This window comes from Sulfitobacter sp. CW3 (assembly GCF_019392245.1).
GTDB lineage: Bacteria > Pseudomonadota > Alphaproteobacteria > Rhodobacterales > Rhodobacteraceae > Sulfitobacter.
The window spans coordinates 287,147-344,817 of the sequence record NZ_JAHXRL010000002.1; the positions used below are offsets into that span (position 1 = coordinate 287,147).

53 protein-coding genes, 1 tRNA gene and 1 pseudogene (2 of these 55 running past the window's edge) are annotated in these 57,671 nt (G+C 57.5%); 19 read left to right on the plus strand and 36 right to left on the minus strand.

Annotated features, from left to right (window positions below; genetic code table 11):
- Both KZZ06_RS04755 and KZZ06_RS04760 read right to left on the minus strand, forming a co-directional pair.
- Positions 1-647, minus strand: partial view of an ABC transporter permease gene (locus tag KZZ06_RS04755; protein ID WP_219579280.1) — the 5' portion only. The gene continues 253 nt to the left of window position 1, outside the view; the window shows 647 of its 900 coding nt (coding positions 1-647); its start codon is at positions 645-647; its stop codon lies off the left edge, out of view.
- A gap of 2 nt (positions 648-649) precedes the next feature.
- Entirely contained in the window at positions 650-1,327 is a 678-nt protein-coding gene (locus tag KZZ06_RS04760; RefSeq protein WP_219579281.1) for a cell division ATP-binding protein FtsE, read from the minus strand.
- A 165-nt stretch (positions 1,328-1,492) separates the two neighbouring features.
- Here KZZ06_RS04760 and KZZ06_RS04765 point away from each other — a divergent pair, with 165 nt between their 5' ends.
- Positions 1,493-2,308 (plus strand): zinc-ribbon domain-containing protein, encoded by an 816-nt coding sequence (locus KZZ06_RS04765; protein WP_219578901.1) that lies wholly within the window; start codon positions 1,493-1,495, stop codon positions 2,306-2,308.
- A 20-nt stretch (positions 2,309-2,328) separates the two neighbouring features.
- On the opposite strand, the gene KZZ06_RS04770 is transcribed toward KZZ06_RS04765, so the two are convergent.
- From KZZ06_RS04770 to argH, 5 genes are read right to left on the minus strand one after another with little or no spacing between them, the layout of a single operon-like run.
- Positions 2,329-4,854 (minus strand): TIGR02302 family protein, encoded by a 2,526-nt coding sequence (locus KZZ06_RS04770; protein ID WP_219578902.1) that lies wholly within the window; start codon positions 4,852-4,854, stop codon positions 2,329-2,331.
- 39 nt (positions 4,855-4,893) lie between these two features.
- Positions 4,894-6,159 carry a diaminopimelate decarboxylase gene (gene lysA, locus KZZ06_RS04775; RefSeq protein WP_219578903.1) on the minus strand — a complete coding sequence of 422 codons (1,266 nt, stop codon included), beginning with the start codon at positions 6,157-6,159 and terminating at the stop codon, positions 4,894-4,896.
- A 40-nt stretch (positions 6,160-6,199) separates the two neighbouring features.
- Positions 6,200-6,517 (minus strand): DUF2834 domain-containing protein, encoded by a 318-nt coding sequence (locus KZZ06_RS04780; protein ID WP_219578904.1) that lies wholly within the window; start codon positions 6,515-6,517, stop codon positions 6,200-6,202.
- Between the two features lies 1 nt (position 6,518).
- Entirely contained in the window at positions 6,519-6,677 is a 159-nt protein-coding gene (locus KZZ06_RS04785; RefSeq protein ID WP_219578905.1) for an argininosuccinate lyase, read from the minus strand.
- Positions 6,674-8,065, minus strand: coding sequence for an argininosuccinate lyase (gene argH, locus KZZ06_RS04790; RefSeq protein ID WP_219578906.1), 1,392 nt, complete (start codon positions 8,063-8,065; stop codon positions 6,674-6,676). The genes KZZ06_RS04785 and argH overlap by 4 nt, the downstream gene beginning before the upstream one ends.
- A 22-nt stretch (positions 8,066-8,087) precedes the next feature.
- Here argH and KZZ06_RS04795 point away from each other — a divergent pair, with 22 nt between their 5' ends.
- On the plus strand, positions 8,088-8,657 hold the full coding sequence (locus KZZ06_RS04795) for a TlpA disulfide reductase family protein (protein ID WP_219578907.1): 570 nt from the start codon (positions 8,088-8,090) through the stop codon (positions 8,655-8,657).
- Positions 8,658-8,694: 37 nt separating this feature from the next.
- On the opposite strand, the gene KZZ06_RS04800 is transcribed toward KZZ06_RS04795, so the two are convergent.
- The gene (locus tag KZZ06_RS04800) at positions 8,695-9,771 is read right to left on the minus strand and encodes a Hint domain-containing protein (protein WP_219578908.1); all 1,077 of its coding nucleotides are present in this window, start codon (positions 9,769-9,771) and stop codon (positions 8,695-8,697) included.
- A gap of 163 nt (positions 9,772-9,934) precedes the next feature.
- The gene (locus tag KZZ06_RS04805; RefSeq protein WP_219578909.1) at positions 9,935-10,849 is read right to left on the minus strand and encodes a lipid A-modifier LpxR family protein; all 915 of its coding nucleotides are present in this window, start codon (positions 10,847-10,849) and stop codon (positions 9,935-9,937) included.
- Between the two features lie 220 nt (positions 10,850-11,069).
- Between KZZ06_RS04805 and KZZ06_RS04810 the strand changes: the two genes are divergently transcribed.
- A complete protein-coding gene (locus tag KZZ06_RS04810) occupies positions 11,070-11,594 on the plus strand; it encodes a winged helix DNA-binding protein (RefSeq protein ID WP_219578910.1) in 525 nt (174 codons plus the stop codon).
- Here the strand turns inward: KZZ06_RS04810 and eda are convergent.
- Together eda and edd are read right to left on the minus strand one after the other, a co-directional pair.
- On the minus strand, positions 11,591-12,232 hold the full coding sequence (gene eda / locus KZZ06_RS04815) for a bifunctional 4-hydroxy-2-oxoglutarate aldolase/2-dehydro-3-deoxy-phosphogluconate aldolase (protein ID WP_219578911.1): 642 nt from the start codon (positions 12,230-12,232) through the stop codon (positions 11,591-11,593). The genes KZZ06_RS04810 and eda overlap by 4 nt on opposite strands.
- Before the next feature lie 21 nt (positions 12,233-12,253).
- A complete protein-coding gene (gene edd / locus KZZ06_RS04820) occupies positions 12,254-14,053 on the minus strand; it encodes a phosphogluconate dehydratase (RefSeq protein ID WP_219578912.1) in 1,800 nt (599 codons plus the stop codon).
- Between the two features lie 170 nt (positions 14,054-14,223).
- Between edd and KZZ06_RS04825 the strand changes: the two genes are divergently transcribed.
- Complete coding sequence (locus KZZ06_RS04825) at positions 14,224-15,099, plus strand: BadF/BadG/BcrA/BcrD ATPase family protein (RefSeq protein ID WP_219578913.1); 876 nt, start codon at positions 14,224-14,226, stop codon at positions 15,097-15,099.
- On the plus strand, positions 15,096-16,223 hold the full coding sequence (gene nagA, locus KZZ06_RS04830; protein ID WP_219578914.1) for an N-acetylglucosamine-6-phosphate deacetylase: 1,128 nt from the start codon (positions 15,096-15,098) through the stop codon (positions 16,221-16,223). Before KZZ06_RS04825 ends, nagA begins: the two co-directional genes overlap by 4 nt.
- A gap of 35 nt (positions 16,224-16,258) precedes the next feature.
- Here nagA and KZZ06_RS22470 read toward each other — a convergent pair whose 3' ends face one another.
- From KZZ06_RS22470 to KZZ06_RS04870, 7 genes are all read right to left on the minus strand, one after another.
- Complete coding sequence (locus KZZ06_RS22470; protein WP_257884209.1) at positions 16,259-16,780, minus strand: UGSC family (seleno)protein; 522 nt, start codon at positions 16,778-16,780, stop codon at positions 16,259-16,261.
- 24 nt (positions 16,781-16,804) lie between these two features.
- Positions 16,805-18,394 carry a redoxin domain-containing protein gene (locus tag KZZ06_RS04845; protein ID WP_219578917.1) on the minus strand — a complete coding sequence of 530 codons (1,590 nt, stop codon included), beginning with the start codon at positions 18,392-18,394 and terminating at the stop codon, positions 16,805-16,807.
- 63 nt (positions 18,395-18,457) lie between these two features.
- Positions 18,458-18,552, minus strand: a tRNA-Sec gene (locus KZZ06_RS04850).
- 41 nt (positions 18,553-18,593) lie between these two features.
- On the minus strand, positions 18,594-20,480 hold the full coding sequence (gene selB, locus KZZ06_RS04855; RefSeq protein WP_219578918.1) for a selenocysteine-specific translation elongation factor: 1,887 nt from the start codon (positions 20,478-20,480) through the stop codon (positions 18,594-18,596).
- Entirely contained in the window at positions 20,477-21,862 is a 1,386-nt protein-coding gene (selA, locus tag KZZ06_RS04860; protein ID WP_308340001.1) for an L-seryl-tRNA(Sec) selenium transferase, read from the minus strand. Before selA ends, selB begins: the two co-directional genes overlap by 4 nt.
- A gap of 68 nt (positions 21,863-21,930) precedes the next feature.
- Complete coding sequence (locus tag KZZ06_RS04865; protein ID WP_219578919.1) at positions 21,931-22,848, minus strand: MYG1 family protein; 918 nt, start codon at positions 22,846-22,848, stop codon at positions 21,931-21,933.
- A 107-nt stretch (positions 22,849-22,955) separates the two neighbouring features.
- Complete coding sequence (locus KZZ06_RS04870) at positions 22,956-23,267, minus strand: ETC complex I subunit (protein WP_219578920.1); 312 nt, start codon at positions 23,265-23,267, stop codon at positions 22,956-22,958.
- Between the two features lie 138 nt (positions 23,268-23,405).
- Here KZZ06_RS04870 and KZZ06_RS04875 point away from each other — a divergent pair, with 138 nt between their 5' ends.
- The 4 genes from KZZ06_RS04875 to KZZ06_RS04890 all read left to right on the plus strand — a co-directional run bounded on the left by KZZ06_RS04875 (position 23,406) and on the right by KZZ06_RS04890 (position 27,137).
- Positions 23,406-23,690, plus strand: a complete 285-nt coding sequence (locus KZZ06_RS04875; protein WP_219578921.1) for an antifreeze protein — start codon at positions 23,406-23,408, stop codon at positions 23,688-23,690.
- 86 nt (positions 23,691-23,776) lie between these two features.
- Entirely contained in the window at positions 23,777-25,993 is a 2,217-nt protein-coding gene (gene uvrB, locus KZZ06_RS04880) for an excinuclease ABC subunit UvrB (protein WP_219578922.1), read from the plus strand.
- 153 nt (positions 25,994-26,146) lie between these two features.
- Entirely contained in the window at positions 26,147-26,332 is a 186-nt protein-coding gene (locus KZZ06_RS04885) for a PLDc N-terminal domain-containing protein (protein WP_219578923.1), read from the plus strand.
- A 133-nt stretch (positions 26,333-26,465) separates the two neighbouring features.
- Positions 26,466-27,137 carry a hypothetical protein gene (locus tag KZZ06_RS04890; RefSeq protein ID WP_219578924.1) on the plus strand — a complete coding sequence of 224 codons (672 nt, stop codon included), beginning with the start codon at positions 26,466-26,468 and terminating at the stop codon, positions 27,135-27,137.
- A 52-nt stretch (positions 27,138-27,189) separates the two neighbouring features.
- Here the strand turns inward: KZZ06_RS04890 and KZZ06_RS04895 are convergent, their stop codons facing one another.
- Together KZZ06_RS04895 and KZZ06_RS04900 are read right to left on the minus strand one after the other, a co-directional pair.
- A complete protein-coding gene (locus KZZ06_RS04895) occupies positions 27,190-29,478 on the minus strand; it encodes a glycosyl hydrolase family 28-related protein (protein WP_219578925.1) in 2,289 nt (762 codons plus the stop codon).
- Positions 29,479-29,720: 242 nt separating this feature from the next.
- Positions 29,721-31,301 carry a lysine--tRNA ligase gene (locus KZZ06_RS04900; protein WP_219578926.1) on the minus strand — a complete coding sequence of 527 codons (1,581 nt, stop codon included), beginning with the start codon at positions 31,299-31,301 and terminating at the stop codon, positions 29,721-29,723.
- A gap of 118 nt (positions 31,302-31,419) precedes the next feature.
- On the opposite strand from KZZ06_RS04900, the gene KZZ06_RS04905 reads away from it, so the two are divergent.
- Positions 31,420-31,842 carry a tellurite resistance TerB family protein gene (locus KZZ06_RS04905; protein WP_219578927.1) on the plus strand — a complete coding sequence of 141 codons (423 nt, stop codon included), beginning with the start codon at positions 31,420-31,422 and terminating at the stop codon, positions 31,840-31,842.
- Between the two features lie 54 nt (positions 31,843-31,896).
- Here KZZ06_RS04905 and dacB read toward each other — a convergent pair whose 3' ends face one another.
- A complete protein-coding gene (dacB, locus tag KZZ06_RS04910; protein ID WP_219578928.1) occupies positions 31,897-33,393 on the minus strand; it encodes a D-alanyl-D-alanine carboxypeptidase/D-alanyl-D-alanine-endopeptidase in 1,497 nt (498 codons plus the stop codon).
- Between the two features lie 88 nt (positions 33,394-33,481).
- Between dacB and KZZ06_RS04915 the strand changes: the two are divergent.
- Positions 33,482-34,306, plus strand: a pseudogene (locus tag KZZ06_RS04915) (DMT family transporter).
- On the opposite strand, the gene KZZ06_RS04920 reads toward KZZ06_RS04915, so the two are convergent.
- The 3 genes from KZZ06_RS04920 to KZZ06_RS04930 form a co-directional block, all read right to left on the minus strand.
- On the minus strand, positions 34,298-34,900 hold the full coding sequence (locus KZZ06_RS04920) for a nicotinate-nucleotide adenylyltransferase (RefSeq protein ID WP_219578929.1): 603 nt from the start codon (positions 34,898-34,900) through the stop codon (positions 34,298-34,300). The pseudogene KZZ06_RS04915 and the gene KZZ06_RS04920 overlap by 9 nt on opposite strands.
- Positions 34,901-34,976: 76 nt before the next feature.
- Complete coding sequence (locus KZZ06_RS04925) at positions 34,977-36,542, minus strand: sodium:alanine symporter family protein (protein WP_219578930.1); 1,566 nt, start codon at positions 36,540-36,542, stop codon at positions 34,977-34,979.
- 11 nt (positions 36,543-36,553) lie between these two features.
- Positions 36,554-36,994 carry a universal stress protein gene (locus KZZ06_RS04930; RefSeq protein WP_219578931.1) on the minus strand — a complete coding sequence of 147 codons (441 nt, stop codon included), beginning with the start codon at positions 36,992-36,994 and terminating at the stop codon, positions 36,554-36,556.
- Positions 36,995-37,466: 472 nt separating this feature from the next.
- Between KZZ06_RS04930 and ettA the strand changes: the two genes are divergently transcribed.
- Positions 37,467-39,122: an energy-dependent translational throttle protein EttA gene (ettA, locus tag KZZ06_RS04935; RefSeq protein ID WP_219578932.1), complete on the plus strand. Its 1,656-nt coding sequence runs from the start codon at positions 37,467-37,469 to the stop codon at positions 39,120-39,122.
- Between the two features lie 63 nt (positions 39,123-39,185).
- Here the strand turns inward: ettA and KZZ06_RS04940 are convergent, their stop codons facing one another.
- On the minus strand, positions 39,186-40,139 hold the full coding sequence (locus KZZ06_RS04940) for a response regulator (protein WP_219578933.1): 954 nt from the start codon (positions 40,137-40,139) through the stop codon (positions 39,186-39,188).
- Positions 40,140-40,526: 387 nt separating this feature from the next.
- On the opposite strand from KZZ06_RS04940, the gene KZZ06_RS04945 reads away from it, so the two are divergent.
- Complete coding sequence (locus KZZ06_RS04945) at positions 40,527-40,733, plus strand: cold-shock protein (protein ID WP_005851393.1); 207 nt, start codon at positions 40,527-40,529, stop codon at positions 40,731-40,733.
- A 137-nt stretch (positions 40,734-40,870) separates the two neighbouring features.
- Complete coding sequence (locus KZZ06_RS04950) at positions 40,871-41,422, plus strand: L,D-transpeptidase (RefSeq protein ID WP_219578934.1); 552 nt, start codon at positions 40,871-40,873, stop codon at positions 41,420-41,422.
- Positions 41,423-41,500: 78 nt separating this feature from the next.
- Here the strand turns inward: KZZ06_RS04950 and KZZ06_RS04955 are convergent, their stop codons facing one another.
- From KZZ06_RS04955 to KZZ06_RS04985, 7 genes are all read right to left on the minus strand, one after another.
- A complete protein-coding gene (locus KZZ06_RS04955) occupies positions 41,501-42,490 on the minus strand; it encodes an ABC transporter substrate-binding protein (RefSeq protein WP_219578935.1) in 990 nt (329 codons plus the stop codon).
- A 31-nt stretch (positions 42,491-42,521) separates the two neighbouring features.
- Positions 42,522-43,361, minus strand: coding sequence for an ABC transporter permease (locus KZZ06_RS04960; protein ID WP_219579283.1), 840 nt, complete (start codon positions 43,359-43,361; stop codon positions 42,522-42,524).
- On the minus strand, positions 43,358-44,224 hold the full coding sequence (locus tag KZZ06_RS04965; protein WP_219578936.1) for an ABC transporter permease: 867 nt from the start codon (positions 44,222-44,224) through the stop codon (positions 43,358-43,360). Before KZZ06_RS04965 ends, KZZ06_RS04960 begins: the two co-directional genes overlap by 4 nt.
- A gap of 69 nt (positions 44,225-44,293) precedes the next feature.
- Positions 44,294-45,076, minus strand: coding sequence for an ABC transporter ATP-binding protein (locus KZZ06_RS04970; RefSeq protein WP_219578937.1), 783 nt, complete (start codon positions 45,074-45,076; stop codon positions 44,294-44,296).
- Positions 45,077-45,186: 110 nt separating this feature from the next.
- Positions 45,187-46,647, minus strand: a complete 1,461-nt coding sequence (gene hydA, locus KZZ06_RS04975) for a dihydropyrimidinase (RefSeq protein WP_219578938.1) — start codon at positions 46,645-46,647, stop codon at positions 45,187-45,189.
- Between the two features lie 77 nt (positions 46,648-46,724).
- The gene (locus KZZ06_RS04980) at positions 46,725-47,048 is read right to left on the minus strand and encodes a hypothetical protein (RefSeq protein WP_219578939.1); all 324 of its coding nucleotides are present in this window, start codon (positions 47,046-47,048) and stop codon (positions 46,725-46,727) included.
- 64 nt (positions 47,049-47,112) lie between these two features.
- On the minus strand, positions 47,113-48,363 hold the full coding sequence (locus KZZ06_RS04985) for a Zn-dependent hydrolase (RefSeq protein ID WP_219578940.1): 1,251 nt from the start codon (positions 48,361-48,363) through the stop codon (positions 47,113-47,115).
- A gap of 207 nt (positions 48,364-48,570) precedes the next feature.
- Between KZZ06_RS04985 and KZZ06_RS04990 the strand changes: the two genes are divergently transcribed.
- Together KZZ06_RS04990 and KZZ06_RS04995 are read left to right on the plus strand one after the other, a co-directional pair.
- Entirely contained in the window at positions 48,571-49,155 is a 585-nt protein-coding gene (locus tag KZZ06_RS04990) for a TetR family transcriptional regulator C-terminal domain-containing protein (RefSeq protein WP_219579284.1), read from the plus strand.
- Between the two features lie 112 nt (positions 49,156-49,267).
- Positions 49,268-49,738: a hypothetical protein gene (locus tag KZZ06_RS04995; protein ID WP_219578941.1), complete on the plus strand. Its 471-nt coding sequence runs from the start codon at positions 49,268-49,270 to the stop codon at positions 49,736-49,738.
- Positions 49,739-49,744: 6 nt separating this feature from the next.
- Here KZZ06_RS04995 and preA read toward each other — a convergent pair whose 3' ends face one another.
- Together preA and KZZ06_RS05005 are read right to left on the minus strand one after the other, a co-directional pair.
- Positions 49,745-51,046: an NAD-dependent dihydropyrimidine dehydrogenase subunit PreA gene (gene preA, locus KZZ06_RS05000; RefSeq protein ID WP_219578942.1), complete on the minus strand. Its 1,302-nt coding sequence runs from the start codon at positions 51,044-51,046 to the stop codon at positions 49,745-49,747.
- 22 nt (positions 51,047-51,068) lie between these two features.
- Entirely contained in the window at positions 51,069-52,391 is a 1,323-nt protein-coding gene (locus KZZ06_RS05005; RefSeq protein WP_219578943.1) for an NAD(P)-dependent oxidoreductase, read from the minus strand.
- A gap of 282 nt (positions 52,392-52,673) precedes the next feature.
- Here KZZ06_RS05005 and KZZ06_RS05010 point away from each other — a divergent pair, with 282 nt between their 5' ends.
- Positions 52,674-52,880, plus strand: coding sequence for a cold-shock protein (locus KZZ06_RS05010; protein WP_093917047.1), 207 nt, complete (start codon positions 52,674-52,676; stop codon positions 52,878-52,880).
- 48 nt (positions 52,881-52,928) lie between these two features.
- On the opposite strand, the gene KZZ06_RS05015 is transcribed toward KZZ06_RS05010, so the two are convergent.
- Positions 52,929-53,576 (minus strand): arylesterase, encoded by a 648-nt coding sequence (locus tag KZZ06_RS05015; RefSeq protein WP_219578944.1) that lies wholly within the window; start codon positions 53,574-53,576, stop codon positions 52,929-52,931.
- A 48-nt stretch (positions 53,577-53,624) separates the two neighbouring features.
- On the opposite strand from KZZ06_RS05015, the gene KZZ06_RS05020 reads away from it, so the two are divergent.
- Both KZZ06_RS05020 and KZZ06_RS05025 read left to right on the plus strand, forming a co-directional pair.
- Positions 53,625-54,293 (plus strand): ABC transporter ATP-binding protein, encoded by a 669-nt coding sequence (locus tag KZZ06_RS05020; protein ID WP_219578945.1) that lies wholly within the window; start codon positions 53,625-53,627, stop codon positions 54,291-54,293.
- Positions 54,290-56,818, plus strand: a complete 2,529-nt coding sequence (locus tag KZZ06_RS05025; protein WP_219578946.1) for an ABC transporter permease — start codon at positions 54,290-54,292, stop codon at positions 56,816-56,818. The genes KZZ06_RS05020 and KZZ06_RS05025 overlap by 4 nt, the downstream gene beginning before the upstream one ends.
- A 77-nt stretch (positions 56,819-56,895) precedes the next feature.
- Here KZZ06_RS05025 and gcvP read toward each other — a convergent pair whose 3' ends face one another.
- Positions 56,896-57,671: the 3' portion of an aminomethyl-transferring glycine dehydrogenase gene (gene gcvP, locus KZZ06_RS05030; protein ID WP_219578947.1), read on the minus strand. It continues 2,068 nt past the right edge of the window; 776 of the gene's 2,844 nt are visible here — the last part of the coding sequence; the start codon falls outside the window, past its right edge; the stop codon is at positions 56,896-56,898.

A 57,671-nucleotide genomic window follows, 5' to 3' on the forward strand; every position in this document is an offset into this window, starting at 1 on the left:
TCCGTGGCCCCGACCAGCCGCAAGACCGCAATCACCTGCGCGTTCGCTGATAGCGCGGCATTCGCGGCAAGCGTCACCATCGCCGCCAATGTGGCCGCAATCAGGATCGTCGACACCCACCCCAGCAGCTTTAGGCGCGATGCAGCTTGGACCAGCGGCGCGCGCCAGCGGTTATGATCGTCTAAAATGGCCCCCGGCACCTCGGCGGCGAGACGCAGCCGCAAGCCTTCGGGGTCCAGACCTTCGTTATCCTCGACGATCTCGATCAAGCGCGGAACCGGCAATGCATCGATCGCCAGTTCTTCGCCTAACCACGGTGCCAACAAGGTCTGCTGTTCAGCGTCCGTTAGGGCGCGGGCAGAGGCGACGCCCTTGGTCGTCTCAAGAATGCGCAGGGCCGCTTCGGTTTGGGCAGCGCGTTGATCGATGGGCGCGACCACCCGGATCGTCGCAGTGCGGGCCAGTTCCTGCCCCCAGATTGTAGCCAGCCGGCCCGACGCCAACGAGAGCGCCAGCGCAAAGACCGCCAGAAACGCCATTGCCCCCGCCGCAAACAACGTCAGCTGCGCCGTAAATCCAGAAGGCGGGACCACGCGGTCCGCTTGCCGGTCCCCTGTCCAAAGGGCCGCGATGGCGACTTGAAACATGTTCACAGATCCGCCCCCGCAAGTTGAATGCGCCGGTTGGCGATGCGTAACACGCGGGCTTGCACATGCGCCTTGGTGGCGCGGATCAGGCCAAGGTCGTGGGTCGCGATCAAGACGGTTTTGCCCATCTTGTTCAGCTCGATCAGCAACCGTAGCAATCGTTGTGACATTTCCCAATCGACGTTGCCGGTCGGCTCGTCGGCCAATACCACGTCCGGCGACATGATCACCGCACGGGCCAACGCCGCGCGCTGCCGCTCTCCGCCCGACAATTCAGGGGGCAGCGCGCTGGCGCGATTGGCAAGCCCGACCCATGACAGCAGCTCTGACAGATCGTCGCCCCCGGTTTCCGCGTGCCGACCGGACACCGTTAAAGGCAGGCCGATATTTTCAGCGACAGACAAGTGGTTCAGGAACTGGCAATCTTGATGCACGACGCCGACGCGGCGGCGCACCATCGCAATGTCATCGCGGTCAAGGTTGCGCGCATCGCTGCCAAACAACGTCACATGACCTGCCGTTGGTAGCAGCGCGCCATAGCACAGCTTCATCAAAGTGGTCTTACCCGACCCTGACGGGCCCGTTAGAAAGTGAAATGAACCCGGTGCCAGCTTGACCGAAATATCGGACAACAACTCGCCTCCGCCGTAACTATAGGCCACGTTTTCAAAGTCGATCACAGGCATATCCCATTTGCTTTGGACTGTTGTGCCTCAGCACCGCATGGGTTTCAATGCACCCGAACACCCCCACCCGACGAAGATTGCACTTTTACTGCCGTTTTCTAGGTCATATGGTGGCAAGCACGTGCAAACGATGGAGTTTTCAATGGGTAGGGACGCGACATGAGACTGATCTGTCCCAATTGTGATGCGCAATACGAAGTGCCCGATGACGTCGTGCCCGCAGCAGGGCGGGATGTGCAATGCTCCAACTGTGGTCAAACATGGTTTCAGCACCACCCCGATTATCAACCCGACGACGACACCCCCGGAGAGCTGGGCGACACAGCCCCGACCCCGGACGAGGAAACGGCTGCCCCGCCACCAGCGCCGCCGGCCAAGCCCGCACCAACACGCAAACAGCTTGACCAGTCGGTCGCCGATATCTTGCGCCAAGAAGCCGAAGCCGAAAAACTGGCCCGACAAAGCAAACAGACCGAAGTGCTGGAAAGCCAACCCGACCTCGGGCTTGGCGATGCATCGGATGAACCCGACCCGGACGAACGTGCCCGACTGGCCAAAGAACGCACCGCGCGACTGCGTGGCGATGCCACGCCTAGTGAACCTGCAGCCGTATCAACCGCTGCGATCATTGCGTCGCGGCGCGATCTACTGCCCGATATCGAGGAAATCAATTCCACTTTGCGCACCGGAAACGAGCGCCGCTCGGCGGATCCTGATCTGGAAGACACCACCATAGATACGGGTGCACGGCGTCAAAGCGGGTTCAAGCGCGGCTTTGCGATGGTTATCGTGTTGGCGGCGATCCTGCTGCTTATCTATATTTTTGCCGCTCAGATTTCGGCGGCTGTGCCCCAGCTTCAATCCTATCTTTCTGATTATGTCGCGACGGTAAATCAGGCGCGTGTATCGCTGGACAGCTCGGTGCAAAATTTCTTGCTTTGGTTAGAGACGAAAGCGTCTCAATCCGGCGGCTAAGGGCATCGTGCGCCCCTGCGTTAAAACCGATCCAAAAGCCGGTTAAGGTAATCGCGTTCGACTTCCGGGCGCGCTGTCTCTCCGGAACGGCGGCGGATTTCATCTAGTAATTCACGCGCGCGGCCATAGGCGTCATTGTCCAACGCCAGATCCCCTTGCGTGCTTTCGCCCCCGTTTGACGATTGATCGCGCCCCAACGGGTCGCGTTGCTCCGCCCGCTGATTGCCCTCGGCACTGCCTTGGCCCGCTTGTTGCTGCTGCTCTTGCGCAATGGCGTCACCAAGCGCACGCATGCCGTCACGCAGCGCCTCCATCGCGCGGGCTTGATCATCGATGGCATCTGCCAATTCGTTCTGGCGCAATGCTTGTTCCGCATCATCCATGGCGCGTCCCGCACGGTCCAATGCATCGCGCGCGGCCTCCCCCTCGGCTGATCCTTTGCCGGGCAATCGCCCCTCTTGACGGTTCAGCTCATTGCGCAACTCTTGCTGCCGCTCGGCGATGGAATCCTGCCCCTGCCCCGGCTCTTGCCCCTCGCCCGGTTGCTGACCTTGTTGTGGCTGTTGGCCTTCTTGTTGCCCCGGCTGGTCGGGGCTCTCATTCCGGTTAAACTGATCCTGAAGATCGCGGAACGCCTGATCGCTTAGCTCTTGCTGTTCGCGCAAAGTATCGGCCAAGCCTTCCATCGCCTGTTCGCCGGGGCTGTCGCCCCCTTGGCCGGGCTGGCCTTCGGTGACGCGCATGTTCTCCATCATCTCTTGCAGCTCGCGCAGGGCCTGTTCGGCTTCGGCCATGCGCCCCTGCTCCATCAGCTCTTGGATGCGGTCCATCATGCGTTGCAGATCGTCTTGGGTCATCTGCATCGTTTCGCCTTGCTGACCCTGCTGCTGTTCACCGTCTTCGGCCTGCTGACGCTGTAGCTGCTGCATGTACTCTTCCGTCGCACGACGCAGCTCGTCCATCAGCTCGGCGATTTCCTCCTTTGAGGCCCCGTTTTTCATCGCTTCGGCCAACCGTTCTTGGGCGCGCCGCATCCGCTCTAATGCGTCGGCCAACACCCCTTCCTCCAACTCTATGGCCAAGTCCCACAGATCATCCGCGATCTCGGCTTGCAGATCATCCGTCAGCCCGTATTTGGCGCGAATGTCCAAACGGTCAATCTGGCGACGCAAACGCAAGGCTGATGTCTCGGTGCGAAACACATCTTGGGGCCGGTATGACACCGCCTTGAGCAATTGCACCAATCGCGGCGCATTCGCCTTGGACCACAACAAATCCCGGCGCTGTTCAATTACAGCCGCCGCCAGCGGATCAAAAAACCGTCGCCCCGGCAAAATCATGTCGCTGGGCGCGGTGGTAAATTGCTGCTCTGACGCATCCAAAACGCTCAGGCTGATTTTCACCGGCAGGTTCGCCCAAGGGTGCTTGGAAAAATCCTCGATCAGGTTTTCTTCGAAACTTGTGCGTCCGCCCGCGATCGGCATGGGCAGCGGAACGCTCAGGTCTGGCCGTGCGTCCGGTTCAATTCCCAGACCATAGCGCCGGTCAACTAACGCCAGATCGAGGCTGATACGCGCCTCTCCGGCTTCGACGCCATAATCGTCACTGGCGGCAAAGGGCAGGCTCATTTCGCCCAAGGCAGCGACCTGCGGCTCGCCCGCTATCTCGACCTTTGGCACGGCATCGGGCAACATAGCGACGTCCCAGCTGCGTCCGCCGGGGCCGTCGATGCTAATCCCCCCGCTTTGGTTCACTTTGAAATCAAGCACCAAGGCCGGGTCCGCATCAGCAGATTGACCCTGCCCCGACACCGTTTCTACCACCTCAAGTGCGCCAACCTCGCCATACAGCCGCACGGTGATCAACGTGCCCTTTGGCAGGCTCAGCGGCCCTTCCTCCAGATCAGCCAGATACAAGGTGGGTTTGCCGGTATAGCGCGGCGGCTCTGCCCAGCCCTCCCAGACCGGACCGCTGGCCAGACCGCCACCACCCGGCACCATGCCCGCCACAGACCCAACGCGCAAAACAGACCCGAACACGAGCGCAACTGCGAAAAGCAGCAGTGCGACATAGCGCAAGGCATAGGGATCACGGCGCGAAACCCGCAGGTCAGCCGGCACCGCCCGCGCAGTTGCGGCCCGATCGGCCATGCGTTTCTGGTGCGCCTGCCACACCGCCATTGATGCCGCATCGCCCGCGCCAATCGCCTGATCATCCATCAAAGCCTGAATAGGCCGCCCCGGCAGACTGGCATCCAACCGTGCAAGCGCCTCGGCGCGGGTCGGCATGTAAAAACTGCGGAACGCATAGATCAACGCAGCTACACTGGCGGCAAACACAACGGCTGCGGCACCATAAACAACGTCTAAAGATACCACATCTTGCAGGCCCAGCATCAGCGCCGCAAGCACCAGCAAGACGACAGTCAGCACCGGCCACAGCGCCCGAACAAGGCTTTCAGCCCACATTCCGGCCCATGTCAGCCTAAGCGGCCCGCGAATTTTCGCAAGCCCGGGGTGCTGATCATCGTGTTTGAATGGGGCCATTGCTACCGATCTCCCGCGTGGCTGACACGCAGCGCGCGGTCAAAGCCATTCAGGGATGGTATCGCGATTTATCATTTCGTCAAAGGTCGGGCGTGCGCGAATAACCGCAAATTGATCGCCCTTGACCAACACCTCGGGAATAAGGGCGCGCGAATTATACTCGCTGCTCATTACTGCACCATATGCGCCGGCACTTCTGAAGGCGACCAGATCACCGGCAGCCAGCTTGGGCATCATGCGCTGCTTGGCAAAGGTATCACCGGATTCGCAGACCGGGCCCACAACATCATAGGGTTGCTGCTCCGCACCTGCGGCGGGCTCGACCACCGGAACGATATCATGGTGCGCCTCGTACATCGCGGGGCGGATCAAATCATTCATCGCACCATCTAGGATCAGGAAATCACGCCCCTCGCCGGACTTCACATAAATGACTTCGCTCACCATCAGCCCTGCATTGCCCGCGATCAAACGACCCGGCTCAATCTCGATCTCGCAGCCCAGATGACCCAGCTTGCGCTGCACCATCGCGCCATAGTCACTGGGCAAGGGCGGTGCCTCGTTGCTGCGCTCATAGGGGATCCCCAGACCGCCACCCAGATCAAGACGTTTGATCGTATGGCCGTCGGCACGCAACACTTCCGTCAGCTCCGCAACCTTGTCATAGGCCATTTCGAACGGGGCCAGATCGGTCAACTGGCTGCCGATATGCACGTCGATCCCGATAACTTCTAGACCCGCCATACCGGCGGCCATGGCATATACTTCACGCGCACGCGCAATGGGGATGCCGAATTTGTTTTCGGACTTGCCAGTCGCAATCTTGGCATGTGTCTTGGCATCAACATCGGGGTTCACACGAATGGTAATTGGCGCGACCACGCCCATCGATTGCGCAACAGCGTTCAGCACTTCCATCTCGGGCTCGGATTCCACGTTGAATTGCCGAATACCGCCCTCAAGCGCCAACCGGATTTCAGCGGCGGTTTTACCCACACCCGAAAACACGATCTTGTCGCCCGGCACACCTGCAGCCTTGGCGCGCAAATATTCCCCTGCTGACACCACATCCATGCCCGCGCCTGCTTGGGCCAGGGTCTGCAAAACCGCCTGGTTGGAATTCGCCTTCATGGCATAGCACACCAGATGGTCCATTCCGTCCAATGCATCATCAAACGCCTTGAAATGCCGCAACAACGTCGCTGTGGAATAAACGTAAAACGGTGTTCCTACCGCCGCTGCAATCTCGGCAATGGCGACATCCTCAGCGAACAGCGCACCGTCGCGATACAGGAAATGATCCATCTTCTCTGGCTCCCAAATATCCCCGCCGGAGGCTCCGACGCTATTTTACAGGGGCCGACCGCAGAAATAGGTACAAAGGCAGGCCACAGCTTACCCCAATACCAAAGGTTGCGGGAATGGCAATCAGCGCCGCCCAATTTCGCCGCACGGCCACCTCGGCAATAATCCAAACGGTCAAGGTGACAGCGGCAATGGTCAAATCCCAGACCAGCCCGCTGGACGCCGCATTGGCATGCCACGCGTCAACCATCGCCATGATATCGAACCCGTTTGTCCTGAACCATGTGATGAAATAATACATCGGATGGACCGCGCCCCAGACGGCCAGCACCAAATATATCATCCGCAAAATCGACATCCTAAAACTTTTTGACCACGCCAAACTCGGCAGAGCCCGAGATCGACACCCCAGGCTCCGTCACTGATGGTTGCTGGCGCGGGTGCGGGGGTTTCGGCTCTCCGTCCGCGCCACAAGCCGCAAGGGTTAACAGCATGACAATCGCAATCGCGCGGTTCATCCAAGGATCCCTTTCCAACGGGCAACCTGCGCGCGGACCTGTGCGGGCGCGGTGCCCCCGTAAGACATACGCGAATTGACGGAATTTTCCACGCCTAACACGTCAAACACGTCTGCCGTAATCCCGTCATGGGCAGTTTTCATCTGCTCCAGCGTCAGATCAGGCAGGTCACAACCGTTCTTTTCGGCCAGCGCCACCAGCGATCCGGTGATATGATGCGCATCGCGGAACGGCAGGCCCAACACCCGCACCAGCCAGTCGGCCAGATCAGTCGCGGTCGAGAAACCGGACCCCGCCGCGGCGGCAAGGCTGTCGCGGTTTGCGGACATGTCTTTGACCATGCCTTCCATCGCGGCCAGCGCCAGCATCAGGTTGTCGGCAGCGTCGAATACCTGTTCTTTATCTTCCTGCATGTCCTTGGAGTAGGCCAGCGGCAGCCCCTTCATCACCATCATCAGTGCCACATTGGCACCCATGATACGGCCAATTTTGGCGCGGATCAGTTCTGCGGCATCAGGGTTTTTCTTTTGCGGCATAATGCTGGACCCGGTCGAAAACCGGTCCGACAGGGTCACGAAACGGAATTGTGCCGACGACCAGATCACCAGCTCTTCGGCAAAGCGGCTTAGGTGCATGGCGCAGATCGACGCGGCCCCAAGGAATTCCAACGCGAAGTCACGGTCGCTAACCGCATCCAGCGAATTGGCCGACGGGCGGTCAAATCCAAGCGCCTGCGCCGTCATGTCGCGGTCGATGGGAAAGGAGGTGCCAGCCAATGCAGCGGCCCCCAAAGGCGATTCATTCATCCGCGCCCGCGCATCGCGCATCCGGCTTAGATCGCGGCCGAACATCTCAACATAGGCCATCATATGATGGCCCCACGTGACCGGCTGCGCGGTTTGCAAATGGGTGAAACCGGGCATGACCCAATCGGCACCCGCCTCTGCCTGACCCAACAATGCTTGGATCAACGCCAGCAAACCGCTTTCGGCAGCATCAAATTGATCGCGCACCCACAGTTTGAAATCCGTCGCGACCTGATCGTTGCGCGACCGGCCTGTGTGCAGGCGGCCCGCGGGTTCACCGATCACCTCTTTCAGGCGCGCCTCAACGTTCATGTGGATGTCTTCCAGCGCGGTCGAATAGGCAAACGTGCCGCCTTCGATCTCTGACAAGACCGTGAGCAGGCCTTTCCGAATGGCATCGGCATCGCTATCACTGATGATGTCTTGTGCAGCCAACATGGCGGCATGGGCGCGCGACCCGGCAATGTCCTGGGCGGCCATGCGTTGGTCAAACGAGATCGAGGCGTTGATCGCCTCCATGATCGCGTCTGGTCCGGCGGCAAAACGGCCACCCCACATTTTGTTCGAAGTCGTATCGGTCATCAGGCAACCCCTCGGAGGGAAAATGAAAAAGATAATGCTCGCGCTCGTTTATACGGCCCTAGCGGTCGGTGCAAACCCCAGCTTTGCGCAAACAGCCGACATCACGGCGCTGCGTGACGGCGACATGAAGAAACTTGTCGTGCATGACGCGCCTGTGGCGACGTCAACGGTTGCCTTTGATCTGGCTGATGATGCGGGCACCGCCACCCTAGAAGACTGGCGCGGAAAGTTTGTACTTTTGAATTTCTGGGCCACATGGTGTGCGCCCTGCCGCAAGGAAATGCCCCAGTTGAACGCCTTGCAAAATGAATTTGGCGGGGATGATTTCGAAGTGCTGACCCTTGCCACGGGTCGCAATTCACCCGACGGGATCAAACGTTTCTTTGAGGAAGCGGGCGTTGACAGCCTGCCCCGTCATCAAGACCCCAAACAGGCGGTTGCCAGCCAGATGGGCGTCTTTGGTCTGCCGATCACGGTGATCCTGGACCCCGAGGGGCGCGAAATCGCGCGACTGCGCGGGGATGCTGATTGGTCAAGCGACAGCGCCAAGGCGATCATCAAAGCGTTGATCGACAGCCGCGCGGACAGCTAAACGGTTTCGGGCAGCAGTACCGCCGCCCAAAATCACATTATGCAGCGTGTTGCAGGATCGCAGCCTCGGACATCGACAGATTTCTACGGGCATAGCGGCCATAACTGTGCGGATCAGCGCTGAGACCAGGGTAATTTGCAATCAAGCGGTCGCGGTCGCTGGCATCCAAGCTGTCCAGTGCCGCGGATGCGGGGTGAAAGCTTTCTGTCTCGACACCATTCGCCCACATGATCTGGTGCTGATCCAGCAGCAGATGAATATAGGTGACTTCGCGCGCGTGCGCATCGACCGTCACACTGGACCCGTTGATCAAATCGCGCGCAGTCACCAACACTTCGTCAGTGTTGAACAGGTTCTGCGCGACCTCGCCCTTGATCAATATGCGATGGCTGGGCGAGACCAGTAAATCCTGATCAGGACGGGCAAGCCCCAGCGCATTGGCGTGAAACCTTACGGGGCGCAGCTGCGGCATGGTAAACAGGCGCGCGCCACTCATCCGGCGTTTCCCGATCCAGCGAACCGGCTGCATGCCGTTGTCTTTGGTCTGCACCAGATCGCCTTCGTGCAAGTCCTCGATCCGGGCCACGCCGTCCCCTGTGCGGATCAACGTGCCGGGTGTGAAACAAATCACGCCGCCATTTTGCTGTGCGACCTTGTCCAAGGACGTGGTGCTGAGACTATGGTGCACGATCCAAAGATCACAGTTGCGAGGCGGGATATCATCGATGAACATCACAAGCGGCTGACTGCCACCGCCGACTTCGATCAACGTAACGGTATAGCTTTTGCCGCCATCGGTGACGACAAAGCTGTTATCCATCAACATGTTAAACGGATCATCGCCGTGGTGTTTGCGTGCCTTTGGCGCGTCTTTATCCAACGCCGCACCGACAAGCCGGTGCACCATACGTGCCGCGCGTTTACGAAGTTCTTCTGCGCCGTCTGCCTGATCCAGCCGCAATACGTCAGATGGGCCGTCAACGCGTATCGCGTCGCCTCTCCATGCCCATGCAGCCCCTACTTCGAGAGATTGCACTGGCGCGGCGTCTAGCCCGTCTATGTCAGTCTGCGACCAGCTAATGACAAACGTGCCTCGAAAGCCTGTTTTCGCCACTATACTACTGCCTCATCGTTTTTTTTATTACCCTTAGAGTAGCAAAGAACGGGGAATAAGCAAAGACAGTAACTGCTAAATTGTCGAACGCCTTGCAGCACGCACAGGCCTTGCTGCAAGGACGGTGCATTGGCGGCAATAAACCCGAGGTTGTGTGGCCGTGTTAGAATGAAAAATTGATGCGCAGCGATCCGACGACCTGATCGTCAGGCTGGGTTTCGTATTCTTTCCCCAACCACGTCGCGCCGTAAAAAATCGATGTTTTCTTGCCCTGCCAATGGACGCCCAACCGCACCCGGTCGCGGTGATCGGTCAGCATGTAGCCACGGTTTTCAGGCAGGAACGTGCTGTCGCTTACATAGGCGACATCGGCCCCCGCAACAAAGCTATAGCCCGCGCTTTTGGCATTCTGAATCACCCGGTAGCGGTGCCCTGATGTGCTGTCGCGCACCAAAAAGGCGTCTCGTGCAGCTGACCCGAATGTCACATCGAACCCGGCACGCATCATCGTTTCAATGCCTGCCTGGCCTTCAACAAACGGACGAAAGCCTATGTTTTCGCCCAGCGGGATCGTTCGCGCGACCTCGACCAGAACGGTTGGATGAAAACCGTTTTCGATCTGATTATCCAAGGTGCTATCTGTCGGGGGCGGATCACCGATCAGTTCGTGTAATTCGCGCTGCAAACTGCCCAGACCGGTCTGCGGGCCGGTCACATACAGGGATGCGCCAACAGTATATTCGATGCCCTTGGGTTTGAAATGTGTATGTATTCCTGCCGATACGGCCCCGGCCCAAGGCCGCGATCCTGCGGAAGGGCGGGTCAGGTTCGCGGGTGCCAGCACCTCAATCCCAAGACGCAATTCAACCAGCTCGCCAAACTCTTTGGGCAACGCGCCCGTCCATTCCGGCCCCCACACACGTGACGACGACACTGCGCCTGTCCGCTCTCGGTCTTGAAGGTCGCCAAGGTAGTCGTTGGTGATCAGCCGCCCATAGCCAAGATACTCGCGCCCCTCTGCCGCCCCGGCCTGAGGCAGGGAAAATAGAAAAATCGCGGCTGCGATGGCCTTGAGCATTCTTGGTACTCCTGTGTTCGACCCGATTGGACAGCACAGCCAAAGAGGATCACCAGATTCGAGGCTGCACAATGGCAACGGCGTAACATCTAATGATGGAATACGTCGAGAATTGGGCCGCTAATATTAAAATCAAATACCCTAAACCCGGTCCCGGAACATTGCATGACGTACACAAATCGCTAACGTAACGGCAACAATAATCAGCTTTAGGTGCCGTATGTCAGACGCAAAATCACAACCTTCTCGCAGGATTGTATCTTCACGCCACTTGGCCGAGGGCGAAGGGTGGGAGGCATCCGAGCTCGAGTACGGGATGATTATCGCCTATAACGCGTTCAGCCGCTGGATGTCGCGCTGTATGACGGCGGCGGGAAATTCCGATCTGACGCCTTTGGAAATTCTGGTGTTGCACAACACCAATCACCGGGGCCGCGAAAAGCGGCTGACCGACATCTGCTTTATGCTGAACATCGAAGACACGCACACGGTGAACTATGCCCTGCGCAAGCTGCTGAAGTCAGGGCTGCTTGAGGCCGATAAACGGGGCAAAGAAGTGTTCTACAGAACGTCGCCCACAGGGGCCGAGCTGATCGAGGCCTATCGCGCGGTGCGCAACACCTGCCTGATCGACAATTTGGACCGCACAGATATGAAAGGCGACGACCTGCGCGAGATCGCCGCCCGTTTGCGTGCTATTTCAGGCCAATACGATCAGGCCAGCCGCGCTGCTGCGTCGCTTTAGCGGCCCAGCTTGCTGGCGGCGCGGGCCAATTCCGTGATTGCCGCCCAGTCGCCTTGGCGCACCAGCGCGTCGGGGGCGACCCAGCTGCCACCGGCACAAACCACGTTCGGCAGCGACAGATAGCTTTCGGCGTTGGCGGGGCTAACACCACCTGTCGGGCAGAAACGGATTTGCGGCAATGGCGATGCGAGCGATTTCAACGCAGGCGCGCCGCCCGAGGATTCTGCCGGAAAAAACTTGAGCATGTCATAGCCGCGTTCCAGCAGGCGCATCGCCTCGGACGCGGTGGCGGCACCGGGCAGCATCGGTAAATCCATGTCTTCAGCGGCTTGTAGCAACCTGTCTGTCGCACCGGGAGAGACACCGAATTTCGCGCCCGCATCAACCGCACGTTTCACATCGTCAGGCGTTAGCAAGGTGCCCGCGCCCACAACACCGCCTTCGACCTTGGCCATTTCTGCGATCACGTCCAACGCGACATCAGTGCGCAATGTCACCTCAAGCGCGGGCAATCCACCGGCGATCAGCGCCTCGGCCAGCGGGCGGGCATGGGCCACGTCATGCACGACCAGAACCGGCACGATGGGTGCGAGTTTGCAGATGTCATATGCGGCGGCGCTTGCTTGTTGCGGGGTCATAGAAATCGTCCTTTATTCAATTCAAATGCTGCTGGCACCGGTATCGGCGGCCCCGACAGTCCTGCGGAAATTCGCGAACAGCTCGCGACCTTGACCGTATTCATTCCCGGACAGATCGGCGATTGTAACGGGGCGGTCAAGCGCGCCGGGCGTTGTCACCTCAAGCACGCCGTCACGCGCATCGACGCGGATCATATCGCCATCTTTGATACGGGCGATCGGGCCGCCATCTAGGGCTTCGGGGCAGACATGGATCGCGCTTAGAACCTTGCCCGACGCGCCGGACATCCGGCCATCCGTCACCAGCGCGACCTTCAGCCCCTTGGCTTGCAGGTTCGCCAGTACCGGCGTCAGGCTGTGCAGTTCCGGCATACCGTTGGCTTTGGGCCCCTGAAAGCGGACCACGACAACGACATCACTGGTGAACTCTCCGTTTTTATAGGCTTCTTTCACCGTTTCCTGATCGTGGAACACCCGTGCAGGTGCTTCGACAATAAAGTGTTCGGGCTTGACCGCCGACACTTTGGTAACAGCATTGCCCAAGGATCCTGACAGCCGCTTTAGCCCGCCGGTCGGCTGGAACGGGTCACCCATGGGGCGCAGGATCTTGTCGTTCAACGTTGCAGTCGGGCCAGAAACCCATTCAACCGCGCCGTCTTTCAGCTTGGGGTCGCGGGTATAGCGGTCAAGCCCGTCACCGGCGATGGTTTTCACATCGTCATGCAGCAACCCGCCGCCCAGCAATTGACCGATCATATACCCCAAGCCACCGGCGGCATGGAAATGGTTCACGTCCGCCAGACCGTTTGGATAAACCCGCGCCAGCAGCGGCGTCACCTCGGCCAGATCCGAGAAATCCTGCCAGTCCAGAATGATTCCGCCCGCACGCGCCATTGCAACCAGATGGATCAACAAGTTCGTCGACCCACCCGTCGCGTGCAGGCCAACGATGCCGTTTACATAAGCCTTTTCATCCAACACGTCGCAGACTGGCGTATAGCTGTTGCCCAAGTGGCTGATCGCCAAGGCCCGCTGCGTACCTGCAATCGTCAGGGCATCGCGCAACGGTGTGTTGGGGTTCACAAAGGATGCGCCGGGCAGGTGCAGGCCCATGAACTCCATCAGCATCTGGTTGGTGTTGGCCGTGCCGTAGAATGTGCATGTTCCCGGCCCATGATATGCCGCCATCTCCGAGGCCATCAGCTCTTCTCGGGTTGCGTCGCCCGAGGCGAAGCGCTGGCGCACGGCAGCCTTTGCATCGTTCGAGACGCCTGATGTCATCGGACCTGCTGGCAGAAACACCGCGGGCAAATGGCCAAATGCTTGCGCCGCGATGACCAACCCCGGCACGATTTTGTCACAGACGCCAAGGAAAACTGCGGAATCGAATGTGTTGTGGCTTAGGCCAACGCCCGCTGCCATGGCGATGATATCACGCGAAAACAGGCTCAGCTCCATCCCCGCCGTGCCTTGGGTAACGCCATCGCACATTGCAGGAACGCCGCCTGCAACCTGCGCCGTGCCCCCCGCCCCACGGGCCGCATCACGGATAAGTTCGGGGAACCGTTCAAACGGCTGATGCGCCGACAGCATGTCATTATAGGTGGTGATAATGCCGATATTGCCCGCAGACTGCGTTGCCAGTGCCGCTTGGTCTGCGCCCGCGCCCGCATAGGCATGGGCCTGACCGCTGCATGATAAATGTGCCCGTGCTGGACCCGCCTCGGCGGCACCGCGCATACGGGCCAGGTATGCCTGACGGCCTGTGCTGCTTCTTTCGATAATGCGGTCGGTGACCCGTGCGACGGTTTCATTCAGCATAATTATTCCCTCACTATCAATCTGGGCTGTCCAAGATAAGATTGCTCGATTAATGTTAGCGCTAACTTAGCACTGAAACATGCGATTTGTAAATGGACTTGCGCAAACGCTTTTGCGCCAACCGGGAAAATATCCTTTCCCCCACAAAACAGGTATCTTAGACAAGCTTCATGATGGATCAACACCCCCCTTTAATCATTGGCGTCGATGGCGGCGGAACCGGTTGCCGCGTTGTGGTTGGCACCGCCCAAGACGGCATACTGGCCGAGGCCAAAGGCGGCCGCGCCAATGTCAGCACCAATTTTGACGAGGCGATCACACATATTCTGGAAGCGACCCATGCTGCGGTAAAGGACGCTGGCCAAGACGCGGCACAGATAAATCATGCAGTTGCCCATCTGGGGTTGGCAGGATTTACCGGGCCTGACATTGGCAAACGCATCGCAGACGCGCTGCCCTTTGGCAAAAGCGTAGTGACCGAAGACACGACAACCACCATTGTCGGGGCCATCGGGGCCGAGGACGGATATGTTCTGGCGCTCGGGACCGGCACGATCATTGCGCGGCAACGCGGGCAGGCGCAGACCTGCATTGGTGGCTGGTGTTATCAGGTGTCTGATCAAGCGTCAGGCGCTTGGCTGGGGCATGGCGCACTGGAACAGACGTTGCTGGCCGTTGACGGCATCATTCCGGCAAGCCCTTTGTCGGAACGGATGCTCGCCAAGCTTGGCGGCGCGGCTGGCATCGTGCAATTCAGCCTCAAGGCCCGCCCCGGCGATTTTGGCACCCTTGCCCCCGATGTGGTGGAAACCGCCGCAGCCGGCGATCCGATTGGCACATTGCTGATGCAACGCGGTGCGGATTACCTTCAGAACGCGCTTGCGGCGTTGGAATATCAAACAAACGATTTGCTGTGTCTGGCAGGCGGGGTCGGGCCACATTATGCGCCGTATCTGCCCGGCCAGATGACCGCCAATCTGGCACCTGCAAAAGGCCGGGCCGTCGATGGTGCCTTTACCCTCGCCAAGAGCGCCGCAGCACAATGACCCAAGCGAAATCGGCCTATATCGGTGCGCGCATTTTCGACGGTGCGGCACTGCGGGACGACCATGCGCTACTGGTGCTGTCAGACGGCGAGACGCGCATTATCGGGCCACAGGACATTCCTAGCAATTGCGCGACGCACAGCTTGGATGGCGGGATATTGCTATCGGGGTTTGTCGATTTGCAGGTCAATGGTGGTGGCGTGATGTTCAACGACGCCCCAACGGTGAAAACCCTAGCCACCATTGCAGCGGCGCATCGGGGGCTGGGCACAGCGGCGATCCTGCCCACATTGATCACCGACACGCCCAGCCAAACCGCCGCAGCGATCAAGGCTGTCACCGACGCGCTGGATCAAGGGATTCCCGGGATTGCGGGCCTGCACCTTGAGGGGCCGCATCTTAGCGTGGCGCGCAAAGGCGCGCATGACGGCACCCTGATCCGCCCAATGCAAGACAGCGATCTGCGCGGGCTGCTGGACGCCGTTGACCATATTCCCAACCTGATGATGACGGTCGCACCGGAAAGCGTAACAAACGCGCAAATCAGGGCGATGGCAGATGCAGGCATCATCGTGTCCCTTGGCCACAGTGATTGTGATTATGGCACGGCCATGGCCGCCTTTGACGCGGGCGCACGCTGCGCCACCCACCTGTTCAACGCAATGAGCCAAGCCCAAGCCCGCGCACCCGGTCTGGTCGGTGCCGCACTGGATCATGGCGGGGCTGCCAGCGGATTGATTGCAGATGCTGTGCACGTCCACCCCGCAATGATCCGCGCCGCGCTTGCTGCCAACCAAGGCCCGAGCGAGGTGTTTCTGGTGACCGATGCGATGGCGACTGCGGGATCGGACATCACCAGCTTCACACTAAACGGCCGTGAAATTCTGCGTAGCGATGGCAGACTTACCCTTGCGGATGGTACCCTTGCTGGTGCTGACCTGACAATGCCGCAGGCGATCCGCGTGATGGTTGAGCAGGTCAAAGACCCGCTTGAAAAGGCGCTGGCCCGCGCGACCACAATCCCTGCTGGGATGTTAAGCAGCTCGCCGTCGCGAAATCGTGCAGATGATATGTTGTGGCTCAGTCAGGACATGACCAAGACGTGCTGGATCGCTGAACTGTAAAGCGGCCCAAGGGTTCCCCTGCGCCGCCTTTGTCGTTATTTATCGCGCAGCGCCGCCATGATCTGATCATAGGCTTCGCGCGCTTTGATGCGCATTTCGTCGTCGGTTGCATCCTGAATTGGATGCGGCACCAAGACATATCGCGCGCTTTCCATACCTAATGCCTTGCGCTGCGTTTCAGCAGCTTGGCCAAACGCGCTTGAGGCGACGGAAACGGACGGGATCCCCTGGATTTCAAACCAGACTGTATCGTGCATACTGCACGTGGTACATGATCCTCAGTCCGCCAATGCCTCGATCATGAAATCGCATTCGTCGCGAATTTGATGGCGCAATGCGTCGGGGCACGGCTTGGCAAATGTCGGCTTGGTATAGCGGCGAATTTCAACACCGGGCGCGCCTTCGGCTATCAAACGGTCCAGCTCGTCCAGCAGGATATTGCCGCGCGGTTTGCTGATGTTCAGCAGCCCCACAACCCCCTGCACCGATCCGGATCGCTCGGTAATCTGACGCACGACCGGGACGCGTTCATCCGTCGGGTCGAGAATTATAGTCATTCATGTCCTCCTCTGTGGGTGATGCTAGCCCAGATCGATCTTTCTGGAAACGGAAATTGACCCGACCGCGCCCGTGGCCCAGCCATGGAAGGCCGACGAAAACTTGCCCGCCTCGCCGCCTGCGACAACGATGTGGATGTATTCTTTGGCAGCGAATTTCGGGGCCAGCTGCGCCAGTTTTTCCGGCCCCATCTTTTCGGCATCGGCAACAGGAATGCCCGCGCCGGAATGGTCGTCCTGCACCATTTCGCTCAAGGGGCGCGATGTGACTTCTTGAATGCGGTCGCGCAGACGGTCCTTGGAATAATCGCCGTCAACGGTCAGCGTGTTGATGTGTTCGGGGCACACCACCAGCAGCGCATCAACAGGCAGGTTGTGCAATTTGGGCATAAACACACCCTCAAGCCCCTGCCCCAGTGACCCTGCAATCTGATCCGGCTTGCGCGAGGTTTGGTCGACGATATGCACGGGGCCACCTGTCATGGCAAAGACGGTCACAACGGAATCCTCCGCCTTGAAACCACGCTCGACATGCAGCGGCTCCCACGGTGACACGGATTCATTTTCGGCAAAGCACATGGTGTATTTCATCGGGTTGCCCAACACCGAGCGTTCAACGCCCCCCGTCGTTGCCCCGCCGACATTACGGATCACCAACCGCAGCGCCCGGCCGATGGTGGCGTTGGCGCGGTTGCCCGCCCCCATCGCACCAAGGCCCGCATTCATGCCGTTTTTTTCCACCACAGGGCCGTTCACGACCATCACCGTCGCGGCCCCCATTGTGGTTGCCGTCACCCCGTGGATGTTGAATTCATCGGTGCAAACGGCCTCGACCGCGGCGATAACAACGGGCAGGTATGCAGGCTTGCAGCCAGCCATCACCGCGTTGATCGCGATTTTTTCGACCGTGCCAACACCCATGTTCGGGGGCACGGTTGCCACGACATCTTGCGGGTCGCGGTGGGTGCCGGCCAGCATCCGCATCACCCGTTCGGGGGTTGGCGGCACCAATGGCAACCCGTCCGAAAACCCCTGATCGAACATGAATTCGGCCACGTCATCGCCGCTGGCCACCTCGACCTTGCGGGCGCGCAAAACGCTGCCGTCTGCCTCGGCGCGCAGTTTGTCGTATATCTCGGGATCAAAGTGTTTTGACCCGCAACCGGGCCGCCACGCGGGCAAGCTATCCCAGTCGATTTGCGCGGCGGGCTGGCGGGTTTCCATGGCGATCTGATCGGACAGTGCTTGCCAGTCATCGCGCACGAACCCTTCGAACTTGGTGACGACCTTGCCACCCTCATCGATCCAGAACGCGGCGGGCACAATTTCGATGTCCCAGTTAAACGACGCCTTGCACCCTGCATCTGCGAGCACCGGCATGGTCAGCCCGTGACGCTGTGCGAAATCGGCATTCTTATCGCCGGACTGGCCCAGCACGACCATTTCGATACCGCCGCCATAGGCCTTGAACAGCCCCTCAAGAACCGGACCCGCAATGTTGCAGGTTTCGCAATCTTCTTTCACGAAACACACCAAGCTGGGGCCCGTGCCGTCAAAAGCCTGCGCCGTTCCGTCCAGGGTATTAAGTGTGAAAGCCTGCGCCGCATCGATCATGTGCCACCCTCCCAAGTATGCATTTGCACATTGATGGGGATTATAGCCCAATGTCCAGACACTTGGCGGAGGTGGATGGGAATCGAACCCACCACACGCCTATTCGACGCGTCCATGGTTTTGAAGACCAGGGAAGCCACCAGACTCCAGTCACCTCCGTTTGGGCGGACCCTAACGGCAGGGGCTGACGGGTGAAAGATCAATCATCAGGTTGTGCCATCTGGCGCGCATCACCATCGCGGTAGGTCACCCCCGCTGCATCAAAATATTCAAGCAGCGGGACGATGAACTTGCGACTGGTGTGCAATATTTCACGCGCTTGGCCCGTGGTAAAACGCATCGGGGGCGGGAATGCGCCCCTCAAGGTTTTGCCAGCGGTGGCGACGGATTGCGCATGAAAGACAAGCCGCTGGTTCAGGCCGACATTGATCATGGCTACGGCTGTTTGACGGGCGATCAACAGCTCGATCAGGTCGGCGTCGTCGCTGTTCTGCACGAGATCGCTCAGGCTCGGCGGCGTGGTGCCACCGTCCCCTAGCTGTGTTTCGATCTCGGCCATACGATCCTTTTGCAACGGCGTCATTGCCGCAGCGGGGTCGTGTGTGGCCAGCCCGATCTGGCCCTCGGCGATACGGATATCCCCTGCTGCGGCCAAGGTGTTTTCCACATATCGGGTCAGCATTGACGATTGGGCGCGGTTTACCATTTTGGCACGCGGGGCAAAGCGTTTGAGCGGGTGCGCGGCGTGAAAGGTTCTCATACTTTCAAGCAGATCGTTCTGCGCGCTCTTGATCGCTGGGGCCGATGCAATCCACCCTGTATCGATCACGCCGATTTCTGCCCCCAACGTCGATAGCACAAGCGCCGCGCTTTGCTGCGCGATCCGCGCGACATCCGCCAATTTTGCGCTGCCCCGCCCCTGCGCACAAAGCGCTTGTGCGATTGCAGAGACATCACCACCAGAAGCCGCCTTCATCACGGCTAAGCGCAGCCCGTCACCGGATTTCACACCGCTTGCGGCCGGATCAAGCACCACAGCACCGCCGATGGTTTCGGCAGGTGACAAGGCACGCAGGATCATCCGCTGGCCCGCATAGCCCGTGACAGGCTTGCGAAACCGAAGCTGCGCGAATGCGGTATTCCCGTGTTCAACCTGCCCCCCGCCCATCAGCCGCACCGTCGCGACGGCATGGGTCGTGCCGAAAAGCACCCTCACTTCAGACATATGCCTAAGCGGTTTTGGCGCGTCAGGCAGCAGCACCAGCTCCACATCCATGCAATCGCTGGGCGCGCATAGCCCGTCAGCCGCCAGAACATCCCCCCGTTCAATCTCCTCCGGAGCTATCCCGCGCAGATTGACCGCTGTGCGTTCCCCATGGGTCACCCGATCCCGCGCCGCGCCGCGCGATTGCAGCCCCCGGATCGTGACGGGCCGGTTTTGCGGTTGCAGGGTGATGGCGTCGGACAGGGCCAAATCACCGCCCAGCAACGTGCCGGTTACAACGGTTCCCATTCCCTGCACCGTAAAAACACGATCAACGGGAAGGAAACTTGCAGCGGGGTTCTGCGCCTTCGATGCCTCACCCAACAACTGCTCTAACCGGTGATGTAGTGACTGGATGCCAGCGTCTGAATCCGCAGAAACAGGGATCAGGTCAGCAGCCCCCAAACCCAAGTGTTCAAGCCCATCGCGGATCGTTTCAAGCCGCGCATTCAGATCATGAGGGTCCAGCAAATCAACCTTGGTCACAGCGACAAACCGGACCGGAACACCCAGCAATTTCGCAATGCGCAAATGTTCAAGCGTCTGGGGCGCGATGCCATCGACAGCGGAAACCACCAGCAGCGCCGCCTGTGCACCCGTGGCCCCTGCGACCATCGCACGGATGAAATCCTCGTGGCCCGGCGCATCGATCAGGTCAACGGTACCGGACGGATAGCGGCAATAGGCAAAGCCCAGATTGATCGACAGCCCGCGCTGTTTTTCCTGCGCCAAGGTGTCGGTTTCCATACCGGTCAGGCGGCGCACAAGCGTGGTTTTTCCGTGGTCCACATGGCCGATCACGATGACGCAGGCAGAGGTCATTGCGGGCGTGCGTGGCCGATTGCATCGACGACCAGCGGCAGCTCTGCATCCGTTACCGTGCGCATATCCAGCAAAACCTGATCTTGATGAATGCGGCCGATCACCGGCACCGGTGCACGTCGCAATGCATCGGCCAGTGTTTCCGCCGTCATGTCAGGATGGGCAATGCTGACCGCAACGCTTTGCAGCCCTTGTTGGGGCAGCGACCCGCCCCCGACATAGGCATCTGATGGAATGACTAAGGTCGTAACCAGCCCGTCAAGCTGCGCAGCAAGCGCGTTCGCCCGCGCCTGCACATCGGCCAACGGCTCTGACAGCATTTTGAGGACAGGAATGGTTTGGAACGGGTCATGCGGCGCGCGGTACAAACGCAAAGTCGCCTCGAGTGCTGCAAGGGACAGCTTGTCGATCCGCAGCGCCCGCAGCAGCGGATGCGACCGGAGTTTTGCAATCACATCGGCCTTGCCCGCGATAATGCCTGCTTGGGGTCCGCCCAACAGTTTGTCGCCGGAAAACATCACCACATCGACGCCAGCCCTAAGGATATCTGCGACAACGGGTTCGTCCGTCATCCCATAGGGCGACAGATCGATCAGCACACCACTGCCCAGATCCTCCATCAAAATCAGGTTCCGGTCTTTGGCCAGCTTGGCCAGATCACGTCTGGCGGGTGCCGACGTAAAACCGACGATCTTGAAATTGCTGGTGTGGCTTTTCAGCAAAACGGCAGTGTCGTCATTAATGGCTTCTGCATAATCGCTTAGCCGGGTTTTGTTCGTCGCGCCGACCTCGCGCAGGATGGCCCCGCTTTGCGCGATCACATCAGGCAGGCGGAATGATCCACCAATCTCGATCAGTTCGCCCCGCGAGGCGACGACCGTGCGTCCCATCGCCGTGCCCATCAGCCCCAACACAACGGCGGCTGCGCAATTATTCACGATCAACGCGGCCTCTGCGCCTGTCAGTTCGCAAATCAGCGCCTCCGCATGATCATAGCGCGAACCGCGTTTGCCGGTGGTCAGGTTCAGTTCAAGGTTGGATGGGTTCAGGCCCACATCCCGCATGGCCTCGATCGCTTGCGGCGCAAGGCGCGCACGGCCCAGATTGGTGTGGATGATAATGCCCGTCGCATTGACCACGGCGCGCAGGTTCAGCCGCCGCTCTTGTTCGATCACGGTCCGCAGGCGGTCGGCAAAGGCATCGCCCACAAAATCAGGAAGCTGCACCAGATCGCCCTTGGTGATCGCGCGGCGCAGGTTGGCCAAGGTCAGGCGCAGCGCGGCGACCACTTCATCACGGCTATGGGTATAAATCAAAGCGCCTATGGTCGGAGAGGTCAGCATCGCCTCGATCTGGGGCAGTTGTCTAAGTTGATCGTTCACACAAGCACCTGCCCTTTGATAACCGTCAGTCTATCCCGACGGCAGGCAAGGGCAAGGCAGTTCAAACGTTACACCGCGTCTTTGACGGCAAGATCAGCCATCTCAAGTGCTGCTTCGCGCGTAGACGCGACCGCGATGAACAGACCGTTGTGGCAGAATTTCGCACCTTTGACGCCGCAAGCAGCTTCGAGCGCATCATCCGTGAGACCGGCCCATGCAGCAGGCAAATCCGCGCGCTGCTCAAACCCGTCGCCACTAAGACGAATGCCGGTGATCGCCCAATCGCTGTCCCTTGGGTGGACAACGAATAGCAGATGATCGGCCCCGGCGGTTTCAATGGCTTTGCGGAATGGCATCCCCATCGGCAGTTCCAGCACACGCGACGGACCCGCTTGGGTGATCGCCTCTAGCACAGTGGCCTCGGCGCGCCGCTTGGCCGCCTTGCCCGCAATCGACCCTTCGATAAAGGCGCGGGCAATAGGCAGCGCCGCAGCAAATGCGCGATCATCCGCATCCGGGCTGCGGTCATCAAAGACCGGCTTGAGCGTGCCCAAAAGCGCGGGCAAGGTCAGTCCGGCAAGCTGCCCAGCGGCCGCGGGGGCCAGATCACCGTTGTCCACCAGATCAATCGGCAGAACAAACCCGGTGTCGAAGCTGCTGTGGATGTCGTCGATATCTGCCTCAGGAACACCAAAGGCGCGCAGATAATCGCGGCCGTAATGTGCCCAGATCAGCCCGAATGAACTGTAGGGCTGGCCATCTTCGCGCAGGGGATTGGGGCGTTGGTGGTGGTCGAATATCTGCGCATCGGCATCATATTCGCGGCCCACGTCATAGATGATTTTATCCGGCGCGGCTGTGGTCCATTTCGCATCGCGGCTGCGCACCAATTCGGCCTGCGGAAACAGGCGCGTCAGAATGACAGAAGACAATAATTCATCAGCATGAAAACCGCCGGAATGCGTAACAAGATGGGTAATGGTCATGAGCGGCCTCTAAAATAATATGCTGAACAGCGCGGCTGAAAAAAGCAAGACGCCACCCGATGGGAAGCGTCTTAGGCATGATGCGATCGTCGATATAGCGGCGGGGCTTAGTGGGTCCAGGCACCGCGGCGCGCTGTGGCAAAGTTTTCACCATAGCCACCCGGGCGAATATTGGAGCGGCGTTTGTGCGGCTCTTGGATGACGGCGTCGATGCCGTGATCCTGCGCATACTCGACTGCTTCTTCTTTGGTCTCAAACCGCAGCTTGACCTGCGTTTGCGTGTCATGGGACGATGTCCAGCCCATCAACGGGTCAATCTCGCGCGCGTTTTCTTGATCAAACTCAAGCAGCCAAACGTGCGTTTTGGCTGTGCCAGATGACATTGCTGTTCGTGCCGGTTGATAGATGCGAGCGCGCATGGGTAATTCTCCACTTTGGTGGCGTACGTATCGAACATTTAGGACAAGGTATCAAGTTATCACTGGCATTTGTAAATAAAACACCTTGCAAATGCTGCGCCGCAGCATAGTTTAGAGACAGCCCATCGGAGCAACCCCATGAACCCCCTGAATTTATTCGCCCTAAATACCCAATTTGCGTCGCTTTTGTTTGATACTCAGGCGGTGATGACCCTGCGTATTCTGGGGATGGCTGGCCTATTGCCGCATGCCAGCGGGGAAAATTCACGGATGGTCAAAGAAAAAGGCCCCGCGATGGCCCAAGCGTATAAATCCGCGACCAAGGCCGCAATGGCAGGGGGCAGCCCCGATCAGATCATGACCGCGGCGATGGAACCCGTCAGCAAAAAGGTGCGCGCCAACCGCAAGCGCCTCACAAAATAGGAGGTTTGTGCGCCGTTCAGGCGGCTGCCTCTTGAACCTGCGCAAAAACATGACACCTTAGGGGGCAACCCCCAAAGGACTTTGCCATGGCCTACGCCCACTCTGACAGTTTGCCAGAACGCAAGGAAGCGTTCCTATCGAATCCCGCACCCGATGTGCGTGACCGCCTCAAGCTTGAAGGCGGCAAAAAGTTTGTTTTGGCAACAGAATTTGAACCAGCAGGCGATCAGCCAACCGCGATCAAAGAACTGTCCGGAGGCGTGCGCGCAGGCGAGCGTGATCAGGTTCTGTTGGGTGCGACCGGGACGGGTAAGACGTTCACGATGGCCAAGGTCATTGAAGAAACGCAGCGCCCCGCCATCATTCTGGCCCCGAACAAGACATTGGCGGCGCAGCTTTATGGCGAATTCAAAGGGTTCTTTCCCGACAACGCCGTCGAGTATTTCGTCAGTTACTACGACTACTACCAGCCCGAGGCCTATGTCGCGCGGTCTGACACGTTCATCGAAAAAGAATCGCAGATCAACGAACAGATCGACCGTATGCGCCACTCGGCCACCCGTTCGCTGCTGGAACGTGACGATGTGATCATCATTGCATCCGTATCGTGCATCTATGGTATCGGGTCTGTCGAAACATACGGCGCGATGACGCAGGATATTAAGGTCGGCACATCCTATGACCAACGCAAGGTCATCGCCGATCTGATCGCACAGGCGTATAAACGCAATGATGCCGCGTTCCAGCGCGGCACGTTCCGGGTGCGCGGCGATTCGCTTGAGATTTTCCCCGCCCACCTTGAAGACCGCGCATGGCGTCTGTCATTCTTTGGCGAGGAGTTGGAGAGCATCACGGAATTCGACCCGCTGACCGGCGAAAAGACCGGTGCCTTCGACCAGATTCGCGTTTACGCCAACAGCCACTATGTGACGCCCAAACCCACAATGAATCAGGCGGTGATCGGCATCAAGAAAGAGCTGCGGATGCGGCTGGACCAGCTTGTCGCCGAAGGCAAACTGCTGGAAGCGCAGCGGCTTGAGCAGCGGTGTAATTTCGACATCGAGATGTTGGAAGCCACGGGCGTCTGCAACGGGATCGAGAACTATTCACGCTATTTGACGGGCCGCGCGCCGGGTGAGCCGCCCCCCACGCTGTTTGAATTTATCCCCGATAATGCGATCGTATTCGCGGATGAAAGCCACGTTTCCGTGCCGCAGATCGGCGGGATGTACAAAGGCGACTATCGGCGCAAATTCACGCTGGCCGAACACGGTTTCCGCCTGCCGTCCTGCATGGATAACCGCCCCCTTAAATTCGAGGAATGGGACGCCATGCGCCCGCAATCGGTATTCGTATCCGCAACCCCCGCCGCGTGGGAAATTGAACAAACCGGCGGCGTGTTTACCGAACAGATCATTCGCCCGACCGGCCTGATCGACCCAATGATTGAAATCCGCCCCGTCGAAATGCAGGTCGATGATCTGCTGGACGAGGTGCGCAAAGTCGCGGCTGATGGTTTCCGCACGCTTTGCACGGTTTTAACCAAACGCATGGCCGAAGATCTGACCGAATACATGCATGAACAGGGCATTCGCGTGCGCTATATGCACAGCGATATCGATACAATTGAGCGGATCGAAATCCTGCGCGATTTGCGCTTGGGTGCGTTCGACGTGCTGATCGGCATCAACCTTCTACGCGAGGGTTTGGACATTCCCGAATGCGGATTGGTTGCCATTCTCGACGCGGATAAAGAAGGTTTCTTGCGCTCTGAAACATCACTGATCCAGACGATTGGCCGTGCCGCGCGTAACGCCGAAGGCCGCGTTATCATGTATGCCGACCGCATCACCGGTTCGATGGAACGGGCGATGGGCGAAACAGATCGGCGCCGTGCCAAGCAGGTCGCCTATAACGAGTTGCACGGCATTACGCCCACCACGGTCAAAAAGAACGTCGATGACATTCTGGCGGGCCTCTACAAGGGCGACGTGGACATGAACCGCGTCACCGCCAAGATCGACAACCCTTTGGCTGGTGGCAATTTGCAAACCGTTCTGGACGGGCTGCGCACCGATATGCGCAAGGCCGCCGAGAACCTCGAGTTCGAAGAAGCCGCGCGTTTGCGTGACGAAGTGAAACGGCTTGAGGCTGTCGATCTGGCAATCGCGGACGACCCGATGGCACGGCAGTACGCCGTCGAAAAGGCTGTTGATGATGCACAAAAGGCATCTGGCCGATCCACCGGCGGGCGGGGCGGCATGCGCGGTGGCAAGTCCAGATATGGCGGGAAAAAGCGTTAATTCTTTGATAGGTGGGGGCGGCCATTCCACCCCTACGTGTGGAAGGCAAACGTACATCCGCTCACTAAAATTTGAAGTTCTTCTCACAGGATTGGGAACAATTAGGCCCATTGGCAAGTTGACCACCCAGAACAAATCACAAGGAGAGCAACAATGGAATATGGCATTCTAGGTCTAATTATCTTGATCGCTGACATCTATGCGATCGTCAAAGTCATCGGCTCCGGCGCGTCAACATTGGCGAAAATTCTTTGGGTCGTCGGTATTTTGGCATTCCCAGTCGTCGGCTTTATCGTGTGGCTGCTGGCCGGCCCACGCGGTGGCACGATCAACGTCTAAATCGACATGATGCGACAGATAGGGCCTGCAGTTCATTCTGCGGGCCCTTCTTTTTGGATAATTCATTTCAAAGCGTAAGCAATTTATTAAGCACAATTGAGCATGTTTCCCGCGAAAGGGCGGTGCTTCAGACATGCTTCGTATATTGGCGATTGTGCTGCTTGTTCTCGACATCTCGCCGGCCACCGCTGGCGCGTGGATGCGCGACAAGGGCAGCGGATACTCCTCCACTACGCTCAGTACCACACTCTCGCAGGATTTCTCAGAGAGCACATACCTTGAGTTTGGCGTACGCGACGACCTGACATTGGGTGCCGAAGTCGCATTTCACACGTTCTCGACCGGTATTCAGTCTGGGTCTGCAATGGTGTTTCTGCGGCGTCCTGTCGGTGGGCGCGACAGACCAAATATTTGGGCATATGAACTGGGTTTCGGTGCTGGTTGGTCGGGTGACATTGTCCGTCCCTACGTCCGGGGTGGGCTATCGTGGGGGCGCGGCTATCAGCTTAGGCAGTTGAACGGATGGATGACGGTTGATGCATCGCTGTTCATTGATACCTACTATGCTGAACACATTGGAAAAGTTGACAGCACCATCGGCCTGAATTTCACCGACCGCTTTTCCGGGATGGTGCAGGTTTTTCACGCTGCGACACCCAACATCAGCGCCACATCAATCGCGCCTTCGATCTTGTTCAAACCGCTCAAACGCAGACCCAATATACGGTTGCAAATCGGGGCCGAAACCCAAATTGGCAATGCAGAAAACTCGGCCCTCAAAATTTCATTCTGGAGAGATTTTTAGGGCCTTTCGCGAGGTTAACGGCGAAAGGCCCCGTTTGGTTAACGCCCGTTGGTTAACGCTTGTCCATACGCGCCTGCAAAAAGACGGATCCCTTCACGCTGGTACTCCAAACGAGATTCAGCAAATCCCGGTTCGGGCCCTGATCCGTCAGCACATAGGGCATCGTGAACTGTGCGACATTTGACGCATTCCGCACCGGACCGTCCATCGTGATACTATCCACCGCAATCGCCCAGCCCCCGAACGGAAACCGTTCGGAAATATCGACGGTCCAGTTTTGCGCCTCACTTGATTGCGAATGCTCGACCTGCACGGGGTTAGCAACGGGATAGGTCACGCCGTGAAACGAATTGCCGGTCATTTCAATATTACGCATGCGCGAAAAATCCATGTCGGCAAAGCTGGTGTCGATCCTCTCGACCCGGTCAATCCAACCGTTCAGACTGCGGAACCGGTTGTCGTTAATAGTAAGACCGTTGATCACATGCCCCGAGCCGTGCGGCTTGATCACGATATAGCTGAACCAGGGCGCGACCTCGCCTGACAGGAAAATATTTCCGCTGATGGCCAACGAACTAAAGGAGTATTCGTTGCTATAATCCGGGGCCTGATCTTGTTCATTCGTCCATTCAATAAAGCAGTTGTCGATATAATTGCCCTGCACCACTGACCCGGTATGCTGCGCGGCGATGATCAAACCCGCAGAGCGGATACCATTGATCACCGTGTCGCCCTGGAAAAAGTGATTGCCGGTGATGATGTTATTCTGCCCCGCAATCAGCGCAAAATGCCTGAACCGCGTGGCACGGTTGTCCCGAATTTTCACATCATTGGCGTTGCAATTGATCCCGATCGTCTTGCGGTCGGCAACATTCAAACTGTCTTCCGACGACAAGAACTGACAACGGTCGATAAACATTCCCTGACAACCACCGCCGATCGACGTAACGCCCCGATCCTTCGGTCGCGAGACAAAACAGTCGCGCATGTGGAACGTGATCCCAGAGGGCGCAAGGTTCACGCCGCTAGCCACGTTGTTGCACTGGATTTCGATGTCAGACAGCACAAACTTACTAAGCGATCCGTAGTTGCTGAAATCCAGCATGTACTGAAACCGCGAAAAGCTGTAATTCTGTGTGCCGGCGGCATCATATAACGGGGCGTTCAGGGTGATCTCTTTGCTCGCCACGTTTTTCGACCGCACATAAATCTCGCGTCCGACGCCCCCCCCTGACACCAGCGCACCGACCGGTACATTCGCAATATTGGTGACATTGGTCAGAGTGCGCGCATTCGACGGTGTATATGTGGCGTTCGAGGTGACGGTGACCGTATCCCAATCACCGTCACTGGACGCTTCAAACTGACCGTTTCGGATGATGCGACGGGTGGCATAGCTTGTACGTTCGGGCGTTGCAGCCTGCATATCGATCGGCCCTGTCACATAAATCTTGCGGCCACCCATATCCAGCGATTCATGATCCGAGTTGTTCAAAAGCGCCTGATACGCCTTACGAAAGGCAATTTCTTCGCTCTCGAACGCGTCAATATAGTTTGGCAAATCAAAGTTGCGGCGCAGCTGTAGAATAGCAGTTGCGGGCATGGTCACTTTGCCCTCGAACAGGGTTTCGGTGTCAAATGTGACATCGCCGTTCAGAAAATACGTCCCCTTTGAAATCAGCACCCGCCGCCCTGCGGACGCAGCATTCGCTGCATTAAAGGCAGCAGTATCATCGGTGACGCCGTCGCCAACCGCGCCGAAATCACGCACATCAATCTGTGCCAACATATCCACCAAGAACGCGCTGGTGATGTCTTCGACCTGCAGGTCATCGATCCGAACCACGCCGCCATTTGGGCCGGTCAGATCAAGGCCAAAATGCCCGTAAACCGGTTCGGTCCCCCAAACCATGTCCACGCCGCTGCGCTGGCCAGACCCTACAATGGCGCTGACCTCGACAACGTCACCATAGCTGGAAAGCTGCACAGACGACCCGATTTCGGTCAATCCTCCCACACGACTGCCGTTGCCAAGGGCGGGATATCCCGCGATCCGCACGGCGGGCAGGTTGCCACTAATTGCTTTGATCTTGGCCGTTATGCGCAGATAGCACCCAGGCAACAGCGGTGTCTGGCCCATATAACGTAGCTTTTGCGTGCTTTGCGTTTTGATCAACTCTAACGCGCCGCCAAAATCCTGATCCGCAGGAATGAAAGCGGCGTTGATCGCATTGGCATAGGTATCGGAACCCGCAGTACCGTCCCCGCTTGAATACACATCCAACCCGTTTGCAAAGATTGCTGGTGTCAGGACAAGCCCGTCCGTAATCGCCTTGTTCATCACTATCCCCTTTCAGAAACCGCGGTATATGCACGGCGGTCCATCTGTTGCGTCACCCCGGCGGTATGCCGGCATGCGCAGTTGGATAGTTACGGTTCGTTAACCGGCGCTAAGGGGACCGAACGCTGGAAACAAAAATGCGCCGCTTGCCAGACCAACTTGGGCGGGCAAACGGCGCATTATTTTAAGGGATAGTGAGCGACTGAACCCACGCGTCAGTTTCAGCCGCTGCTCGTAAGACTTTACGCTGAGACCAGTTTTCCGGCCAACGCTTCCTCAATCAACGCGACGGTCTCATCTACACCGTATAGCGCAATGAATCCGCCGAAACGCGGGCCTTGGCTGGCACCCAAAAGCACCTCGTAAAGCGCGGTAAACCAATCGCGCAGCGGATCGAAGCGTTCTTTGCCGACGGCGAAAACCATCGTTTGCAAAGCTTCGGCATCCAGCCCGCCATCCCACGCCTTTAGCTGATCGCGCAGGTCTTCCAGTGCTTCGCGTTCCATATCTGTGGGCGCACGGAACACTTTGGTCGGCTTCACAAAGTCATTGTAGTAGCGCACTGCATGATCGGCAGCGGCGTCCATGCCGGGGTTACCTTCGGGCGTCGCATCCGGCGCATAGCGCTGGATAAAGCCCCACAGCTGCGATTTTTCCTCGGCCGAGGAAACGGACGCAAGGTTCAGCAACATCGAATAGGGCACGATCATATCGGACTTGGGAACATCACCGCCGTGGATATGCCAAACCGGATTGTTCAACTTGGCCTTATCATCCTGCGTCTCATAGGCACGCAACTGCTGATGATATTCATCCACCGCTTTCGGAATAACGTCAAAATACATCCGTTTTGCTGTCTTGGGCTTAAGATACATGAAATAGGACAGCGATTCCGCGCTGGCATAGGTCAGCCATTCATCAATCGTCAGGCCATTTCCCGATGATTTCGAGATTTTGTGGCCGTCCTGATCCAGGAACAATTCATAGGTGAAATGCTCAGGTGCGCGTGCGCCCAGAATCCGGCAGATCGAATCGTAGATCGGCGTGTTGGTCGAATGGTCTTTGCCATACATTTCGAAATCGACGCCCAAGGCCGCCCACCGCGCCCCGAAATCCGGCTTCCATTGCAGCTTCACATTGCCACCTGTCAGCGGCAACGTCATCTCTGTGCCGTCCGCATCGTCAAAAGTGATGGTGCCCGCTTTGGCGTTCACTTCTTTCATCGGCACGTACAGGATACGACCCGTTTCAGGATGGATCGGCAAAAAGATCGAATAGGTCTGGCGACGCTCTTCACGCAAAGACTTAAGCATGACCGCCATGATTTCATCGTATTTTTCAGCGGCGCGCAAAAGTATTTCGTCGAATTGCCCCGATCCGTAAAATTCGGTGGCCGAGATGAACTCGTATTCAAAGCCAAATGTATCCAGAAACCGGCGCAACATGGCGTTGTTATGCGCGCCGAAACTGTCATGCGTGCCAAACGGGTCTGGCACAGATGTCAGCGGACGTTGCAGGTGCTCGGCCAGTGCTTCGGGGTTGGGAACGTTGCTCGGCACCTTACGCATGCCGTCCAAATCATCGGAAAAGCAGATCAAACGGGTCGGAATGTCGCTGATCAGCTCGAAAGCGCGCCGGATCATTGTCGTGCGCGCAACTTCGCCGAAGGTACCGATATGCGGCAGGCCCGATGGGCCATATCCGGTCTCGAACAAGACGTATCCCTTCTCGGGGGCCTTATTTGCATAGCGTTTCAACACCCGGCGTGCTTCCTCAAAAGGCCATGCTTTGCTGGTTAAGGCTGCTTCACGCATCTGCGACATCTTTAAAATCCATCAATTTTGCCTGTCACCCTATGTATACAAGCAGGCTGTTCCTATTGCGTCCCCCACTGGGCGTCAATAATCTGACCCTTATGAGCTGGCGATACAGGATATTCCAATGCCCGAAGACACATCCCTGATACTAAGCGCCCAGGATTGCCTTGTCGCGCTGATGATTGCAGTCTCCGCGTCGGACGAAGACATTCGCACAACCGAGCTGATCAAGATTCAGACGGCCGTCAATACGCTGCCGATCTTTTCAAACTACGATAATGATCGCATCAGCACCGTAAGCCAGATGGTCTTTGACCTGTTCGAGCAAGAAGACGGGTTGGACGCGCTCTTTGGTCTGATCAAAGGGGCGTTGCCGGACCGGCTGAACGAAACCGCCTATGCCCTTGCCTGTGACGTCGCTGCCGCAGATGGCAAGCTGGAAGAGGCAGAACTGCGCCTGCTCGAGGAAATCCGCTACGAGCTGGAGCTGGACCGTCTTCACGCCGCTGCGATCGAGCGTGGTGCGCGGGCACGCCACGTCACGTAACCCGCCGGAATTTTCAAAAAATTCCGACCCGTTTTCTTACAAAGAAAACGGCACCTAACTCAGGTAGGTAGCGCCCCAACGTTCTATCAGCTTTTGCTGCAAACGTTTTGCGCGCGCATTCCATGCCTGGCCGCCGTCAGGTCTTTCTCGTTGTGCACGGCTCAGCGCGGCCCGGCGCGTTTCATCCGCTGAAAACACAACAAACGCCATTTCGCGCCCGTTCGGGGCCTGAATATACCCCGCAAGGGTCGAGACGAAATTCAACGTTCCGGTTTTTGCATCAACCTTGATCGGGTGGTCGCGCTTGGGCCTGCCCTTTTCATCGCGCAGTACGATTGTCTTTAGAATAGGTTTCAGGGTGCCAGTATCGTTCACCTTCACCAAAGCAGTCAGCATATCGCTTGCTGAAATCCGGCTCTCCGAACCCAAGCCTGAATGATCGACCAAAGCCGGGTTTTGCATGCCCAGCGTGGCTTTGGCCCATTGGTTCATCTCAGCCGCAGATTCTTTAAGTGTTTGCGGTGTTTTACCCCGGGCAATGGTCGACGCCAAACCGGTCATTTCCGCCGTCAGGTTTGTGGAATATTTTAACATGTCGCGCAGGATTTCGTGCAAGGGCGCGCTTTGCTGCGTCACGACCACCTCGGCCTCGGCCGGCAGGGCATCAATCATCTGAAGGTCGCGCAAGCGTATCCCGTTTGCGCCCGCCATCGTGGTAAAGATATCTGCGGCATAACGGCCCGGCTTGCGCACGGGCAACCAGCGCGCACCATTTTTCCCCAGTGCCTGTTTTGCCACCGTCCACGTATCACGTTTGCTGTCGTCACGGTACGTATAGACCGGAACCGCACGATCATGGACTTGCATCACCGCCATTGAAACCTCGGGGCGATATCTTGCGGACCTGCCATCCATCGTCACGGCATAGCCGCTGTTGCCCCGCTTCCATTCGAAATGAACCCGGTTAAAATTCAACGCCAGCCCACTGACACCGGGGTTATAGCCGACATGGTCAGGTTGTTCCGGGTCGATCCGGCTTACACGCGGGAAATTCCCCTCATAGACCTTAAAGCCGCCTTTAACGCTGTGAATACCCGCTTCTTTAAGACGCGCAGCCATCGCAGCAAGGGCGTCCGTATCCAACGTCGGGTCGCCGCCGCCCACCAAGATAAGATCCCCCTGCACCTCGCCTTCCGTGATCCCGCCTGTCACCATGATCTGAGTCTCGAACCGGTGATCAGCCCCCAAGGTATCCAGCGCATAAAGGGCGGTGATCGCCTTGGTCACACTGGCAGGCATAAGCCCCACCGTCGGTGCCTTTTGTTCCAGCACGGCCCCGGTCTTGGCATCAGCGACAACAAACGCCACCTGCCCTTTCAGATTTGCGGCTTCGATCAGTTCCGACGCGGTTGGAATGGCACGCTGAAACAGATCACCGCCGCGCGGTACTGGCCGCAAAGATGTGTTCGGCGGGGCGGCAAAGGCCGCAGGGGCAACAATACCCGCCGCCGCAGAGCCCAGAAAGAACCGACGTGAAAATAGCTGTGTCATAGTGGAAGGTTAAAGCCGACGACGCGGGGTGATACAAGCATCTGCAATTCACATTTTAAAGGGTTATCCCTCATGCTAGTGCTGCCTTATGCAGCGGGCAATCCTTATCATGTTCATGGCCATGTCATTGATCCCCGCCGGGGACAGTGCTGGCAAGATATTAACATCGCAGATGGGCGTTGCTCCGGTTTTCGTCGCGTGGTCACGGTTCGCGATTGGTATGATTATTCTGATCCCGTTTATTCCCGATCACACACGCGCATTGTTTGGCAATTGGCGCATCTGGATACGCGCGGCGATGATCTGCGGCGGCATCACCTGTATCCAAACCGCCCTACAAACTGAGGATGTGGCAAATGTTTTTGCAGCCTTCTTTGTCGGTCCTTTGCTCAGCTATGTTCTGGCGGCTGTATTCCTGCGCGAGCCGATCACGCTTTAGCGCAGCACACTTATTCTGATCGGATTTGCGGGTGTCCTGCTGGTGGTGCGCCCCGGCGTTGATGTCAGCGTCGGGCTGCTCTGGGCGCTCGCGGCGGGCACCTTCTATGGCATATTCCTGACCATGACACGTTGGCTGTCCGGGCTGGCTTCTCCCTTGCAGCTTTCGTTCACGCAGTTGGTCATTAGCGCCGGGTTGCTGCTGCCCTTTGGGCTGATGCAACTGCCCGAATTCTCGGCCCCCGTTGCAGCGCTTACAGTGACTAGCGCCGCCTGTTCCATGCTGGGAAATCTGCTAATGCTTTATGCCTACCGGATAGCGCCGGCGACCAAAATCGCACCGATGATTTATTTCCAACTGCTCTCAGCCGTCGGATTGGGATGGGTGTTGTTCGGGGCCCTACCAGATGTGATGACATGGATCGGGCTGGCCATCATCCTAAGCGCCGGAATTGCGTCAACCCGCCTAAGATGACCACTTGCCAGCGGCGCGTATCGCGCTCGAGCTGACATTCATCATCGGGACATTCACAAAACACCATGCTGGCGCATCGGCATGGCCCAAAAGCTGACTTTGCCGGGCGGGAATGCGGTACTTGGCGTATAGCGCTGCGGCCCTGCTCATCCTTGCGGAAATGCGTTGACCGGGCCGCGCCATCACGCCGATCGGCACGGTTTCAACAATCTGCTGCCAATCTTGCCAGTGGTGCAATTGCGCCAGATTATCAGCCCCCATCAGCCACACAAACCGTACACCGGGGCTGCGCCCCCGTAATGCTGCAATCGTCTGCGCGGTAAAGCGGGTGCCCAATTGCACCTCTACATCTGTGATATCAACCCGGGGATGCTGCATGACCTGCCGCGCGCGTTCCATGCGTTGCGCAAGCGGCGCGGGGCCATGCGCCTTAAGCGGGTTACCGGGGCTGACCATCCACCAGATGCGATCCAACCCGAAGCGTTTTAATGCCTCGCGTGTGATATGCGCGTGGCCTTCGTGGGCAGGATCAAACGATCCGCCCAACAGCCCGATCACCTGACCCGGTGCCACATATGGAAATGGATAGCCCACGAAAACGGCCCCCGAAATGCATCAGGGGCCGAAAGGAGAGGGTCTTGCCCTCTTTGTCAATTAGCTAATCGACTGGTCAGTCGACGAACTTCTTCAGCTCACCCGATTTCAAGCGGTCGAAATAGCTTTTCATCTCGCGCTTGACGATGGGCATGAGGAAGTACAGCGCCGTGATGTTCACCACAGCCATGGCAAAGATCATCGCATCAGAGAAGTCGATGACAGCGCCCAGATTGGCCGCAGCACCCACAATGATGAAGAAGCAGAAGATGACCTTGAACACGATCTCTTTCGTCTTCCCTTCGCCCACCAGATAGGTCCAAGCCTTTAGACCATAGTAGGACCAGCTGATCATCGTCGAGAAAGCAAACAGCACCACGGCGACAGCCAGCACATAGGGGAACCAGCTAAAACCAGTGGCAAATGCCGCCGACGTCAGTTGAACACCGCTGGAACCATCGATGGTCTTGATCGACGTCCCTGCCTCGTTCAGCATAAAGTTGCCTGTCGCAGGGTCCATCACCAAAACGCCTGAAATCGTGATCACCAAAGCTGTCATCGTACAGATCACAACCGTGTCGATAAACGGCTCAAGCAAGGATACGACCCCTTCGGTCACCGGCTCTTTGGTCCGTACGGCAGAGTGTGCAATAGCAGCCGACCCAACGCCCGCTTCGTTCGAGAACGCAGCACGTTTGAACCCTTGGATCAGAGCGCCAACAAAGCCGCCCGCGACACCAAGCCCGGTAAAGGCACCTTCCCATATCTGACCAAAGGCCCAGCCGATTTTGTCATATTCGACAATCAGGATGACCAAGGCCGCCGCCACATAAAGGATACCCATGAACGGCACGACCTTTTCCGTGACCTGCGCGATGGATTTGATTCCACCAACGATTACAGCAAACACCACGACGGCAAAGACAACGCCCGTGATCCAGCCGGGGAAATCGCCGACAATGCCAGAAATCTGCGCATGTGCTTGGTTGGCTTGGAACATGTTACCGCCACCCAACGCACCACCGATGGTAAAGATCGAAAAGACGATGGCCAAAAAGCCGCCCAATGGCAGGCCGCGTTCTTTGAAACCTTTGGTCATGTAATACATCGGACCACCGGAAACGGTGCCATCGGGGTATTCATTGCGATATTTCACACCCAGCGTACATTCGGTGAACTTTGACGCCATGCCCAAAAGACCCGCAAGGATCATCCAGAACGTGGCACCCGGCCCACCTATACCAACCGCGACGGCAACACCGGCGATGTTACCAAGGCCGACAGTACCCGACAGGGCGGTTGTTAACGCTTGGAAGTGGCTGACCTCGCCCGCATCATCGGGGTCGGAATAGTCACCTTTCACCAGCGATATCGCGTGGCCGAACGCCTTGAACTGGATGAAGCCAAAGTAAAACGTGAAAATAGTTGCGCCGACGACCAGCCAAAGCACGATCCAAGGAAAGGACGAACCGGCTACTTCGAACGGCAAGGGGGCGAAAATTAGATTGACGAACCACCCCGTTGATCCTGCGAAAATATCGTTGATGCGCTGATCCAAACCCGCAGCTTCCTGAGCGGAAGCAATCGCGGGCAAAACAGAGGCCGCAGCCGCACCAAGCCCAGTTGTAAGAAACTTATTCATGATCTGCTCCCTTACGGAATAATTGTGACTGGAACGCTGGATGCGACGGCCAACCGGCCCGTCACGCCACCGAACATCCGCTCTTTCAAGCCGCGCAGACCGACACGGCCCACCACGATTTGCAGCGCATTGTTCTTTTTGGCGATGTCATCCAGAATATCCGAAACATCGCCATGCTTGACGATCCCATCGACAGATAGCCCCATTTCGGTTGCAGCTTTTACAGCAGGCTCCATGATCCGCTCTCTCGCCATCGAAAGCTCTTCTTCACGGCGCTTGTGGCGCTCCGCATTTTCTTCCGAAGTCTGAAAGCTGAATGGTGACCATTCAATCACATAGACGATTTTCAGGGTGCAGTCCCCGATTAGCTTGGCTTGGGTGGTCGCGAAAGCCAGGGCTCGATTGCCTGCCTCACCCCCGTCAAGTCCAACGACGATAGTGGATGTTGTCATTATTTTGTCCCTCTTGCTACAGCGCGACCTCTTACGGGTCGCGTTAAATCCAAGGGCAAAAATCACCCCTAGATAGAAGAACGATAACTGACAATGTGAAAATAATTCGCCTGATTTTTAGGCGTTCTTAAGTCGATTTACCTGAATTAACCGGAAATTAACGACTATCTGCGTCGTTTCGCCCCACACGCGGGCCGACTCAAACGGGTGAGAACTTTCATAACATATGCTTTTGGTTGTGTATTTTCGCATCTGCACGGTGCTGGCAAACCACCCGAACTCTGATCATACGTCCTGCCTCGGTGTCGCTTTTTACGGGGTGTTACCCGCGCCACGTGGTCCAGTTCAGGCAAGCCCGCGATCTACACCTTCAAATCCGCTATTCACGCCCCATATATTGAGTGTTTGATCTTGCCCGTCTTGGGCGATATTGCACGTCCCAACCTATATGCAGCTTATCCGAGGATTCCCAATGGCCGCCTATCAATATGTCTATCACATGTCCGGTGTCTCAAAGACTTATCCGGGCGGCAAGAAATGTTTCGACAACATTAACCTGAACTTCCTTCCCGGTGTGAAAATCGGTGTGGTCGGTGTCAACGGGTCGGGTAAATCAACCCTGATGCGTATCATGGCCGGCAAGGACAAAGATTTCTCGGGCGAGGCATGGGTCGCAGAGGGTGCCAAAGTTGGCTACCTCGAGCAGGAACCCTATCTGGACCCCGCCCTGACCGTGCGTGAAAACGTCATGCTGGGTGTGAAAAAGAAGAAAGACATCCTGGATCGCTACAATGAACTGGCGATGAATTACTCGGACGAGACAGCCGATGAAATGGCCGCGCTCCAAGATCAGATCGATGCGGAAAACCTGTGGGATCTCGACAGTCAGATCGACGTATCCATGGAAGCCCTGCGCTGCCCTGCCGATGACGCCGATGTGACAACCCTTTCGGGTGGTGAAGCGCGGCGCGTTGCGCTGTGCAAGCTGCTGCTTGAAGCGCCAGAAATGCTGCTGCTCGATGAACCGACCAACCACTTGGACGCCGAAACCATCGCTTGGCTGCAACAGCACCTGATCGACTACAAAGGCACGATCCTGATCGTTACCCACGACCGTTATTTCCTGGATAACATCACCAGCTGGATTCTCGAGCTCGACCGCGGCAATGGTATTCCCTACGAGGGCAACTATTCCAACTGGATCGACCAGAAAGCCAAACGGCTTGAGCAAGAAGCCCGCGAAGATAAGTCCAAGCAAAAGACATTGTCGCGCGAACTAGAATGGATGCGTCAGGGGGCCAAGGCTCGTCAGGCGAAATCCAAGGCCCGGATCAAGTCCTATAACGAAATGGCAGATAGCTCAGAGCGCGAACGCTTGACCCGCGCGCAGATCGTTATTCCCAACGGTCCGCGTTTGGGCTCCAAAGTGCTTGAGGTCGAAGGCCTGTCCAAAGCCATGGGCGACAAACTGTTGATCGAAAACCTCGAATTCTCGCTGCCACCCGGTGGTATCGTCGGCGTTATCGGCCCCAACGGTGCGGGCAAATCGACCCTATTCAAGATGATCACCGGTAATGAGCAACCTGATGCGGGTTCTATCACAATCGGGAATACCGTTGATCTGTCCTATGTTGACCAGTCGCGTGACGACCTGAACCCTGACGACAACGTCTGGCAGGCGATTTCCGGCGGTGCCGAGATCATCAAACTGGGCGACGCCGAAGTGAACTCCCGCGCGTATTGCGGTGCGTTCAACTTTAAGGGTGGCGATCAGCAAAAGAAAGTCGGCCTGCTATCGGGTGGTGAACGCAACCGTGTGCACATGGCGCGCTTGCTGAAAGAAGGCGGTAACGTGTTGCTGCTCGATGAACCTACCAACGACTTGGACGTTGAAACCTTGCGCGCGCTCGAAGACGCGCTTGTTGATTTCGCCGGTTGCGCCGTGGTCATTTCCCACGACCGTTTCTTCCTTGACCGGATTTGTACGCATATCCTCGCATTCGAAGGCAACGCGCATGTCGAATGGTTCGAGGGCGGCTTTTCCGACTATGAAGAAGACAAGCAGCGCCGCTTGGGTGATGACGCGATGGAGCCAAAGCGCCTGAAGCACAAGAAATTCTCGCGCTAAGCTTTGGCTTTTGACAGACAGAAAACGGGGGCATCTTTCGGTGCCCCCGTTTTTCGTTTGGTCCTACATTTCAGTTGAAACCAGTCGGTCGATATCTTTCATGGTATCTTTGGCGTTTAACGCTTGCTGGCCGATATAGTCGCGCACCTTGTCGCAGGCAGACCGCCCCGTCCATAAACGCTGGTTCGAGATCGCGTGGACAGACAGATCAACCCCCATGTTGCCCGTGGCACCAGCATGCATAGGCTTCTGCGCCAACGCTGCTTTGATAAGGTGTTGCACCGCGGCTGGGCTGACCACATGGCGCGCCAATATCGCGACCACCAGAACGCCATTGCCCACATATCCCAGAATGTAGCGGTTGCTTTGTAGGGCAGTAATCGTTGCCTCTGTGACCTTAGCCATCTGGTCGCAGAATTCCGTAGGCGTGAGTTCTTCAAAGATGTTGCGCATTTGCGGCAGCTTGATTGCCAACAGGTTCATCGCATAGCACCCGTCGGACAGACGCATCAGGCGGCTTTCAAACCCGTCCAGATCAAACACATCCGGGACGCCCTGATCAAAATTCTCATCGCGTCTGGCGTTCACCTGCTCGGTAAGTTCAGCCAGTGAACGACGCGCAGCCTGTTCGCCGCGCAGGCTTTCATTCAAGAGCCCGGCGGTATTGATACGGGCCCCCAAGTCGACACCGTTCAATGGCTTATAGACAAAATCTGTCGCCCCTGCCTCGAACGCGCGTTCCATTAGATCGTGGCGTGTGTTGGCTGTGATCATCAAGATCGGGGTCTTTTGATGCTGTTTCAGTTTGCGCAATTCGGCGCACAGCATGATCCCATCCATGCCGGGCAACATGATGTCCAGCAAGAAGCAGTCAAAATCCGGGCGGGTTTTGTTCACCAAAACAAGCGCCTGCTCAGCATCCTCTGCACAGAACAGATCAAACCCCTGCTCGACTGTAAGATAGTTCGACAACATATCCAGAATTGTTGGATCATCATCCACTGCTAGAATTCTCATAACTTGCCTTACCTGCCTTTTGCGGGGCGGTCGCCCGAGTAGCCGTTCACGACTCGCTATCTGACAGGGTTTTCCGGCATTTTTATGGTCTGCTGTCGCATATTCGATAGAATTGTACCTAACGGTTTCGACCTTTAAAACAGGGCGATCATTGGGCGGCGCGGGGCAAAAAATGGCAAGAATGTGCAACCGTCGGCGCCATTTCGCTGTGCAAGATGGCCCAGTTGCGACCCCCTTGCGCGAATCTCCTGTCTCTGGCATACGGGCATGGCAAACGTTATTCTTTTTCGACCCACTGTCTCCTTACACGGCGTTCAGACTTCGATCCAGACCGACCACGCCAAGCCATCGCACGATGCGGATGGTACACTAGAGGAGACTACGGATATGGCCACTGGCACCGTAAAATGGTTCAACACAACAAAAGGCTTCGGCTTTATCGCACCCGATGGCGGCAGCAAAGATGTATTCGTACACATCTCTGCCGTTGAGCGCGCAGGCCTGACCGGTCTGGCCGACAACCAGAAAGTGACATTCGACATCGAAGCCGGCCGTGACGGTCGCGAATCTGCGTCGAACATCGCACTGGCATAAGCCATCTAGGCTTCGGCCTACACAAAGATTTGACCGGCTGACCCTTATGGGACAGCCGGTTTTTTTGTATCCGTAGGGTTGCCAAAAATTACTCAACCAGCAAGATAGTATAAACAAAAATCAATCAGGAACATCACATGCGCCGCCGCTCATTTATCGCAGGCTCTTTGGCCGCACTCGCCTTTCCACACTCGCTTATTGCCCAAAACGCTGTCTATGACCCGACCCCACAGCCGGTCGCGATCAAGGGCGAGTACAAAATTGGACAGATGTTGATCCTGCCGCGCAGCCACTATCTGTATCTGGTCACCTCCCCCGGCGAGGCCATGCGCTATGGCGTGGGGGTCGGCAAGGCCGGTCTGGAATTCACTGGCACCGCTACAATTTCGGTGAAAAAGGAATGGCCAACTTGGCGCCCCACCGACGAGATGATCGAACGTGAGCCCAAAACATATGCGCGTTTTGTCGGCAACACAGACGCACAGCCGGGTGGCCCCCAAAACCCGCTAGGCGCGCGTGCGCTATATCTGTTCCAAAATGGCAGAGACACCTATTTCCGTATCCACGGTACAACACAGCCCAGCAGCATTGGCCGTTCCGTATCAAACGGCTGCATTCGCATGATCAACGAACATGTAAAAGACCTGTACGAACGCGTGCCGATCGGAACCACCGTCACTGTTCTTTGATACGAGGCGATTCAACCTATCAACTAAAAAGGGCCGGTTCAGAACCGGCCCTTTTCTATTCTGAACGCTAGACTGAACTTAGTTCAGCGCTTTGTCCGTAATTGCATGTGTCCATGCACCTGTTGGTTCTTTCGTGATCACCGGATCAGAACCACCTGACATCAGCGATTCAACCGTACGCTGATAGTCCGCTTCGTCCAGCGCACCATTGCTTCCGGCTGTCAGCTTGGCAACTTCGCTCATCATACGTTTTTGGTGTTCTTCCGTTTGCGCACCCGATGAATCATTCTCAAGAACGATTTCTGCCGCTTCGTCTGGGTTCGCTTCTGCGTATTTCCAGCCCTTCATCGACGCCCGTACAAAGCGCACCATCTTGTCTTCGAATGCGGCATCAGCCAGCTTGTCTTCCAGCACATAAAGCCCGTCTTCCAGCGTCGCGACGCCTTGGTCTTCGTACTTAAAGACGGTCAGATCATCAGGCGTCAGACCCGCATCAATCACCTGCCAGTATTCGTTATAGGTCATGGTCGATACGCAGGCCGCTTGGTTTTGCAGCAACGGATCAACGTTGAAACCCTGCTTCAGAACGGTCACACCGTCCTCGCTGCCATCCGTGGGCAGCTCAAGCTTGCTCATCCAGCTTAGGAACGGGAATTCGTTGCCAAAGAACCAAACGCCAAGGGTCTGGCCCTCGAAGTCATCCGTGGTTTCAATGCCCGCATCCTTGCGGCAGGTCAGCATCATACCGGAGGACTTGAAAGGTTGGGCGATGTTTACCATCGGCAGACCTTTTTCGCGCGCGGCCAAGGCCGCAGGCATCCATTCAACCGTAACATCAGCACCGCCGCCAGCCAAAACCTGCGTTGGCGCGATATCAGGCCCACCGGGCTTGATCGTAACGTTCAGGTCTTCATCGCTGTAGAACCCTTTGTCCAGCGCGACGTAATAGCCCGCGAACTGGGCTTGTGTGACCCATTTCAGCTGCAATGTCACATCATCCGCCGCATGGGCCATCGTGCCCATCAGGCCAACAGCGGCACCGGCGATATAGCTTGTCATTTTTTTCATTATATAGACTCCCTCTTGGTTGGTTTAGTTTTTAGTTTCGTTGACTTGGGTGCCAGAACGTCACTGCCTTTTCGATCAGTGACATGGCACCATAAAACGCCGACCCTGCAATTGCCGCCACGACAATCTCAGCCCAGACCAGATCAAGCGCAAGCTGTCCCACCGAAGTCGAGATGCGAAACCCCATCCCCCTGACAGGAGAGCCAAAAAATTCAGCAACAATCGCGCCAATAAGCGCCAGTGTCGTGCCGATTTTAAGACCATTGAACACGAAAGGCATAGCAGCAGGCAAGCGCAGCTTGAAAAGCGTAGACCAGTAGTTTGCGGCATAGGTCCGCATCAAATCGCGTTGCATGCTGTCGGTTGCCTGCAACCCCTGCACAGTGTTCACCAGCATCGGGAAAAACACCATGACAACCACGACAGCCGCTTTTGACTGCCAGTCAAAGCCGAACCACATCACCAAAATCGGGGCCATCCCGATGACAGGCAGCGCCGCCACGAAATTCCCGACAGGCAACAAACCACGTTGCAGAAACGGGAACCTGTCAATCGCCACCGCGATTAGAAATGCGGCACCACAGCCGATGACGTAGCCGGACAGCGCCCCTTTTAGCACGGTCTGAACAAAGTCGACCCACAGTATATCCAGCGAGGTGACAAAGCGTGCAGCAATGACCGACGGTGCGGGCAAAAGAACCGCCGAGATTTCCAACCCGCGCACGATACCTTCCCAGACTGCGATCAACGTTGCCCCAAAAATCAATGGCGCTGCGAAAGCGCTAACGCGTGAGGGGCGCATACGGGCCAACCTCACATTCACCCAGAACCCGAACGCCCACGCGACGGCGGCAAAGACCAACCAGATCATTGTGCCATCCCCATACGCTTCAATGATGCCCGTTGGATCAACCCGATGATCCCCACCAACAACGCCGCCAACGCCGCGGCCATGATCAACGCGCTCCATATCTGGATCGTCTGACCATAATAACTACCCGCCAGCAGACGTGCACCCAAACCGGCAACCGCACCCGTAGGAAGCTCCCCCACGATCGCGCCAACCAAGGATGCTGCCATGGCAATCTTAAGCGAGGTAAAGAAATACGGCATCGACGCAGGCAGCCGTAGTCTCCAAAAAGTTTGACTCGGGCTCGCGTGCCAGGTCCGCATTTGATCCAACTGCATCTGTTCCGGACTGCGCAGCCCTTTGACCATCCCGACGACGACGGGGAAGAACGACAGATACATGCTGATCATCGCTTTGGGCAACAGCCCGGAAATCCCGACGGCGTTCAGCACCACAATAATCATCGGCGCAATCGCCAGAATGGGAATTGTCTGGCTGGCAATCACCCACGGCATCACCGACATGTCCATCGTCCGGTTAAACACGATGCCCACAGCCAGCAATGTGCCCAGCACCGTGCCCAACCCGAACCCCAGCAAGGTCGCACTCAGCGTAACCCACGAATGATAGATCAGCGACCGCTTGGACGTGATCTTTTTCTCAACTGTGGTGCTCCATATCTCGGCGGCCACCTGATGTGGCGCGGGCAGCTTTGGCTTTTTCTGCGCCCATGTATCTTTGATCAAGGACGATGTCGTAACCACCTCCCCCGACCGCGTCGCCTTGTCATAAGTCCAATCCGCGTTCAGCCAGACGGCCGCCGCATACCAGATCACCAACAGCAACCCAACGACGGTTAAAACCGGGGCAAAGCTCTGCTTCACAAGACGCACCCCCGCTTCTCTGGCTCAAAAATATCCTCCCCGAAGGGTCGGCTTGCCACGAACCCGCACTCAGTCATCTGCATGCCCCGCCCGCAATCCTTCGCGTACACGGTGCGCGATCTCCAAGAACTCCGGCGTTTCGCGAATTTCCAAGGGCCGCTCTTTCGGCAAGGTGCTTTCAATCACGTCGGTAATCCGACCCGGTCTCGGGCTCATCACAACAATCTTCGTGCTCAGATACACCGCCTCGGGGATGGAATGCGTCACAAATGCAATCGTCTTTTCCGTCCGCGCCCAAAGTCGCAACAACTGCTCGTTCAGGTGATCGCGCACGATCTCGTCCAGCGCGCCAAACGGTTCGTCCATCAGCAAAATATCGGCATCAAAGGCCAATGCGCGCGCGATGCTTGCCCGTTGCTGCATGCCACCAGACAGTTGCCAGGGGAATTTCTTTTCAAACCCAGACAGCTCCACAAGCTCCAGCACACGCGCCACACGCTCGACCTGATCCGCTTTGGAATATCCCATAATCTCAAGCGGCAACCGGATATTCCCCCCGATCGTGCGCCAAGGATAAAGCCCTGCAGCCTGAAACACATATCCATAGGCCCGCGCCATCCGTGCATCTGCGGCACTGACGCCGTTAACTGTAATTGACCCGCCTGTGGGCTGCTCCAAATCCGCCATACACCGCAAAAATGTTGTCTTCCCGCAGCCTGATGGCCCGATAAAACTAACAAAGTCGCCCTTCTCGATATCCAGAGACACATCCTTAAGCGCGTGCACCGGGCCATCGTTGGTCTCAAATGTCAGAGATAGGGTCTTAGCAGAAATCACAGGGGCAGACGTCATAGGGTCCGCCCCTTACCTAGTGTATGTTGTGCTCGCATTACGGCTGGCCTCTTTCTTCATTCTATCGACACGGCAGCAATGCTGCCGCGCCACGCGGGGACAATTCTGGCTTAGATGCCCGCAGGGATATTCAAGGGATCGCGCTGGATCATCTTCGGCGCAGTTAGCTCTTTCCATTTGCTAAGCGCAATATTGGCCGACGGGAACGCAGGCCGTGGTACGAACCGCCCCCGACCCGGATTTGGCTGCGAATTTTGGCCCCACGCCCAAATCACCTCGCCCCGGCTCAGCGTATAGCGGCTTTGTGCGGTGACGTTGAAACCCTCAAACACGTTGTAATCCAGCACAGAATGATGATTGGTAGGCGAAATTGTTTTGCTGATCTTCGGGTCCCAAACAACAATATCCGCATCAGCCCCTTCGACAATGGCACCCTTACGCGGATAGATATTCAGGATTTTTGCAACATTGGTCGATGTCGCCGCAACAAATTCATTCGGTGTCAAACGGCCCGTTTCAACCCCTTCGGTCCACAAAACGGCAAGCCGCTCCTCAAGGCCGTTCGACCCGTTTGGAATGATCCGAAAATCATCCTTGCCCGCACGTTTTTGCGCTGTGGAAAACGCCGCGTGGTCCGTTGCCACAACCTGCAAGGATCCCGATTGCAAACCGGCCCACAGACTGTCCTGATGATCCTTCGACCGGAAGGGCGGCGACATCACCCGCCGCGCCGCATGGTCCCAATCCTTGTTGAAATATTCGGATTCGTCCAAAGTCAAAAACTGGATCAACGGCTCCCCATAAACCCGCATACCCTTTTGCCGCGCGCGCCGGATCGCCTCGTGGGTCTGCTCGCAGGACACATGCACAATATACAACGGAACACCGGCAGTATCCGCGATGGTGATCGCTCGGTTCGCCGCTTCACCCTCCAACTCCGGCGGGCGGGAATAGGCATGACCCTCGGGCCCCGTGATCCCTTGATCGAAATACTTTTGCTGCAACTCAGCAACTAGGTCACCGTTTTCAGCATGCACCATGGGCAACGCACCCAACTCGGCACAGCGCTTGAATGACGCAAACATCTCGTCGTCCTCGATCATCAACGCGCCCTTGTAGGCCATGAAATGCTTGAACGAATTGACACCCATATCCACGGCATCTTTCATCTCGTTGAAAACATTCTCGTTCCAACCGGTGATCGCCATGTGATACCCGACGTCAGAACAAATCTGAGGCGCGGATTTACGATGCCACTCGTTGATCGCATTCTTGATCGACCCGTCCGCGCTCGGCAGACAGAAATCGACGATCATCGTTGTGCCACCCACGGCAGCGGCCCATGTCCCGCTTTCGAAAGTCTCAGCCGCGGTCGTGCCCATAAAGGGCATTTCAAGATGGGTATGCGGATCAATACCACCCGGAATGACATAGGCACCCTCGGCGTCGATATACTCGTCCCCCACAAGGTTCTCGCCAATCCGCGCGATCGTCTCGCCTTCAATCAGAACGTCCGCTTTCCACGTCCTGTCAGCCGTACAAACCAGTCCGCCTTTGATTACCTTGCTCATCTCAACTCTCCCGTCTTATGTCTTATTCCAAATGGATCAAAATCCCGGGGGCGTGGGGGCTGGCCCCCACACACCGCTCAAACCGATCCAAAACACCCCAATGCCGGGCCGTGGACACCGATGTCCAGCGGGCCAAAATCGCTCTCAACACATAGCGAAAAATACCCCGCCCGCGGCATGTAAACGACGCGGTATGTCCCATCACCCCGAGATACCGACCAACATAGCTGCGTAATCCCGCCGCTAAAATTCACCTTGATCTGCCGCGGCTGCCGTAGCGTCTTGCGAAAGGCCTCTGCCGTGCGGCGAAAAACCATATCTTGGCTCTGCATGGCCTCAACAAGCTCCGCTTCGATCAAAGCAGAAATCCGGTCCCCAATCGAAAGATCCCGTTCTAACATCACGCGCCACCACGGAATTTTTGAAAATTCCGGCCCGTTTTCTTCAAAATAAAACGATCCCGCCTCACCCGATGATCTCCGCAGTTTCCAGCACCGCGTGCAGCAAAACATCCGCGCCCGCCTTCGCCCAATCCTTGGTGATCTCTTCTGCTTCGTTGTGGCTTAGACCGTCTACGCAGGGGCACATAACCATCGCCGTAGGGGCGACGCGGTTGATCCAACAGGCATCATGACCCGCGCCCGAGATTAGATCCATGTGACTATAACCCAAACGCTCTGCCGCCGACCGCACGGCCGTCACACAGCCTTCGTCAAATGCAACAGGATCAAATCCGCCCACCTTTTCAAACTCAACCTCCAGCCCCATGTCATCCGCAATCTTCTGGCCCTTCACCCGCAACTGCGCCTCCATTTCCTCGATCACCAACAGGTCGGGCGATCTGAAATCTACGGTGAAGACGACCTTACCCGGGATCACATTGCGAGAGTTCGGGTAGACATCAATATGCCCTGCAGCACCTACAGCGTGGGGCGCATGCGCCCATGCGATTTCGTCCACAGCCTCCAAAATCCGTGCCATCCCTAGCCCTGCATTCTTGCGCAAAGGCATCGGGGTCGATCCGGTATGCGCGTCCTTCCCCGTAACGGTCACCTGTGTCCAGGACAGACCCTGACCGTGGGTCACAACGCCAATATCTTTGCCTTCGGCCTCCAGAATAGGCCCTTGTTCAATATGCAGCTCAAAGAACGCATGCATCTTGCGCGCGCCGACTTCCTCATCGCCCCGCCAGCCGATCCGGTTCAGCTCATCGCCAAACGTCAGCCCTTTGGCATCGGTCCTGTCATATGCCCAATCTTGGGTATGAATACCCGCAAAAACCCCCGATGACAGCATCGCAGGCGCATAACGCGTGCCCTCTTCGTTGGTCCAGTTTGTCACCACCACAGGGTGCTTTGTCTTGATCCCCAGATCATTCATGGTGCGCAGAATTTCCAGCCCGCCAAGGACGCCAAGGACACCGTCATATTTGCCGCCCGTGGGCTGCGTATCCAGATGTGATCCAACATAGACCGGCAGGGCATCAGGGTCTGTGCCATCGCGCTGCGCAAACATATTGCCCATCTGATCAAGGCCCATGGTGCAGCCCGCGGCCTCGCACCATTTCTGGAACAGGGCGCGGCCTTCGGCATCCTCATCGGTCAAGGTTTGACGGTTATTACCGCCCGCCACGCCGGGTCCGATCTGGGCCATCTCATTCAGGCTATCCCACAAACGATCAGGATTGATCTTCAGGTTTTCACCGGGTGCGGCCATAGTGGGGCTCCTCATTTAGTCCAGCTTACGCATCACGAAAATTTTTACCATTTGGTAAATCCACGATTGCGGTTAGCCTTGTATCTGTCAAGAAATGCTTTCAAGAGAATCTATGTATGCTAACGTGCATGCTGATTTTTCAGGCACAGATGCAGAAAGAGATCCGCTTTGCCCGACGGCGTCCCGAAAAAACCAAGCCGCATTCAAATGCGCAACCGCCGTGTCATCCTTGATGCCGCGCTGAATGTATTTTCGCAGCATGGGTATCGGGGGGCCACCCTTGATCAAATCGCCGCCGAAGCGGGATTGAGCAAGCCGAATATCTTGTATTACTTCCAAGGCAAGGAACAGATTCACCTGACCCTTCTAAGCCAGTTGATGGAAACATGGCTGGACCCGCTGGTCGAACTGGACGCCGATGGTGACCCAAAGACCGAGATTCTGGATTATGTTCAGCGCAAGCTGGATATGGCCCGCGACCTGCCGCGCGAGAGCCGTTTGTTTGCCGGTGAAATTCTGCAAGGCGCGCCGCGCATCGGCCCCCGCCTAGAGAGCGACCTGAAACCCCTGTTCGACCAGAAATGCGCGGTGATCGCGGGTTGGGTCAAAGCAGGTAAAATTGCGGACATTGATCCACAGCATTTGATCTTTTCAATTTGGGCAACAACACAGCATTACGCGGATTTCGAAGCCCAGGTGACAGTCCTACTTGGCAATGCCACTGGCTCCAATGACACCGCATCGCAGCATTTGCGGGTGATGTTCGGCAAGATGCTCTGCGTCAATAATTGATTAACTGACTTCCCAAATAACAGGTGATTTTGACGTCTGATTAAGACAGGCTGACAGTTAGTTACTGCGTGGTGGCGGGCAACTTTAACTTTGGTTTATAGGAGTACGGAAAATGGCGTCTATCTCAACTGTCAGCACTTTGCTACCGCCTCAACATCATGCGGCCCCTGTTCAGGCGTCTATCAGCGCGGCAAACCCGCCGCCGGATATTGCACCGGTGTCGACCTCTTCCTCAAGCGGGGATAGCGGCGCATCCGCAGACAATGGGGCCAGCGCAGGACGCGGATCACAGGATGATTCCCGGGCGTGGATCAAGATCATCGACTCGGCTCCCTCCAACGCATCTGCCAAATCTGTGGTAGACGCAAAAGCCGAAGCCGCTGGACAAAAGCTGGCCGATGAAAACTTGCGCAACGCGAGTAAGGAAACCGGTAACGTCGTATTGTCAGATAACAAATACAACGCTTCCGAGCCCGATGGCGGGGCTGAATCGTCGCAGGCGACCCTGCCCAAAGCCGAGGGCCCGCTGCCTATCCCAACCGCAGACATCCTGCTGAAGTTCAAGAACAGTCGGGCACCCTAGGGTCAGCTACTCAGCTGCGGTGGCAGCTGGGTTGTTGGGATGCGTTGTCCAGTTGGCATAGTGAGGCTCAACAGCTTTTCCAGTACGCGGATCGGTAGCACCGGGGGCCATGGCTTCCATTGTGATGCAATCCTCGACCGGGCAAACATTGACGCACAGATTGCAGGCGACACATTCGTCATCAAGAACTGAGAACACGCGATCCTCGTCCATTGCGATCGCCTGATGCGACGTGTCTTCGCACGCGGCAAAGCATCGGCCACAAGAAATGCACAAGTCCTGGTTTATCTTGGCCTTGGCAATATAGTTCAGGTTTAGCTGATTCCAGTCGGTCACATTCGGGACCGCTTTGCGGACCAGTTGATCGACCGAAGTCATGCCTTTTTCATCCATGTATTCAGACAGACCGCTGATCATCTCTTGGACGATTTTGAACCCGTAGGTCATGGCGGCCGTACACACCTGCACGTTGCCAGCACCAAGGGCGATGAATTCCGCCGCATCGCGCCATGTGGTGACCCCGCCGATCCCGCTGATCGGCATATTTGCCAAGCCGGGGTCGCGGGCGATTTCTGCGACCATATTCAACGCAATTGGCTTTACCGCCGGGCCGCAATAGCCGCCATGCGCGCCCTTGCCGTCAATGGTGGGTTCCGGCGCGAACAAATCCAAATCCACTGATGTAATCGAATTGATCGTGTTGATCAGACTGACGGCATCGGCCCCGCCGCGCTGCGCCGCCTCGGCGGGTTTGCGAATGTCCGCGATATTCGGTGTCAGTTTAACGATCACGGGCATCCGCGTGCTCGCCTTGACCCACCGTGTGACCATTTCGATATATTCGGGTACTTGGCCAACGGCCGCGCCCATGCCGCGTTCCGACATCCCATGCGGGCAGCCAAAGTTCAGCTCGACCCCGTCAGCGCCGGTTTCTTCGACCAAGGGCAGAATGTATTTCCACGGCTCTTCCTCGCAAGGCACCATAAGCGAAACCACCATAGCGCGGTCAGGATAATCACGTTTGACCGTTTTGATCTCTTGCAGGTTCAACGCTAAGGGGCGGTCGGTGATCAATTCGATGTTGTTTAACCCCAACAACCGACGGTCAGCACCATAGATAGCGCCATATCGCGGCCCGTTGACGTTAACCACGGCCGGATCAATGCCCAGCGTTTTCCAGACCACACCGCCCCAGCCCGCCTCAAAGGCGCGGCGCACGTTGTATTCCTTATCGGTTGGCGGCGCAGAGGCCAGCCAGAATGGGTTTGGGCTTTTGATACCCACGAATTCGCTTCTTAGATCCGCCATTTGCTTTCTCCCCTCGGGTGGTTCAACCCACCAATGTCATGTGAATATCCATCGCCGCATCGCGCCCTTCGGCAACGGCAGTCACGGTCAGATCGTCGCCTCCGCTGGCGCAATCGCCGCCCGCCCAGACACCATCAACACTGGTGCGCCCTGCGTCATCGACCTTGATCTTGCGCCCCTCAAGGGCTGGCAATGCGTCCCCTTGCAGCGTTTGACCGATGGCCTTGAACACCTGATCCGCAGCAAGGCGCAGCATCTGCCCGGTACCTTGCATGTCCGCGTCGACATATTCGAATTCGATCTCGCGCACGGCACCGTTCCCATGCACAGCAACAGGCACGGCCTGGTTCACAATCCGCACACCCTTTGACGCGGCGAGGTCTTGTTCAAACACGCTTGCGTTCATCCGGTCACGACCACGACGGTACACCAGCGTCACATTCAACGCGCCCAACAGCTTGGCCTGAACCGCAGCATCAATCGCGGTCATACCGCCCCCGATCACCACAACATCACGCCCGATTGGCACCTGCGCCACATCACCAGCCTGACGCAGATCAGCGATGAAATCGACGGCATCCAAGACGCCATCCTTGTCCTCGCCTGTCGCGCCCAAGGCGTTTACACCGCCCAGCCCCATACCAAGGAACACAGCATCATAGTCGGCCTTTAGCCCTTCTAGGGTAATCTCTGCCCCCAAGGCAGATCCGGTCTGCATGGTGATCCCGCCAATCTGCATCAGCCAGTCGACCTCGGCCTGTGCGAAACCGTTGGGCGTTTTATAGGTCGCGATCCCGTATTCGTTCAGGCCACCGGGTTTCGGGCGCGCATCATGTACAACGACATCGTGACCCATCATCGCCAGACGGTGTGCACAAGACAGGCCAGCCGGACCGGCACCCACAACCGCGACGCGCTTGCCCGTGGGTGCCGCGCGTTCAAACGGGTGCTTGCCTTGTTGCTGTAAATGATCTGTCGCAAAGCGTTGCAGCTCTCCGATTTTCACCGGCTTGCCTTCGGCGATTTCGCGCACGCAGGCTTGTTCGCAGAGCTGTTCGGTCGGGCAAACGCGGGCGCACATGCCGCCCATGATGTTCTGGCTAAGAATGGTTTTCGCAGCGGCGTCAGGCGTGCCTGTTGCGATTTGCCGGATGAACAAAGGGATATCGATATCTGTCGGGCAGGCCGTAATACACGGCGCATCATGACAAAAGTAACACCGATCCGCCGCGACCAATGCCTCGTGTGGATCAAGGGGGGGGTGAAGATCGGAAAACTGATCGGCATAGGCCGACGCCTCTAGTCGCCCTGCCGTAATACCCGGCTCAAACATTTTCTGCGACATTGATACACCTCTGCTGTCACCTGCTGTTGTTTGAACGGTGCAACGGAATGATTTTTTTATCAACTGGTAAAATTATTTCAAAGTTGTGAAATTTCGTGCGCAACTGCCCGCCGATAGAGCGTTGCGCGACAAAAACCCTTGATTTTAGAAAGGGTGCTGGCAATATTCTCGTGCGACGCGAAAAACTTTCGACCTCTTCGGCTTTTGCCACGGTTCGATCAAGTTATGACCGGGCCACGCTGCCGCATAATGCGGGCAGCCCAAAGACAGGAGAAACGGCGCATGGCAACTGGCACCGTAAAATGGTTTAACACAACCAAGGGTTATGGATTTATCGCGCCTGATGGCGGCGGCAAGGACATCTTTGTTCACATCTCGGCGGTAGAGCGTGCGGGCCTGACGGGTCTGGCGGACAACCAAAAAGTGACCTTCGACATCGAAGATGGCCGTGATGGTCGCGAAAGCGCTGGCAACATCGCCCTCGCGTAAATCTGACGCGCCTATATCAAGACAGTTGCGGGCATTTCGGTGCCCGTTTTAGTGCGCTTTGATATCTTCGATCAGGGCTAGCACCTTTGGGCCCATCGCAGTGACGATTTTCGCCACGCCTTCCTTGTTCGGATGCACCCCATCGGATTGGAAAAACGCTTGGGCCTGCGAAAGCTCTGGCAGTTTTCCATCAACCGCCAATCCGGCAAAAAAGCTGTTCAGGAATTCGGCCCCGTATTGCTCAGCCAGTTCTGGGTAGAGCGCGTCGAACGCGGATTTGTATTCCGGCCCATAGTTTCCCGGGGCTGTCATACCGACAAGTAATACTTCGACTTCGGCGGTTTGGGCCGCATCTAAAATGCCATCGATATTGGCGCGGCTGACGGCGGGGTCCAGCCCGCGCAGCACATCATTACCGCCAAGCGCCACGATCATCCCGTCAACATCAGGCGTCAGGGTCCAGCCAACACGGCTTAGCCCGCCGGCTGTGGTATCGCCCGACACCCCCGCATTCACCAGCTTCACATCTGCGCCATTCTCATCCAGCCAGGTCTGCAATTGCGGCACCAAACCATCCTCGGCGGGCAGGCCGTAGCCTTGCGTCAGGCTGTCACCCAATGCTGCTATTACAATAGGCTCGGCCGCGACACAGCCTGCTAAAACCGTAACAAAGCCAGCTAAAACCTTGTGCATCATTGCGAAAACTCCATATCCAACAGGAACCACCAACAAAAAGGCAGCCCAATGACCGACCCGGTGTTCCAACTTCAAGATGCGTCCCTGAAACTGAATGGCAATGCCGGACAAGTAGAAATCCTACATGGGATCACTTTGGGTGTAGCACAAGGTGAAACGGTCGCCCTTACCGGCCCCTCCGGTTCCGGCAAATCATCGCTGCTGATGGTCATGGGCGGGCTCGAGCAAGCCACAGGCGGCACCGTGCGCGCCTTGGGCCAAGACCTAACCGCCATGAGCGAGGATGGATTGGCCAAATTCCGGCGGGGACGCATGGGCATCGTGTTTCAATCCTTCCACCTGATCCCCACCATGACCGCACTGGAAAATGTCGCCACCCCGCTAGAGCTGAACGGCGTCCCCGATGCGTTCGAGCGGGCCGAGGCTGAACTGATCGCCGTCGGCCTTGGGCACCGCCTGAACCATTATCCCGCGCAAATGTCAGGCGGTGAACAGCAGCGTGTTGCGCTTGCCCGCGCCTCTGCCCCACGGCCAGCGATTTTGTTAGCGGATGAACCCACCGGCAATCTGGACAGCACAAACGGTGCCGCAATCATGGAGCTGCTGTTTGATCTGCGCGAAAAATACGGGGCGACGCTGGTGCTGGTGACCCACTCTGACGAACTGGCCGCGCGCTGTGACCGAGTCGTGACCCTGACCGACGGTCGCATCGTATGAGCCTTTCTCTTGCGACCCGCTTTGCCCGCCGCGAAATGCGCGGGGGGCTGCGGGGGTTTCGCCTGTTTCTGGCCTGCCTTGCCTTGGGTGTTGCTGCGATTGCTGCCGTCGGCTCTGTTCGGTCCGCGATCGAGGGCGGATTGCAGCGCGAGGGTGCCGCGCTACTTGGCGGCACCGCCGAGCTTGATTTCACCTATCGTTTTGCCACTGCGGATGAACGCGCATGGATTGATGCGCAGGCCACCGATGTATCAGAGGTGGTTGAATTTCGGTCCATGGCTGTTGTCGGCGATGGGGCCGCCGCAGATCGCGCACTAACGCAGATCAAAGGGGTGGATGATCTTTACCCCCTTGTTGGTACAATGGCGCTGGACCCCGAAATGCCGCTTGAACAAGCACTTGCCCACACGGATGGCTTGTCTGGTGCGGTGATGGAACGTGCGCTGTCGGACCGGCTGGGCCTTTCCCCCGGTGACGAGTTCAAACTTGGCACCAAGGAATTTCGCCTGACCGCCCTGATCCTGCGCGAACCCGATAGTGCCGCCAGCGGCTTTGCCCTTGGGCCACGGACGTTGTTGCGCACAGAAAGTCTGGATGGTGCGGGGCTACTGTCGGCTGGCACCTTGTTTAATTCAAAATACCGGATGCTTTTGCCGCCTGAAACGGACCTCGACCAGTTGAAAAACGCCGCGCAGTTGCGGTTCGAAAACAGCGGCATGCGCTGGACTGACGCCCGCAACGGTGCCCCCGGTGTGTCGCGCTTTGTCGAACGTCTGACGGCATTCCTCGTGCTGGTTGGTTTGTCCGGCCTTGCCGTGGGTGGTGTCGGCGTATCTGCGGCCGTGCGGTCCTATCTGAATGGCAAGACCGAGGTGATCGCGACCCTGCGTGCCCTTGGGGCCGACCGCGCCACCATCTTTCAAACCTATTTCATCCAGATCGGATTACTGTCTTTGCTTGGCGTTGCCATTGGCGTGATCCTGGGGGCCATCGCTCCGCTTGTTTTTGCGCCGCTTATTTCGGCCCGCCTGCCGATCCCTGCCGCCTTTTCAATCTATCCGGCACCCTTGATCGAGGCGGGAATTTACGGCCTGTTAACCGCCTTTGCCTTCACCCTTTGGCCACTTGCCCGTAGTGAGAATATTCGCGCAGCCACGTTGTTTCGCGATGCGTGGGACGGGGCGGCACGTTTCCCTGCGCCGCGCTATATCGTGGTCATCGCACTGACCGTCGCGCTTTTGGTCGCATTGGCGGGGTGGTTCAACGGCAGCTGGATGCTGACGCTGTGGACACTGGGTGGGATTGCCGGTGCCTTGCTTATCCTGACTTTGGCCGCCGCAATTGTGCGTTTTCTCGCGCAACGTGCCGCGCATTTGGCACGCGGGTATCCGCAGGTCCGTTGGGCCCTGACCGCCATTGGCGGCAACGCTGAAGGGGCCAGCGCCGTGGTGCTGTCACTTGGCCTTGGGTTGTCGGTTCTGGCAGCGGTCGGACAAATAGATGGCAACTTGCGACAGGCCATTTCAGGCAACCTGCCGGACATCGCGCCATCGTACTTCTTTGTCGATATCCAAAAAGACCAGATCGACGGCTACACCAAACGGCTGACCGATGATCCGGCTGTCAGCCGTATCGACAGCGCGCCGATGCTGCGCGGCGTGGTGACACAGATCAACGGACGCCCCGCCAAAGATGTGGCAGGCGATCACTGGGTCGTGCGTGGTGATCGCGGCGTGACCTATGCCGCCACACCGGGCAAGGATGCCATCATCACCGCCGGTGAATGGTGGGCACCCGATTACACCGGCCCCCCGCTGATCAGTTTTGCCGCCGAAGAGGCCGAGGAAATCGGTCTGAGCCTTGGCGACACCCTGACCATCAACGTATTGGGCCGCGACGTCACCGGCACGATTGCCAGCTTTCAAGAGGTCGATTTTTCCACCGCAGGCATCGGCTTTATCCTGACGATGAACCCAGCCGCACTCGAAGGGGCACCGCATACATTCATCTCGACCGTCTATGCCGAACCAGAGGCCGAAGCCGCGATCCTGCGCGATATCGCCACCGCCTATCCCAACATCACCGCAATTCGCGTGCGCGACGCCATTGACCGCGTGGCCGCAGTGCTGGCAGGGCTGGCAGCCGCCACATCATACGGCGCAGCGGCGACCCTGTTGACGGGGTTTCTGGTGTTGATTGGTGCGGCGGCTGCTGGCGCTGATGCACGCCGCTACGAGGCCGCATTGCTCAAAACACTGGGCGCATCCCGCCGCGCCATCGCAACCAGCTTTTTGCTGCGGGCCGCTCTTTTGGGGCTGTTTGCCGGGGCCGTCGCCCTGCTTGCCGGTATTTTGGGTGGCTGGGCCGTCAGCCGTTTCGTGATGGAAACACAGTTCAGTGTCATCTGGCCCTCGGCCATATTGATCATTGTAGGTGGTGCGTTGGCGTCCGTCCTGGCCTCGCTGGGGTTTGCCGTCAAAGCGTTGAATGCCCGCCCCGCACAGGTGCTACGCGCCCGAGAATAGCGTCGCCGCTGCAATCGCCTGTTTCGTCCAATAGGGCTGCGCCTGCGCATGGGTTTTAGCCACGCGCAGGTGCGTAATTATTCTGCCGCTTCTGCGTAGTCTTCCATCGGGGGGCAGGTGCAGATCAGGTTCCGGTCGCCATGCACATTGTCCACGCGATTAACCGGTGGCCAGTATTTGTCCACGCGGAACGCACCGGGGGGGAAACACCCCTGTTCGCGGGTGTAGGGCAGGTCCCAATCGCCCACCAGATCCTCGACCGTGTGCGGCGCGTTTTTCAGCGTGTTATTCTCCCGCGGCATATCGCCGTTTTCAATCGCACGTATTTCTTCGCGGATCGCCAACATCGCATCACAGAACCGATCCAGCTCGGCTTTGGTCTCGGATTCCGTCGGCTCGACCATCAGCGTACCTGCAACAGGAAAGCTCATCGTGGGGGCGTGGAAACCCGCATCGATCAGACGCTTGGCGACATCATCAACCGTGACACCTGCGCTTTCCTCGAACGGGCGCACGTCAAAGATACATTCATGCGCGACCCGACCTGTCGGTCCTTTGTACAGCACGTCATAGGCCCCTTCGAGCCGTTTCGCGATGTAGTTGGCGTTCAGGATCGCAACCCGCGTCGCCTGCGTCAGCCCGTCACCGCCCATCATCAGGCAATATGACCACGAAATCGGCAGCAAGGATGGCGAACCATATGGTGCCGCAGACACCGCGCCCTCTCCGCCATTCGGATGACCCGGCACATGGGGGATCAGGTGCGATTTGACACCAATCGGCCCCATGCCGGGGCCACCGCCGCCATGCGGAATGCAGAACGTCTTGTGCAGGTTCAGGTGGCTGACATCGC

Excerpts from the sequence above, each read along its gene's own strand:
- KZZ06_RS04765 (WP_219578901.1), top strand. The coding sequence starts at position 1,493 with ATGAGACTGATCTGTCCCAATTGTGATGCGCAATACGAAGTGCCCGAT.
- KZZ06_RS04770 (WP_219578902.1), bottom strand. The coding sequence starts at position 4,854 with ATGGCCCCATTCAAACACGATGATCAGCACCCCGGGCTTGCGAAAATT.
- lysA (WP_219578903.1), bottom strand. The coding sequence starts at position 6,159 with ATGGATCATTTCCTGTATCGCGACGGTGCGCTGTTCGCTGAGGATGTC.
- KZZ06_RS04780 (WP_219578904.1), bottom strand. The coding sequence starts at position 6,517 with ATGTCGATTTTGCGGATGATATATTTGGTGCTGGCCGTCTGGGGCGCG.
- KZZ06_RS04785 (WP_219578905.1), bottom strand. The coding sequence starts at position 6,677 with ATGAACCGCGCGATTGCGATTGTCATGCTGTTAACCCTTGCGGCTTGT.
- argH (WP_219578906.1), bottom strand. The coding sequence starts at position 8,065 with ATGACCGATACGACTTCGAACAAAATGTGGGGTGGCCGTTTTGCCGCC.
- KZZ06_RS04795 (WP_219578907.1), top strand. The coding sequence starts at position 8,088 with ATGAAAAAGATAATGCTCGCGCTCGTTTATACGGCCCTAGCGGTCGGT.
- KZZ06_RS04805 (WP_219578909.1), bottom strand. The coding sequence starts at position 10,849 with ATGCTCAAGGCCATCGCAGCCGCGATTTTTCTATTTTCCCTGCCTCAG.
- KZZ06_RS04810 (WP_219578910.1), top strand. The coding sequence starts at position 11,070 with ATGTCAGACGCAAAATCACAACCTTCTCGCAGGATTGTATCTTCACGC.
- eda (WP_219578911.1), bottom strand. The coding sequence starts at position 12,232 with ATGACCCCGCAACAAGCAAGCGCCGCCGCATATGACATCTGCAAACTC.
- edd (WP_219578912.1), bottom strand. The coding sequence starts at position 14,053 with ATGCTGAATGAAACCGTCGCACGGGTCACCGACCGCATTATCGAAAGA.
- KZZ06_RS04825 (WP_219578913.1), top strand. The coding sequence starts at position 14,224 with ATGATGGATCAACACCCCCCTTTAATCATTGGCGTCGATGGCGGCGGA.
- nagA (WP_219578914.1), top strand. The coding sequence starts at position 15,096 with ATGACCCAAGCGAAATCGGCCTATATCGGTGCGCGCATTTTCGACGGT.
- KZZ06_RS04845 (WP_219578917.1), bottom strand. The coding sequence starts at position 18,394 with ATGATCGATGCGGCGCAGGCTTTCACACTTAATACCCTGGACGGAACG.
- selB (WP_219578918.1), bottom strand. The coding sequence starts at position 20,480 with ATGACCTCTGCCTGCGTCATCGTGATCGGCCATGTGGACCACGGAAAA.
- KZZ06_RS04865 (WP_219578919.1), bottom strand. The coding sequence starts at position 22,848 with ATGACCATTACCCATCTTGTTACGCATTCCGGCGGTTTTCATGCTGAT.
- KZZ06_RS04870 (WP_219578920.1), bottom strand. The coding sequence starts at position 23,267 with ATGCGCGCTCGCATCTATCAACCGGCACGAACAGCAATGTCATCTGGC.
- KZZ06_RS04875 (WP_219578921.1), top strand. The coding sequence starts at position 23,406 with ATGAACCCCCTGAATTTATTCGCCCTAAATACCCAATTTGCGTCGCTT.
- uvrB (WP_219578922.1), top strand. The coding sequence starts at position 23,777 with ATGGCCTACGCCCACTCTGACAGTTTGCCAGAACGCAAGGAAGCGTTC.
- KZZ06_RS04885 (WP_219578923.1), top strand. The coding sequence starts at position 26,147 with ATGGAATATGGCATTCTAGGTCTAATTATCTTGATCGCTGACATCTAT.
- KZZ06_RS04890 (WP_219578924.1), top strand. The coding sequence starts at position 26,466 with ATGCTTCGTATATTGGCGATTGTGCTGCTTGTTCTCGACATCTCGCCG.
- KZZ06_RS04895 (WP_219578925.1), bottom strand. The coding sequence starts at position 29,478 with ATGAACAAGGCGATTACGGACGGGCTTGTCCTGACACCAGCAATCTTT.
- KZZ06_RS04900 (WP_219578926.1), bottom strand. The coding sequence starts at position 31,301 with ATGTCGCAGATGCGTGAAGCAGCCTTAACCAGCAAAGCATGGCCTTTT.
- KZZ06_RS04905 (WP_219578927.1), top strand. The coding sequence starts at position 31,420 with ATGCCCGAAGACACATCCCTGATACTAAGCGCCCAGGATTGCCTTGTC.
- dacB (WP_219578928.1), bottom strand. The coding sequence starts at position 33,393 with ATGACACAGCTATTTTCACGTCGGTTCTTTCTGGGCTCTGCGGCGGCG.
- KZZ06_RS04925 (WP_219578930.1), bottom strand. The coding sequence starts at position 36,542 with ATGAATAAGTTTCTTACAACTGGGCTTGGTGCGGCTGCGGCCTCTGTT.
- KZZ06_RS04930 (WP_219578931.1), bottom strand. The coding sequence starts at position 36,994 with ATGACAACATCCACTATCGTCGTTGGACTTGACGGGGGTGAGGCAGGC.
- ettA (WP_219578932.1), top strand. The coding sequence starts at position 37,467 with ATGGCCGCCTATCAATATGTCTATCACATGTCCGGTGTCTCAAAGACT.
- KZZ06_RS04940 (WP_219578933.1), bottom strand. The coding sequence starts at position 40,139 with ATGAGAATTCTAGCAGTGGATGATGATCCAACAATTCTGGATATGTTG.
- KZZ06_RS04945 (WP_005851393.1), top strand. The coding sequence starts at position 40,527 with ATGGCCACTGGCACCGTAAAATGGTTCAACACAACAAAAGGCTTCGGC.
- KZZ06_RS04950 (WP_219578934.1), top strand. The coding sequence starts at position 40,871 with ATGCGCCGCCGCTCATTTATCGCAGGCTCTTTGGCCGCACTCGCCTTT.
- KZZ06_RS04955 (WP_219578935.1), bottom strand. The coding sequence starts at position 42,490 with ATGAAAAAAATGACAAGCTATATCGCCGGTGCCGCTGTTGGCCTGATG.
- KZZ06_RS04960 (WP_219579283.1), bottom strand. The coding sequence starts at position 43,361 with ATGATCTGGTTGGTCTTTGCCGCCGTCGCGTGGGCGTTCGGGTTCTGG.
- KZZ06_RS04970 (WP_219578937.1), bottom strand. The coding sequence starts at position 45,076 with ATGACGTCTGCCCCTGTGATTTCTGCTAAGACCCTATCTCTGACATTT.
- hydA (WP_219578938.1), bottom strand. The coding sequence starts at position 46,647 with ATGAGCAAGGTAATCAAAGGCGGACTGGTTTGTACGGCTGACAGGACG.
- KZZ06_RS04980 (WP_219578939.1), bottom strand. The coding sequence starts at position 47,048 with ATGTTAGAACGGGATCTTTCGATTGGGGACCGGATTTCTGCTTTGATC.
- KZZ06_RS04985 (WP_219578940.1), bottom strand. The coding sequence starts at position 48,363 with ATGGCCGCACCCGGTGAAAACCTGAAGATCAATCCTGATCGTTTGTGG.
- KZZ06_RS04990 (WP_219579284.1), top strand. The coding sequence starts at position 48,571 with ATGCGCAACCGCCGTGTCATCCTTGATGCCGCGCTGAATGTATTTTCG.
- KZZ06_RS04995 (WP_219578941.1), top strand. The coding sequence starts at position 49,268 with ATGGCGTCTATCTCAACTGTCAGCACTTTGCTACCGCCTCAACATCAT.
- preA (WP_219578942.1), bottom strand. The coding sequence starts at position 51,046 with ATGGCGGATCTAAGAAGCGAATTCGTGGGTATCAAAAGCCCAAACCCA.
- KZZ06_RS05005 (WP_219578943.1), bottom strand. The coding sequence starts at position 52,391 with ATGTCGCAGAAAATGTTTGAGCCGGGTATTACGGCAGGGCGACTAGAG.
- KZZ06_RS05010 (WP_093917047.1), top strand. The coding sequence starts at position 52,674 with ATGGCAACTGGCACCGTAAAATGGTTTAACACAACCAAGGGTTATGGA.
- KZZ06_RS05015 (WP_219578944.1), bottom strand. The coding sequence starts at position 53,576 with ATGATGCACAAGGTTTTAGCTGGCTTTGTTACGGTTTTAGCAGGCTGT.
- KZZ06_RS05020 (WP_219578945.1), top strand. The coding sequence starts at position 53,625 with ATGACCGACCCGGTGTTCCAACTTCAAGATGCGTCCCTGAAACTGAAT.
- KZZ06_RS05025 (WP_219578946.1), top strand. The coding sequence starts at position 54,290 with ATGAGCCTTTCTCTTGCGACCCGCTTTGCCCGCCGCGAAATGCGCGGG.